At 38.9% G+C, this 57,671-nt stretch carries 54 protein-coding genes (2 of these 54 only partly in view); 23 read left to right on the top strand and 31 right to left on the bottom strand.

Annotated elements, in window-relative coordinates:
- Window positions 1–869 carry the 5' portion of an acetylglutamate kinase gene (argB, locus tag EHQ52_RS16180; RefSeq protein ID WP_135616217.1) on the bottom strand. The gene continues 4 nt to the left of window position 1, outside the view, so 869 of the gene's 873 nt are visible here — the first part of the coding sequence; it begins with the start codon at window positions 867–869; its stop codon lies beyond the left edge, outside the window.
- Between the two features lie 43 nt (window positions 870–912).
- Between argB and EHQ52_RS16175 the strand changes: the two genes are divergently transcribed.
- On the top strand, window positions 913–1,626 hold the full coding sequence (locus EHQ52_RS16175; protein WP_135616216.1) for an SDR family NAD(P)-dependent oxidoreductase: 714 nt from the start codon (window positions 913–915) through the stop codon (window positions 1,624–1,626).
- Here the strand turns inward: EHQ52_RS16175 and EHQ52_RS16170 are convergent.
- Window positions 1,613–3,379, bottom strand: coding sequence for a M61 family metallopeptidase (locus EHQ52_RS16170; RefSeq protein WP_135616215.1), 1,767 nt, complete (start codon window positions 3,377–3,379; stop codon window positions 1,613–1,615). The two genes, EHQ52_RS16175 and EHQ52_RS16170, sit on opposite strands and share 14 nt — an antisense overlap.
- A gap of 3 nt (window positions 3,380–3,382) precedes the next feature.
- Window positions 3,383–3,862, bottom strand: coding sequence for a peroxiredoxin (locus tag EHQ52_RS16165; RefSeq protein ID WP_135616214.1), 480 nt, complete (start codon window positions 3,860–3,862; stop codon window positions 3,383–3,385).
- A gap of 127 nt (window positions 3,863–3,989) precedes the next feature.
- Here EHQ52_RS16165 and EHQ52_RS16160 point away from each other — a divergent pair, with 127 nt between their 5' ends.
- From EHQ52_RS16160 to EHQ52_RS16130, 7 genes are all read left to right on the top strand, one after another.
- Window positions 3,990–6,254: an adenylate/guanylate cyclase domain-containing protein gene (locus EHQ52_RS16160; RefSeq protein ID WP_135616213.1), complete on the top strand. Its 2,265-nt coding sequence runs from the start codon at window positions 3,990–3,992 to the stop codon at window positions 6,252–6,254.
- Window positions 6,255–6,306: 52 nt separating this feature from the next.
- A complete protein-coding gene (locus tag EHQ52_RS16155) occupies window positions 6,307–6,693 on the top strand; it encodes a hypothetical protein (RefSeq protein ID WP_135616212.1) in 387 nt (128 codons plus the stop codon).
- An 84-nt stretch (window positions 6,694–6,777) separates the two neighbouring features.
- Window positions 6,778–7,884 (top strand): MBL fold metallo-hydrolase, encoded by a 1,107-nt coding sequence (locus tag EHQ52_RS16150; protein ID WP_135616211.1) that lies wholly within the window; start codon window positions 6,778–6,780, stop codon window positions 7,882–7,884.
- A 9-nt stretch (window positions 7,885–7,893) separates the two neighbouring features.
- Complete coding sequence (locus tag EHQ52_RS16145; RefSeq protein ID WP_135616210.1) at window positions 7,894–8,700, top strand: SDR family oxidoreductase; 807 nt, start codon at window positions 7,894–7,896, stop codon at window positions 8,698–8,700.
- Window position 8,701: 1 nt separating this feature from the next.
- Complete coding sequence (locus tag EHQ52_RS16140; protein ID WP_135616209.1) at window positions 8,702–9,322, top strand: trimeric intracellular cation channel family protein; 621 nt, start codon at window positions 8,702–8,704, stop codon at window positions 9,320–9,322.
- 45 nt (window positions 9,323–9,367) lie between these two features.
- Window positions 9,368–10,657 (top strand): alanine racemase, encoded by a 1,290-nt coding sequence (locus tag EHQ52_RS16135; RefSeq protein ID WP_135616208.1) that lies wholly within the window; start codon window positions 9,368–9,370, stop codon window positions 10,655–10,657.
- Between the two features lie 32 nt (window positions 10,658–10,689).
- The gene (locus tag EHQ52_RS16130; protein ID WP_135616207.1) at window positions 10,690–12,102 is read left to right on the top strand and encodes an MFS transporter; all 1,413 of its coding nucleotides are present in this window, start codon (window positions 10,690–10,692) and stop codon (window positions 12,100–12,102) included.
- 4 nt (window positions 12,103–12,106) lie between these two features.
- Here EHQ52_RS16130 and EHQ52_RS16125 read toward each other — a convergent pair whose 3' ends face one another.
- The 4 genes from EHQ52_RS16125 to EHQ52_RS16110 all read right to left on the bottom strand — a co-directional run bounded on the left by EHQ52_RS16125 (window position 12,107) and on the right by EHQ52_RS16110 (window position 15,218).
- Entirely contained in the window at window positions 12,107–13,000 is an 894-nt protein-coding gene (locus EHQ52_RS16125) for a tyrosine-type recombinase/integrase (protein ID WP_135616206.1), read from the bottom strand.
- A gap of 319 nt (window positions 13,001–13,319) precedes the next feature.
- A complete protein-coding gene (locus EHQ52_RS16120; RefSeq protein WP_135616205.1) occupies window positions 13,320–13,859 on the bottom strand; it encodes a shikimate kinase in 540 nt (179 codons plus the stop codon).
- Entirely contained in the window at window positions 13,856–14,707 is an 852-nt protein-coding gene (locus EHQ52_RS16115) for an HDOD domain-containing protein (RefSeq protein ID WP_135616204.1), read from the bottom strand. Before EHQ52_RS16115 ends, EHQ52_RS16120 begins: the two co-directional genes overlap by 4 nt.
- A 4-nt stretch (window positions 14,708–14,711) precedes the next feature.
- Entirely contained in the window at window positions 14,712–15,218 is a 507-nt protein-coding gene (locus tag EHQ52_RS16110; protein WP_100710783.1) for a chemotaxis protein CheD, read from the bottom strand.
- Between the two features lie 211 nt (window positions 15,219–15,429).
- Between EHQ52_RS16110 and EHQ52_RS16105 the strand changes: the two genes are divergently transcribed.
- The 6 genes from EHQ52_RS16105 to EHQ52_RS16080 all read left to right on the top strand — a co-directional run bounded on the left by EHQ52_RS16105 (window position 15,430) and on the right by EHQ52_RS16080 (window position 22,705).
- Window positions 15,430–16,626, top strand: coding sequence for a TraB/GumN family protein (locus tag EHQ52_RS16105; protein WP_135616203.1), 1,197 nt, complete (start codon window positions 15,430–15,432; stop codon window positions 16,624–16,626).
- Window positions 16,627–16,650: 24 nt separating this feature from the next.
- A complete protein-coding gene (locus EHQ52_RS16100) occupies window positions 16,651–18,792 on the top strand; it encodes a 7TM diverse intracellular signaling domain-containing protein (RefSeq protein WP_135616202.1) in 2,142 nt (713 codons plus the stop codon).
- A 13-nt stretch (window positions 18,793–18,805) separates the two neighbouring features.
- Window positions 18,806–19,351, top strand: a complete 546-nt coding sequence (locus EHQ52_RS16095) for a CsgG/HfaB family protein (protein ID WP_135616201.1) — start codon at window positions 18,806–18,808, stop codon at window positions 19,349–19,351.
- A 100-nt stretch (window positions 19,352–19,451) separates the two neighbouring features.
- Complete coding sequence (locus EHQ52_RS16090) at window positions 19,452–19,859, top strand: hypothetical protein (protein ID WP_135616200.1); 408 nt, start codon at window positions 19,452–19,454, stop codon at window positions 19,857–19,859.
- Window positions 19,847–21,277, top strand: coding sequence for a UTP--glucose-1-phosphate uridylyltransferase (locus EHQ52_RS16085; protein ID WP_135616199.1), 1,431 nt, complete (start codon window positions 19,847–19,849; stop codon window positions 21,275–21,277). Before EHQ52_RS16090 ends, EHQ52_RS16085 begins: the two co-directional genes overlap by 13 nt.
- A gap of 54 nt (window positions 21,278–21,331) precedes the next feature.
- Window positions 21,332–22,705 (top strand): EAL domain-containing protein, encoded by a 1,374-nt coding sequence (locus tag EHQ52_RS16080; protein WP_425269401.1) that lies wholly within the window; start codon window positions 21,332–21,334, stop codon window positions 22,703–22,705.
- A gap of 190 nt (window positions 22,706–22,895) precedes the next feature.
- Here the strand turns inward: EHQ52_RS16080 and EHQ52_RS16075 are convergent, their stop codons facing one another.
- The 15 genes from EHQ52_RS16075 to EHQ52_RS16005 form a co-directional block, all read right to left on the bottom strand.
- Window positions 22,896–25,301 carry a C1 family peptidase gene (locus EHQ52_RS16075; RefSeq protein WP_135616198.1) on the bottom strand — a complete coding sequence of 802 codons (2,406 nt, stop codon included), beginning with the start codon at window positions 25,299–25,301 and terminating at the stop codon, window positions 22,896–22,898.
- A gap of 11 nt (window positions 25,302–25,312) precedes the next feature.
- The gene (locus EHQ52_RS16070) at window positions 25,313–25,765 is read right to left on the bottom strand and encodes an LIC_20196 family exoprotein (protein ID WP_135616197.1); all 453 of its coding nucleotides are present in this window, start codon (window positions 25,763–25,765) and stop codon (window positions 25,313–25,315) included.
- A 149-nt stretch (window positions 25,766–25,914) separates the two neighbouring features.
- Window positions 25,915–26,475: an SCO family protein gene (locus EHQ52_RS16065; protein WP_244244932.1), complete on the bottom strand. Its 561-nt coding sequence runs from the start codon at window positions 26,473–26,475 to the stop codon at window positions 25,915–25,917.
- A gap of 172 nt (window positions 26,476–26,647) precedes the next feature.
- Window positions 26,648–27,304 carry an energy transducer TonB gene (locus EHQ52_RS16060; protein WP_135616195.1) on the bottom strand — a complete coding sequence of 219 codons (657 nt, stop codon included), beginning with the start codon at window positions 27,302–27,304 and terminating at the stop codon, window positions 26,648–26,650.
- Window positions 27,305–27,313: 9 nt separating this feature from the next.
- Window positions 27,314–27,718 carry an ExbD/TolR family protein gene (locus EHQ52_RS16055; protein WP_086445818.1) on the bottom strand — a complete coding sequence of 135 codons (405 nt, stop codon included), beginning with the start codon at window positions 27,716–27,718 and terminating at the stop codon, window positions 27,314–27,316.
- Between the two features lie 27 nt (window positions 27,719–27,745).
- Window positions 27,746–28,363 (bottom strand): MotA/TolQ/ExbB proton channel family protein, encoded by a 618-nt coding sequence (locus EHQ52_RS16050; RefSeq protein WP_135616194.1) that lies wholly within the window; start codon window positions 28,361–28,363, stop codon window positions 27,746–27,748.
- A 78-nt stretch (window positions 28,364–28,441) separates the two neighbouring features.
- Window positions 28,442–28,939 carry a hypothetical protein gene (locus EHQ52_RS16045; protein WP_135616193.1) on the bottom strand — a complete coding sequence of 166 codons (498 nt, stop codon included), beginning with the start codon at window positions 28,937–28,939 and terminating at the stop codon, window positions 28,442–28,444.
- The gene (locus tag EHQ52_RS16040) at window positions 28,939–31,485 is read right to left on the bottom strand and encodes a TonB-dependent receptor plug domain-containing protein (RefSeq protein ID WP_135616192.1); all 2,547 of its coding nucleotides are present in this window, start codon (window positions 31,483–31,485) and stop codon (window positions 28,939–28,941) included. The genes EHQ52_RS16045 and EHQ52_RS16040 overlap by 1 nt, the downstream gene beginning before the upstream one ends.
- Window positions 31,482–31,823, bottom strand: a complete 342-nt coding sequence (locus EHQ52_RS16035) for a hypothetical protein (RefSeq protein ID WP_135616191.1) — start codon at window positions 31,821–31,823, stop codon at window positions 31,482–31,484. Before EHQ52_RS16035 ends, EHQ52_RS16040 begins: the two co-directional genes overlap by 4 nt.
- The gene (locus tag EHQ52_RS16030) at window positions 31,820–32,182 is read right to left on the bottom strand and encodes a hypothetical protein (protein WP_244244931.1); all 363 of its coding nucleotides are present in this window, start codon (window positions 32,180–32,182) and stop codon (window positions 31,820–31,822) included. The genes EHQ52_RS16035 and EHQ52_RS16030 overlap by 4 nt, the downstream gene beginning before the upstream one ends.
- A 57-nt stretch (window positions 32,183–32,239) precedes the next feature.
- Window positions 32,240–32,620: an LIC20211 family lipoprotein gene (locus tag EHQ52_RS16025; protein WP_135616189.1), complete on the bottom strand. Its 381-nt coding sequence runs from the start codon at window positions 32,618–32,620 to the stop codon at window positions 32,240–32,242.
- Between the two features lie 233 nt (window positions 32,621–32,853).
- Window positions 32,854–33,897 carry a methylmalonyl Co-A mutase-associated GTPase MeaB gene (gene meaB, locus EHQ52_RS16020; RefSeq protein WP_135616188.1) on the bottom strand — a complete coding sequence of 348 codons (1,044 nt, stop codon included), beginning with the start codon at window positions 33,895–33,897 and terminating at the stop codon, window positions 32,854–32,856.
- A 7-nt stretch (window positions 33,898–33,904) separates the two neighbouring features.
- Window positions 33,905–36,082, bottom strand: coding sequence for a methylmalonyl-CoA mutase (gene scpA, locus EHQ52_RS16015; RefSeq protein WP_135616187.1), 2,178 nt, complete (start codon window positions 36,080–36,082; stop codon window positions 33,905–33,907).
- The gene (locus tag EHQ52_RS16010) at window positions 36,079–37,956 is read right to left on the bottom strand and encodes a methylmalonyl-CoA mutase family protein (protein WP_135616186.1); all 1,878 of its coding nucleotides are present in this window, start codon (window positions 37,954–37,956) and stop codon (window positions 36,079–36,081) included. Before EHQ52_RS16010 ends, scpA begins: the two co-directional genes overlap by 4 nt.
- Window positions 37,957–37,967: 11 nt before the next feature.
- Window positions 37,968–38,957: a TerC/Alx family metal homeostasis membrane protein gene (locus EHQ52_RS16005; RefSeq protein WP_135616185.1), complete on the bottom strand. Its 990-nt coding sequence runs from the start codon at window positions 38,955–38,957 to the stop codon at window positions 37,968–37,970.
- 103 nt (window positions 38,958–39,060) lie between these two features.
- Between EHQ52_RS16005 and EHQ52_RS16000 the strand changes: the two genes are divergently transcribed.
- The 7 genes from EHQ52_RS16000 (at window position 39,061) to EHQ52_RS15970 (ending at window position 45,603) form a co-directional block, all read left to right on the top strand.
- Window positions 39,061–39,690 carry a lysoplasmalogenase gene (locus EHQ52_RS16000; protein ID WP_135616184.1) on the top strand — a complete coding sequence of 210 codons (630 nt, stop codon included), beginning with the start codon at window positions 39,061–39,063 and terminating at the stop codon, window positions 39,688–39,690.
- A gap of 66 nt (window positions 39,691–39,756) precedes the next feature.
- The gene (locus EHQ52_RS15995) at window positions 39,757–40,494 is read left to right on the top strand and encodes a ferritin-like domain-containing protein (RefSeq protein ID WP_135616183.1); all 738 of its coding nucleotides are present in this window, start codon (window positions 39,757–39,759) and stop codon (window positions 40,492–40,494) included.
- Between the two features lie 126 nt (window positions 40,495–40,620).
- Window positions 40,621–41,766, top strand: a complete 1,146-nt coding sequence (locus EHQ52_RS15990; protein WP_135616182.1) for an aminotransferase class V-fold PLP-dependent enzyme — start codon at window positions 40,621–40,623, stop codon at window positions 41,764–41,766.
- A 4-nt stretch (window positions 41,767–41,770) separates the two neighbouring features.
- The gene (locus EHQ52_RS15985; protein ID WP_135616181.1) at window positions 41,771–42,736 is read left to right on the top strand and encodes a bile acid:sodium symporter family protein; all 966 of its coding nucleotides are present in this window, start codon (window positions 41,771–41,773) and stop codon (window positions 42,734–42,736) included.
- Window positions 42,737–42,860: 124 nt separating this feature from the next.
- On the top strand, window positions 42,861–43,013 hold the full coding sequence (rpmG, locus tag EHQ52_RS15980) for a 50S ribosomal protein L33 (RefSeq protein WP_010514486.1): 153 nt from the start codon (window positions 42,861–42,863) through the stop codon (window positions 43,011–43,013).
- A gap of 12 nt (window positions 43,014–43,025) precedes the next feature.
- Window positions 43,026–43,478: a TraR/DksA family transcriptional regulator gene (locus tag EHQ52_RS15975; protein WP_135616180.1), complete on the top strand. Its 453-nt coding sequence runs from the start codon at window positions 43,026–43,028 to the stop codon at window positions 43,476–43,478.
- A 157-nt stretch (window positions 43,479–43,635) separates the two neighbouring features.
- Window positions 43,636–45,603: an O-antigen ligase family protein gene (locus tag EHQ52_RS15970; protein ID WP_135616394.1), complete on the top strand. Its 1,968-nt coding sequence runs from the start codon at window positions 43,636–43,638 to the stop codon at window positions 45,601–45,603.
- On the opposite strand, the gene EHQ52_RS15965 is transcribed toward EHQ52_RS15970, so the two are convergent.
- From EHQ52_RS15965 to EHQ52_RS15955, 3 genes are all read right to left on the bottom strand, one after another.
- Complete coding sequence (locus EHQ52_RS15965; RefSeq protein ID WP_135616179.1) at window positions 45,600–46,940, bottom strand: PrsW family glutamic-type intramembrane protease; 1,341 nt, start codon at window positions 46,938–46,940, stop codon at window positions 45,600–45,602. The genes EHQ52_RS15970 and EHQ52_RS15965 overlap by 4 nt on opposite strands.
- Window positions 46,941–47,024: 84 nt before the next feature.
- The gene (locus tag EHQ52_RS15960) at window positions 47,025–49,007 is read right to left on the bottom strand and encodes an LruC domain-containing protein (RefSeq protein WP_135616178.1); all 1,983 of its coding nucleotides are present in this window, start codon (window positions 49,005–49,007) and stop codon (window positions 47,025–47,027) included.
- Window positions 49,008–49,065: 58 nt separating this feature from the next.
- Complete coding sequence (locus tag EHQ52_RS15955) at window positions 49,066–49,812, bottom strand: ubiquinone/menaquinone biosynthesis methyltransferase (RefSeq protein ID WP_135616177.1); 747 nt, start codon at window positions 49,810–49,812, stop codon at window positions 49,066–49,068.
- Between the two features lie 96 nt (window positions 49,813–49,908).
- Here EHQ52_RS15955 and EHQ52_RS15950 point away from each other — a divergent pair, with 96 nt between their 5' ends.
- The gene (locus tag EHQ52_RS15950; protein ID WP_100707512.1) at window positions 49,909–50,385 is read left to right on the top strand and encodes a MotA/TolQ/ExbB proton channel family protein; all 477 of its coding nucleotides are present in this window, start codon (window positions 49,909–49,911) and stop codon (window positions 50,383–50,385) included.
- Between the two features lie 6 nt (window positions 50,386–50,391).
- On the top strand, window positions 50,392–50,790 hold the full coding sequence (locus tag EHQ52_RS15945; protein WP_135616176.1) for an ExbD/TolR family protein: 399 nt from the start codon (window positions 50,392–50,394) through the stop codon (window positions 50,788–50,790).
- Between the two features lie 2 nt (window positions 50,791–50,792).
- Here the strand turns inward: EHQ52_RS15945 and EHQ52_RS15940 are convergent, their stop codons facing one another.
- The 6 genes from EHQ52_RS15940 to EHQ52_RS15915 form a co-directional block, all read right to left on the bottom strand.
- On the bottom strand, window positions 50,793–51,125 hold the full coding sequence (locus EHQ52_RS15940; RefSeq protein ID WP_135616175.1) for a nucleotide pyrophosphohydrolase: 333 nt from the start codon (window positions 51,123–51,125) through the stop codon (window positions 50,793–50,795).
- Window positions 51,122–52,192, bottom strand: coding sequence for a DUF1574 family protein (locus tag EHQ52_RS15935; protein WP_135616174.1), 1,071 nt, complete (start codon window positions 52,190–52,192; stop codon window positions 51,122–51,124). The genes EHQ52_RS15940 and EHQ52_RS15935 overlap by 4 nt, the downstream gene beginning before the upstream one ends.
- A gap of 3 nt (window positions 52,193–52,195) precedes the next feature.
- Window positions 52,196–53,593, bottom strand: coding sequence for an MBOAT family O-acyltransferase (locus tag EHQ52_RS15930; protein ID WP_135616173.1), 1,398 nt, complete (start codon window positions 53,591–53,593; stop codon window positions 52,196–52,198).
- A gap of 2 nt (window positions 53,594–53,595) precedes the next feature.
- Window positions 53,596–54,756: an SGNH/GDSL hydrolase family protein gene (locus tag EHQ52_RS15925; RefSeq protein WP_135616172.1), complete on the bottom strand. Its 1,161-nt coding sequence runs from the start codon at window positions 54,754–54,756 to the stop codon at window positions 53,596–53,598.
- Window positions 54,757–54,763: 7 nt separating this feature from the next.
- On the bottom strand, window positions 54,764–56,272 hold the full coding sequence (locus tag EHQ52_RS15920) for an MBOAT family O-acyltransferase (RefSeq protein WP_135616171.1): 1,509 nt from the start codon (window positions 56,270–56,272) through the stop codon (window positions 54,764–54,766).
- A gap of 63 nt (window positions 56,273–56,335) precedes the next feature.
- A protein-coding gene (locus EHQ52_RS15915) for a hypothetical protein (protein ID WP_135616170.1) crosses the window boundary here: on the bottom strand, window positions 56,336–57,671 show its 3' portion. The gene runs 50 nt beyond the window's last position; only the last 1,336 of its 1,386 coding nucleotides appear in the window; the start codon falls outside the window, past its right edge; the stop codon is at window positions 56,336–56,338.

Genomic DNA, 57,671 nt, shown 5'->3' with positions numbered 1-57,671 from the left:
TCGATCAAGGAACCGATCCCTTGATCAGTAAAGATTTCGATCAGGATAGAATGGGGGACTCTTCCGTCAATAATATGAGTCCTTCTCACTCCTTGATCGATGGCAGAAAGACAACATTCTACTTTAGGGATCATTCCTCCGGTGATATCTCCTTTTCGAATATAATCTTTTACTAAGGCCCGGTTCAAACCTGTTACAAGTTTTCCGTCGATCAGGATACCGCTCGTGTCGGTAAGAAGGATTAGCTTTTCTGCTTTGAGAGCACCTGCCAATTCTCCTGCAAAAGTATCTGCGTTTATATTCAAAGATTCTCCAGATTCTGATTCGGCTACTGGAGAAATGACTGGGATAAAACCTTTTTCTTGGAGAGATAGAATGACTGTAGGATCTATTTTGTCGATCTTACCCACAAGACCCACATCTACTAGTTCTGATTTTTTTCCTTCTACATCTATTTCTATTTTTGTTTTAGAAGCGACAGCCAAATTACCGTCTTTTCCAGAAAGTCCTACTGCATTCCCACCTTCTTTATTGATCATGGAAACGATCTGTTTATTTACTTTTCCGGTGAGAACCATCTCTACCACGTCCATGGTCTCTTCGTTTGTGACCCTGTGCCCATGAACAAACTCAGTTGGAATATTCAGACTATCTAAAAGTCTATTAATCTCAGGTCCGCCTCCGTGGACGATGACAGGATGGATGCCTACATATTTTAGAAGAACGATATCTTTTGCGAAAGATTCCTTTAAGTCTGCCTTTGCCATTGCGGCTCCACCATACTTGATGACCACAGTTTTCCCGGAGTATTTTGTAATATAGGGAAGGGCCTCCAGAATATTGTTGACCCTCTCAAAGGAATGTTCCATACCAAACAGAGAAAACGTTCCCCACTTGTACGTCGATTCAGAAATGTTTACAATTTTAATCACTGGAGGAAGTGGGGGCCTTGGCCGCGCTCTTGTTTCCGAATTAGGAAATTCCGGATATAAGATCCTAAATTGGGATCTGGTTTCTCCAGACAAAATTCATCCAAATGAAACATTCCGAAAAATAGATCTAATATCATCAGATGAATTAGAGGAAGCCTGCAAAAACATCCAATCTGAGACTTCCTCTATTCGAGGATTTATACATTGTGCGGGTTACGGCGGACCTTATCATAAAATCACCGAAGTTTCTTTAGAAGAATGGGATAAGATCTTTTCCATCAATCTTCGTTCTGCTTTTCAAATTACAAAATTTTTACTTCCACTTTTTAGCGCGCAAGGATTTGGAAGATTCGTTTATATAGCTTCTTCTTTGTCAGTGCAAGGAAGTGCGTTGTCTGTAGCTTATTCTTCTTCCAAACATGGGATCATAGGTTTTATGAAATCTATCGCTGCCGAATGGGGAGAGAAAGGAATCACATCTAACGCAGTGAGTCCAGGTTATATGGAAACTAAAATGGGCATCCAAGAAGACCAGGTAGATGATCATCGTAAAAAGATAATAGAGATGACACCCGTTAAAAAAATCGCTTCTCCGGAAGAGATTGCAAGAGTGGTTACTTTTTTAATTTCTTCCGAGTCTGGTTATATCAACGGTGCGAACTGGACTGTGGACGGAGGAATTACTTCGATTTAGATTTTTTGGCAGAAGGTTTCGAAGTTTTAGGCCTTTTCTCCAAATTCAAAAATACTTCTCTCAATTCTTTAACAGAGTCTTCTGCTTTTTCATCGATCCATAGTTCGTTTCCAGAAGGAGAAGAATCAAATTTGATCTTTCTTTTTAAGATCTTTCCTCTTCTGGAAAGAAGAAGATCCGCTTTTTTCCCAGGTTGGTGCTGATTTAATAATTCTTTAAAGTTGCCTGGAAGAATTCTTTTATCACCTAGAGCGATCCATTCATCACCTAAATTGATATCAGTTTCTTTTACTGATTTGGAGAGAAGAATTTTGCTTACGATCATTCTTCCTCTTTCTTCTTTTACCCTAAATCCTAATTCAATTTTAGGTTTGGAAGCAGTTCTTTCTATTCCGATCAAATGTAGATAATTTTCGATAGGAATACGTTTTGGTTCCGTAATATAAGTGTCGAATTCTAGTTTTAGATCAAGGCCTGTGACTTTCTTTGCAGTTTGAAAAAATTCAGCTTTAGTGAAGCCTCTTTTTTTCTCCTGATGATACTGCTTATTCAATGCTATCATAATATCCACCAAGGATTTTTTACCCTTGGTTTCTTTCAGGATATGAAGATGTATACTTAAAGATAGAATGGCTCCCTTTGTATAATAAGAGATCCCAGTATTTGAAAAATTAGGATCGAAAGGACGATTATAATATTTTGTCCAAGCAGTAAAACTGGAATCTTCTAAACTCATCCAGGATTCACCAAGGGATTCCTCCAGCTCCCGAATATCTTTCCAAAGTTTGTTCAGGTATTGTTGAGGGGAATAAGATCCACAAAGAAGAAGAAAATATGCATCGAAAAAGCTAGTAATTCCTTCAGCGATCCATAATTCTTTTGTTAAGTTCGGCTTTTGGTAATCGAAAGGGCCAAGTGCGATCGGACGAATTCTTTTCACATTCCAATGATGGAAATATTCATGAGATAAAAGTTCTAAAAGAGTTCTATAATTATCAGGACTCGACCATCCATTTGGATCGAATTGGTTGATACTACAATTGAGATGTTCCAATCCTCCGTATAAATTATCGCTCATGTCTAAAACAAATAGATAATATTGATTTTCTGTTCCGCCCATCAGTTTGATCTGGGTTTCAACAATTGTTGCCAGATCTTTGGAGATCTTCTTTTTATCTTTTGTTTCAATATCTCCTAGGATGACTAGATCGAATTCGCATCCTTCTACATTAAAAGATATCTGTTTTTCATTCGTAAGCAAGATAGGGCAGTCAAAAAATTCGTCGAAGTTTTTGGCCTTCCAAGTATTTTTAGAACCTTCCTTCTTCCTTAATCCAGTATAACAAAATTTAAAAGGCGCTAAATTTTTCCAGCTAAGCTCAGGTTCCAGATCTAAACGATCTTTAGGATATAAGAATGTTGCAGGAGGATGAACTAAAATAAAATCGCTAGTGAAATAATTGGTTCTTACAGTGTGTTCGAATCCATACACTAAATAAGAAATTTTGAATGTTTCTCCCTTAGAAGAAACTTTCCAAGTGTCGAGGTCTGTTTGTTCAAGACCCCAGCCTGGTTTGGATTGAACAAATGCAACTTGGTGGATGGATTTAGAATAATCTCTGATCTTATAAGAGCCAGGCGACCAATTTGGAATACAAAGAAATGTTTCCTGTTTGTCTGGGTGGACTTCCATTTCCACCTTTAATAAATGTCTATGCGGTTGGTATGTATCTAGTGTATATTTTACGATCACGCCTTAGGCACCGGCCTCTTTTAAGATCTCCTCTAAAGTTTCGGCAACTGTTTTGGTAGGATCTACTTTTCTCCAAACTTTGCGGATGGTTCCGTCAGGTCCTACCAAAAAGCTATCTCTAGAAAGTCCCTTGAACACTCTTCCTTGCCATTCTTGGTCTCCATAAACTCCTAGAGGTCCGCTCAAGGTTTGTTTTGGATCGGATAGAAGAGGAAAACTCAAATTGAATTTGTCAATAAATTGCTTATGACTATCCAAAGAATCGGAACTGATCCCATACACCTTTGCTCCAGCTTCGGTGAACTTTTCCAGATTGTCTCTATAAGAGCAGGCCTGTTTTGTGCAACCCGGGGTATCGTCTTTTGGATAAAAATACAATAAGGTCCAAGAACCGCTTGAGTCTTTCGGTAGATTTACTGTGTTTCCGGTTGAGCTGGATAAACTTACTTCCGGTAATTTTTTGCCTTCCCATGAGTCGGACATAAAGTTTTCCTCCTATTTTCTCTTCCGGATAGTTTCTACCGAAAACATTTTTGGGAAAAGGAAAAATCAGTTAAAAAAGTTGAAATCTTGCAGTTTTTCTCATCCAATTACTACTGTCGAATAACGCATGGTGCATAAACAAAAAATTCCGGCTTTAACTTTCAGATCTTTACTTTTCATTTCTTTTTTCTTAATCTCTTTTTACTCTCTGGGTTCTCAGGAAGAAGAGCCAATCCCGGGTTGGAAGGACCTGGATCTAAAAAGATTGGAATGGGAATCCGTACAAGGATTTAAACCCGAATTCAAATCCGGCTTCGGGTCGACGGAGGCTGGGTATTTAAAAATAGAAAAATTCCCAATCGTTCTAAACCAACTCTATAAAACTCCAGTATCCGACAAGGTTCAGGAATTTACCATCCAGACAAAATTTAATCTAAGTTTTGATCCAAAGGCACAAGTGTTCTTGAGCCCGATCCGGCTTTATTTAAATTTTATAGGGGAGAACTGGGAAATTTATCTGAACGGACATCTTCTCCAAAAAGAGATCCATTTGGATCCGAATGGAAAAATGGAGATTCGAAAAACTCTGCGAGATATGGAAGTGCAGGTTGACTCAAGTCTCCTGCAAGCCGGAGAAAATAAATTAGTATTCCATATGTTGGGAGATGCACCAGCTCTTCATCTTTCCGAAGAAGAATATCCAATACTTTCTCCAGTGTTTACACCTACGAATGTGGATCTTGGATTTTATTTAGATGGAGATTATACTTTAGGAGTTGAATACGATTTTTCTAAAAAGATCGGGATCTTAATTAATTTAAGTTTAAATACGATCTATATATTTTTCGGACTATATCATCTTCTCATCTTTTCCAAAAGAAGAACTGATAAATATAATTTATACTTTGGGGTTTTTTCTATTTCTATGGCGGTTTACTCTTTGAGTAGATCTACGATCATATTTGATTTTATACAAGACAGTACTTGGATTACGAGAATTGAATATGGTTCAGTATCCTTACTTGCACCTTTATTCTTACTGTTTCTTCATGATTATTTTTATGGATCTACTTTGCCAAATAAGGCGATACTTGCGATCTCCGGGTGGAGTTTTGGGATCTTCTTCTTTTCCTTTTTTGCGCCATTCCAATATTTGATGATCAGTTTGAGAGCATGGCAGATCTCTATTCTACCTTCTCTTATTTATCTATTATACTTTATGGGAAAAGCTGTATATCTGCGCAAAAAAGACGCTTCTCTTATGGCGATCAGTATGTTCATCATCGTATTCATTTCAGGTTACGATGTTTTGGATTCTATGTTCTTCCAATCTGGAATTAGATTCACACAATTTGCTTATCTTCTATTTGTGATTTCTTTAACCACCATTCTTGCGAATCGATTCATCGATCTATACAAACAATCTGAAGATTTGAACATAGAGCTTAGCCATCAAAAACTAGAATTGGCAAGGCAGAAGAATGCATTTTTCCGTTTCGTTCCGATGCAATTTTTAAGCGTGCTTGGAAAAGATTCTGCGGTGGATGTGAACTTAGGCGATTCTGCATTAAGAGAAATGAGTGTTTTATTCACAGACATTCGATCTTTTACTACAATCTCTGAAAAGATGACTCCTGAAGAAAATTTCAAATTTATTAACGGCTATCTTGCTAAGATGGAACCTCTGATCCAAAAGTATGAAGGTTTCGTGGATAAGTTTATGGGAGATGCAATCCTTGCATTATTCTCCGCAGAAAGAGTGATCCATTCTGAAAATCATTGGGAAGGTAAATCCGCAGCAGATAGGGCGGTCCTTGCGGCGATTGATATGAGAAGAAGGGTCCGGGAACTGGAAGAAGAAGTGAAGGGCGCACACGGACATGTAAAAGGTGTTCGTATCGGCATCGGAATTAACACAGGGAATCTGATGCTCGGAACAGTAGGATCTTCTCATAGACTGGATACAACTGTGATAGGTGACACAGTTAACGTTGCATCTCGTTTAGAAAGTCTCACGAATTTATATAAGGCAGATATACTAATCACTCAAAATACTTTATCTAGTCTTACAATTGCAGATGAACTCGCGATCAGAGAAGTGGACTCAGTAGTGGTTAAAGGAAAAAGCCAACCGATCATCATTTACGAAATTTATGAATCAGATGATCCTCATATTCGCAAATTAAAAGACGCTACACTGGCCTTGATCTCCAGAGGGATCATTTTGTATAAGGTCGGAAATTTTAAAGAAGCTCTTCAGAATTTCGAGCAGGCCCTAAAAGTTTATCCTGAAGATATAGTAGCCATTTTATATAGAAAACGTTGCCAAGAATATATAGAAGCTCCACCACTTGGAAATTGGGTCGGAGTACAACATCTTTTGGAAAAGTAGAAGATCGTTTTTCGCTTTCCATAAGACCAAAGGGCCTTAAGAATGATCACCTATGATTTCTTATCCGGTGTACAAACTCATTCATATCCTTGGTATTTTATTCTTATTCTCCGCTTACGGTGGTCTTGCACTTCACGTATTAGGAGGAGGCACAAAAGAGAACGCTCCTAAAAAATTCATCGCTTCCGCTCATGGAATTGGTATGACGCTAGTACTTTTGGGCGGTTTTGGAATGTTAGGAAGAATAGGACTGCTGGATAGTTTCGCTAGTCTTATTAGCCTACCCGGCTGGGTGATTGCTAAGATTGCGATTTGGTTGATCTTTGGTGGGCTATTAACTGCGTACTATAAAAAACCTGAATTTGCAAAAATACTTTGGTTCGGTCTTCCAGTGCTCGGTACATTCTCCGCTTATTTGGCTTTGTACAAACCGTTTTAAGTTTTTATTAAAGTTTTATCAGACAGAATTCCATTTATATTTTTGAGAATGGGACCATAAAAATAAAAGTGAAGGGATGAACTTATGGCAAAGGTAAACGTTTCCAAGTCAGTCAAAAAAACATCTTCTAAAAAAGATACTAGCCTAAAACCGATCAAAGACTTTTTAGGTTCTCGCAGTCTTCCTGCTCCAGTAGATCGTTTGGAAGATGTTCGTAAAAGAGCGAGAAGATTCAGAGATAAATTTTTATCGGGGCCTCAAGTAGTATATTATAAATCCTTTGATTTGGTTCGAGTGCCTTATCCAACTAAATACGCTTTACTGAATGCATTTAGTCTTCCTACACCATTTCTGCATATCATCAATCGATTGTTTATCATCCAATACAAAACTTCCGAAGGGATTAAAACTCTACTTTTTTCTCCTTCTGATGTGGATGCAAACGCAGAGACTCCATTTTTCAAAAGACTTTCCCAAAGTTTTGGACCTTTCCAAAATATTGGAAGAAAGATCATGGCTCCTACATTGAATACGGTAGAAGAATGTCTTAAACAAGTAGGACTTCCTCCGGAGAAGGTGGATTATATTTCTTTCGATCATTTACATACTCAAGATCTACGCAAATGGTTGGGGGCGAATGGTCAGCCTGGATATTTTCCAAATGCAAAACTTTTGGTTATGCAAGAAGAATGGGATTCTATCCAAGGACTTCTTCCTCCTCAATCTGATTGGTATTGTCCAAATGGTTCTGGTGGAATCTCTATGGATCGTATTGTTCTTTTAGATTCGGATACAGAACTGGGCGGAGGAGTTGCTTTGATCAGAACTCCAGGACATACGTATGGAAATCATAGTTTGGTAGCAAATACTCCAGAAGGAATTTTTGTAACTAGTGAGAATGGAGTGAGTGCGGATAATTATAATCCACTCAAATCACGTATTCCTGGTGTGCGCAAATATGCTAAAAATACTGGAATGGAGGTAGTCCTAAACGGAAATACCTTGGAGATTGGTTTGGATCAATATATCTCCATGGTTTTAGAAAAAGAGATTGCTGGTCCTTCTTTGCGAAATCCTGAATTTTATAATGTGATGCCTTCTTCTGAAATGAGCGGGTTCTGGCTTTTCCCTGGAACAAGTCCAACTTTCTCATTCGGACAATTAGAATTCGGCAATATAGTTACCCATTAGGATATATAAATGAACATACTCATCACTGGTGCAAGCGGCGGTTTAGGAAAAAATCTGGCTGAGAAAGCTTATTCTTTAGGTCATAATATTCTTCTTACCAATCTAAACGAAAAAGCTCTCAAAGATTATATTACTAAACAAAAGTTTGATAAGAATAGAGTTTTAACTTCAAAGTTGGATGTGACTTCTCCTTCCGATTGGAAGAAGGTCATGGACCTTGCTTATAAAAAATGGGGCAAACTGGACATTTTAATGAATGTGGCAGGTTATCTTTTACCTGGTTATATTGAAAATGTAAGCCCTAAAGATATTGATAAACATATAGATATCAACGCAAAAGGTTTGATGTATGGAACTAGAGAAGCTTCTATCCGAATGATCGTACAAGGTGGAGGGCATATTATAAATATTGCATCTTTGGCAGGCGTTGCTCCGATCCCTGGGATTTCTCTTTATTCTACTTCTAAATTTGCAGTCAGAGGATTTTCTTTGGCAGTGGCCCAAGAATTAAAACCTAAAAAAGTATTCGTAAGTGTTGTTTGCCCAGATGCAATCCAAACACCAATGCTTGATCTTCAAAAAGATTATGAAGAAGCTTCCATGACATTCTCTGGAAACAGATACCTCAAAACGGAAGAAGTAACTGATATTATCTTTAATAAAGTGATCCCAAATAAACCTATGGAAGTTTTGATCCCTGGTTCCAGAGGATTTTTAGCTAAGGTAGGAAGTTTCCTTCCAGGTCTGAATGCGTTACTCAGTCCTTCTCTCATGAATAAAGGCAAGAAGAAACAAACAACTTACAAAAAGAATTAAGGTGGACCTTTCGTATTTTTTCAATTTGGCCGGGGTCACAGTTTTTGCTGTGTCAGGAGCCTTGGCTGCTGCGGAAAAAAAGACCTATCATGCTGATGCATTCAGCGTGTTCTTCACTGGATTTATCACTGCAATTGGTGGTGGAACTTTAAGAGATATCACACTCGGAAATTATCCAGTCTCTTGGGTTTCCGATTCAAATGTTCTTTGGGCAATATTTGCAGGCTTTGCGATCACATTTATCTTCCCTAGATTTTTGATCCGAATGAAAACTGGGATTTTCTTTTTTGATACAGTTGGAATTGGGATCTATACAGTGATCGGAACTAGAATATCATTGCTTAGCGGAGTGAATCCATTTGCAGCTGCCATCTTAGGAATGGTATCTGCAGTATTCGGCGGGGTGATCCGAGATACTTTGATCAACGAAGTTCCAATGATCTTTCGAAAAGAAATTTACGCAACTGCATGTTTGGCTGGAGCGATTTTATACATTGTATTAGATCGATATGAAGTGAACGGAAGTTTAAATACCGTAGTCTCTGCATTGCTCGTGATAATAGTTCGAATGATTGCTGTCAGATTTAATCTATCTCTTCCTAAATTCCGTTTGCCTGAATAGTCTAACATTTTAAAATCCGAACTGTTTTTTCGAAGGAGAATCTAGATGTATAGAAAAGGGTCTAATCATGGATTACTTTGGATTTTTGCAGTCGCACTTTTGCTGATCGTTTTTTTAAAACCGAAAGATAACGGTGCTTCTTATAATTCTTATTTTAAAGATTTGAATTCGGAGCTTAAACTAAATGGTCCAGGAAAACCGATCGTCCTTATCGACTTGGATCGTTTGGATTCTAATCTAAAACTTCTGAAAGAAAAAATTAAACCTCCTTTATCATACAGAGTAGTAGTAAAATCCCTTCCTTCTTTAGATTTGCTTAAGTATATCGTAAATGCAACTGGCTCCAAAAGACTGATGGTATTTCATTCTGGAGATATCATCATGTTATTGAATGATCCAGAATTCCAAAAATTTGATATTCTTTTGGGAAAACCAATGCCGATCTCTGCTTTGGAAAATATATACTCTAAAACAAAAAAAGAGAATTTTCAAAATGTACAATGGTTAGTGGATACTTCTAATCGAGTAGAGCAATACTTAGATTTTGCAAAGAAGAAGGAACTAAAATTAAAATTAAGTTTAGAGATCGATATAGGATTACATAGAGGAGGATTTTCTAAACCAGAAAATTCTTTGTCCGTGTTGGAACTCCTACACGCGAATCCTAAAAATCTGGAACTTGCCGGATATATGGGATATGAACCACATGTTGCTTCTGTGCCTGTAATCTTTGGAGATAAGATCTCCGCAATGGAAAAATCACTCCAAAACTCATTAGATAAATATTCTAATTTCGTAAGATTAGGAAAGGAGAAGTTTCCGAATTTATTCCAAAAAGACCTAGTATTCAACGGTGGAGGAAGTAAAACCTATAGTTTCTATCAAAAAAATCCTGGAGTAGTCAACGATGTATCTTTGGGTTCTGCTCTAGTTAAACCTACTGATTTTGATGTGGAAAGTTTGGAAGAGCATAGTCCTGCAGTATTTATCGCAACTCCGGTCTTGAAAAAGTTAGAAGGAACCAAGATCCCATTTTTGGAATCACTATCCTTTCTATTTCCACTCTGGAACCCGAACCAAGAGATGACTTACTTTATCTATGGAGGAGCATTCTCTGCCAAAAAAGAATCTCCTAAAGGTCTGGAAGACAATTCTCTATTTGGTTCCAGCACCAACCAAAGTATCTTAAACGGGTCCAAAGCTATATCTTTAGAACCTGATGATCATGTATTCTTTAGGCCTACTCAAAGTGAAAAGGTAATGGCCGAGATGGGAGAGATCCATCTAGTCCGTTCCGGCAAATTGATAGGAATATGGAAAACTTTTATCAATTAGGATAGAAGGGCTCGGAAAGAACGCATCATCCAATGAAAGAACAAATTCTTTCGAATAAAACAATGGCAGGTTATGCTTCCGCAGAAGTGGGAATCACTGCAGTGGAAACAATGGCCCAGATCTATCTTCTGGATTTTTATGTTTCTACAGTTGGATTAAAACCTTCTTTATTCGGGTTGGCTATGTTGATTGCGATCTTATGGGATGCTATCAGTGATCCTATTATGGGATATATCTCAGATCGAACTAGTTTTACAGATGGAAGAAGAAGACCTTATATTTTAATCGGTGGATTTTTACTTGGGTTAGGGGCGTACTTTCTTTTTACTCCTCCTGAGTTAGAAAGCCAAATCTCTAAGTTTTTGTATCTGGTAATCGCTTATTTTCTCACGAATACATTTATGACAATGATTGCAGTTCCTCATATTAGTTTAGGAGGAGAGATCGGTCATACATCTGGAGAAAGAAATAAAATTTTCGGTTGGAGATTATTTTTTGCGAATATAGGTCTTTTATCAGGGTTACTTCTTCCTGCGATTTGGGTTTCCTTAGGAAAAGATGGATTTAACTCCAGAAGCTTTTCTTCTGGGACTATTTGGATTTTGTTATGTTTTGTATCTTATTTTTCTTATACCTTTACAAAAGGTAGAGATTTTCCTTATAAACGATCCGAAACAAAACCGAATTCTTTCGGAGAGAATGTTTTATCCTTTTTACAATCCGCTCGTTTTATATTAAGAAATCGTTATTTTCTTCCTCTTCTTTTGGCATTTATAGTCGCGACTGCTGCCAGGACTTTAAATTCTTCCTTAGGACTTTTGTATTATAAGGAAAGATTGCTGTTGGAAGATTCTCAAGTTGTTATACGAATACTTCTTCCTTTTGTAGTCTTCCTTACTTTTTCTATTCCACTTTGGGTGTACTTAGCAAAAAAATTCGGTAAAAAACGTCCTGCATTTTGGGGAAGTTTTTTGCTCGGGGTTATGACAATGATCTTATATCCGATCTTGCCCCAAGGATCTTATGAGGCTCCTTTGATCGCAGCATTTCTTGGAGGAATATTTGCAGGATCCATTCTTCTTTTCGATTCGTTGGTGGCAGATGTAGTGGATTATGATGAACTTCTGACTGGTGAAAAGAGAGAAGGTGCTTATTTCGGATTTTGGAAGATGGCAACAAAGATCATTAGAGCGATCGGTTTTGCATTTTTAGGATTTTTATTGGAAGGAATCGGATACCAAGCAGGAGCAAAAACTCAAAACCCAGAGCTTGGTTGGAGGATAACTTTAATATTCGGACCGATTGTGGGAAGTTTATTCGTCATGGCTTCTTTGATATTTACTAGAATGGAAATGACTTCAGAAGTTCATGCAAAAATACAGGAACTTCTATCGAGAAAAAAGAATATTCAAAAAAGAAGAAGTTCCGGCCTTCCGGCCGGATAAGTTTTTAATACTTATACTTCTTCTTAATTTCTTTTAAAGCGTCTTGGATATGTTTTTGTCTGACCTGAGGTCTTAGGTTCTTGCGGATAGGAAGATAACTTTCCGTGGTCGCAAGGCTCTTATGACCTAAAAACTCTCTGATATCTTCCAGGCTTTTTCCTTCAGCCAGTTGGTGGATTGCTCTACTATGTCTGAGAGTGAACAAGGTAACCTGGGCTTTGATCCCTGCATATTTTGCTAAATCCCCGACCAAACGTTCTACGTTCCTAGAAGTCAAATGAGTGCCTTGGTATTTGCCCGGAAACAAATAAGAAGATTTCTCAGTTCCGACTTCTTTTTCGAACTTCTTCAAAATTTTTTGTAATTCGGAATCCATCGAAACGGTTCTGTTTTGAGTAGGGATGGGGGAGTCCACTTTGATCGTCTTTTTAGAAAGATCGAATTGTCCCCATTTCAAACGAATGATCTCTCCCACTCGTAAGCCTGCATAATAGGCTAACGCGCAGAGAAGATGGGATCTAGGAGACTCAGATGCAGTCTCCAAAAGAAGTGAAATCTCTTTTTGGTTCAGAACCTTAGGGGTTTTATATTCCCTTGCAGGTCTTCTGAAGTCTTCGAATACATTCATATCCAGAACTTCTTCAAAAAACATTTTTAAAGAACTGATGTTGATCTGGATCGTGGAAGAGGAAACCTTCTTCTTCCTTAAATATTCTATGTATTTGTCGATATCCTTTGTAACTACTTTTTCCGCGGGTTTGTCCGCGAACAAAAGAAAGTCCAAATTATATCTTAGGTAAGTGTATTCGGTCGCCTTTTTATAATTTCTTTGCCGAATTACCTTTACTAGTTTCTCGAAGGAAGACTTATTCTTCTTCGGGACCTCCGTATCTATCATCTCGGACCTCTAGTACTAACTGTATCATTTTTATTTTTTGTGTATCCGGATGTTCCAAAAGTCCGTGTCACGATTTGTTGGAGTTCCAACATCGGGTTTGAACTTTTTAGAATGATATTTTTCTCATCCGGTTATAACGAAGGTTCTAATTCCATTAGAATATCGTAAAGATATTTATAGTCCGTCCCAAAAGATAGGCCATCGGTCAATACCAAATCACGGGCTTCAAGAGCCTGACCTTTTGGGGCAGGCTCTTATGATTTTTATAATATCTTGTAAATTTGAGCGTTTAAGGAAAGGGCAGAACGCCCTATTTGTATTAGACCCAGCCAGATCTGCGTAGGATTTCCTCGCAAACTTCTTCTGCACTGCGGTCATCTAAGGCAATCTGGATATCGGAATGGGCCCTGTACTGAGGTAGTCTGGATTCTAAAATTGTTTTATAAGAAAGAACGCTACTTAAAGGAGGACGAGTCGGATCGTTCTGGATTTTCTCCACCAAGTATTCAGATTTTCTGGAGAGAGAGATCACAAATGCAGTTTCTTTCAGTATATTTATCTTTCTTTCACTTACAATCTCCTTACCTGATTCGTCTTGGTCGAATAATATTCCGCCACCACAATCTAAGATCAAATTTTGAGAGCCTGAAACTTGTTTTAGGATCTCAAATTCTAGGTCGCGGAAAGGTTTCCAATTTCCTGAATGTGATTTTACGAAGTCTGGGATGGACACTCCACCTGTCAGGTAAACAGCTATCATGTCTGTAGAGATTACAGGTTTACCTGTGAGTTTGGAAAGTTTGCGGGAGATTTTAGATTTTCCAACGCCTCTGGGGCCGATCAGGGCAATGTTTTTCAAACCGAGATCAACTCTTCGATATGTTTAGCCATCTCCGGTAAAAGAGTGTAGTACATTTGCAGATCTCCCTCTGTCACACCTACGTTTTGTAAGGCTTTAGAAGAGAGTGGAATTTTCAAACCGCCTATGTCAATTCCCATTCCACCTAGGATCACAATACAATTTGCGATATGTACGGTAGAGACTAGTTCAGGGAACTGAGCGGCCTTTTCAGGTTCAGTATAATATCTGGCTACTTCTATCAATTCCTCAGGGAAATTCCATTTTGCTAAAAGTTTTGCTCCTGCTTCTTGGTGAGTGTATCCGAAAAATTTAGCTTCCAAGTCAGTATAAGGTCCTTGGTAAGTTTGTAATTCGGCTCTGAATTGCATGAGCACTGTAGGAAAAAAATCAGCGAGTATTACTTTTCCAATATTATGAAGAAGTCCCGCAGTAAATACTAGGTCCTTATCCACTTTTAGTTTTTTCTGTACCGCGATCCTTTTTGCAAGTTCTGCTACGATCAAAGAATGGATCCAGTTGGATTCGCCATCTACCTGATAACCTTTCAGTTCTTTTTTCAGAATACCTTTGGTTTCGTTCAGTAGAACGATTTCCTGTACTGTTTTAATTCCAAGAGTCATCAAGGATTCTTGTACAGTTTTTACAGGTTTAGCAGGGCGAAAATATGCAGAGTTGGAAAGTTTGATCACTGCAGCAGTAAGTCCAGGATCTTTGGAAATTTCCTTGGCTAGGTCTGCGATGACTACGTCTGGTTTTCCCACCATCTCCATTACTTTACTTACTACGGAGGAGATTTTAGGAAGCTGGGCTTCGTTTTCAAAAAGTTGATCTATCTTTTCTTTCATTCCGTTACCTGACCTTATAAAGGTACTTTTCGAATCCGCCCTTCTTTAGAAGGATCCTGCCATCATCCAAATAGAGACTGATCGTTCTGCCCTCATGGCCACCGACGTCTTCCACTAGTAACGTTATTTTTTCTTTATCTAAAAATTCTTTTGCGACACTTACATTCAAGTCGCCAATGTTCTGAAGGAAACTTGAGTTCATTCCTTTGAACATGGAAGCTCCTCCGAATAGACGAGCGTAATATTCTCCCTTGCCGCAGCCGAGTTCAGTCATTCTTTTAACCAATTCTGGAAGAGCAGTTTCAGCGTACTTATGAGGATTTTTGGAGGAATCTTTTCCAGAAGGATCTTTGGCGAGCATGATATGGGCCATGGCTCCTACCTTCTTCTCCGGAGAATAGAAAACGACCCCGATACAGGAACCTAATGTGGTGCGGATCATGGAAGGGGATTGGCCACCTTGGATATCCGCGATCCCGACGTTTATAGTTTTTACGTCTTTATTGAGCATACTTTCTGTCAGTAATAACCGGGTAGTATTTTAGGATCATCCAAGTTCCTTCAAATCTTTTTTCCCGGAAATTTCACCGGACCGGAATCGAATTATGTGACGATTTAACCTTTTAAAAATCTCGTAGGAATTCCCGCTCTTTTTGGAAAAATAGAGTTTCATATCATCCAGCTTAAAGGAAACTGTATGTAAAGAAAGGAAATCGACCCTCTTGCAAACAATCGCCTCCTCCGAACCGATCCGTACCTTGGAATTAAACGGTTCCCAGATCACAATTTTGGGAACGGCACATATCAGCCAAAAAAGTATAGATGAAGTTTCCAGAATTATCCAAGAAGAAAAACCGGACACGGTCTGTGTAGAACTTTGTGCTTCCAGAATGAGATCGGTTCAGGATCCGGACCATTGGAAAAAATTAGATATTTTCAAAGTGTTTAAGGAAAGAAAGATGTGGCTCCTTCTTTCCAGCTTAATCCTTTCTTCTTTCCAGAAAAAACTAGGCTACGGAAACATTCGTCCAGGTGACGAAATGAGAAAAGCGATCGAAGAAGGAAATAAGATCCACGCTAAGATTGTACCAGTTGACCGTGAGATCTCTACTACTCTCAAAAGAGCATGGTGGAATGTAGGCTTCTGGAGTAGAATGATGTTATTCTCCACCTTAGTAAGTTCACTCATCGTTAAAGAAGAGATCTCTCCTGAAAAAATAGAAGAGATGAAATCGGATGATGTTCTCAAGGATCTATTTTCTCAACTTCCTTCTAGATATCAGTCTGTTAAAAATGTGATCATAGATGAAAGAGATGCATATCTCGCGCAAAGGATCAGACAACAAGCTGCAGTAGGTAAGAAAATTTTCGCAGTAGTTGGTGCTGGGCATTTAGAAGGAATCGTAAAACATATTGTAGAAGATAAGGATATCGATCATTTGGATATCCAACCTGTTAAAGGTTTTTGGGATCGAGTTCGTCCTTTATTATTCCCAGCAATCATTATCTCTGCTTTCACCGCTCTTTATTGGTTCGGCGGAAAAGAAGAAGGCCAAGAATTTTTAATTAGATGGATCCTGGTAAAAGGATCACTTGCTGCAATTGGTGCGATCATTGCACTTGCGCATCCAGTTTCTATTCTTCTTGCATTTATCGCGGCTCCTATCGGGAATTTTAATCCAATTATCAAACCGGGTTGGGTAGCGGCTTTATCTGAATCTTGGTTTAGAAAACCATTGGTAGAAGATTTCGAAAAATTGGGAGAAGATACAGAAACTTTCAGTGGATATTGGAAGAACAAAGTAACTCGTATCTTCTTGGTATTTATGCTCCCTCAGATAGGAAGTAGCATCGGGACTTTTATTGTGTCTAAACAGATTTTTGATAAAATCCTAAAATTTGTAGGCGCTTTTTTCTAAAATTTGCGTACGATCTGTAGCCGAATGCGAAAGGAAATCAAGACTCGATCTATAATCTTCTCTAGTTTTCTTTTGATGGTCTTCTTCTCTTTTCCAATTTGGGGAGAAGGTCCGGCCTACGAAAAAAAGGACCGTTTCTTTTTGGAAGAGAAGATGGATGGTTCTTCTCTTCTTCCATATCTTTCTGTTTACCAAGACGAAACGGGCAAAAAGTCTTTTAAAGAAGTATTAAAAATATTCGATCAAGGAGGATCTGAAAAGATCTTCCAGAATAGTTTCGGATATTCTAAATCTGCGATTTGGGTGCGTCTTCGCACAGAAAACCAAACAAACAAAGCAATAGATTGGATCTTAGAAATTGATTATGCTCTTTTGGATTTTGTAGATCTATATGCGGGAAGAAATTCAGATTCTGCAATCAATCATTCAGGAGATTTAAGAGAATTTGGCACACGCCCAATCGAACATAGGAATTTTGCGTACCCTTTTTCAGATGAGCCTGGTTCTAAAAGAGAGATCTATTTTAGGATTGCAAGTTCCAGCTCTATTCTTTTGCCTTTTCTGGCATTTTCCAAAAACGAATTTATAGAACATACTTTTACAGAACAACTTGCACTCGGATTATATTACGGCTCCATGCTGATCATGGTGGTTTATAATCTATTTTTATTATTTTCCACCAAAGATAAAAGTTATCTATATTACGTTATTTATATATTAACTTATATACTCTTCCAATTTACTTTAAACGGTCTATCTTTCCAATATTTGTGGAGAAGTTCCGTTCTATGGGCAAATTACAGTCTTCCGTTTTCGATTTTTTCGGTCATCTTGACCGCGGGTGCATTCAGTAGATCCTTTTTGAATGCTCCAGAATATACTCCTAAAACTTCCAAACTGTATTATTTACTTTTTGTTCTTAGTTTTGGAGGAATGATCTCCACATTATTCATTTGGGAATATAGAACTGCTATCATGAGCAGTTTAATTCTAATGTTCTTTACTCTAGGATTTCTGATCTCTAACGGGATCCAATGTTTGTTAGCTGGAAGAAGAGAAGCAAAATACTTCTTATTCGCTTGGTCTTCTTTCTTATTCTTTAGTTTTTTATTCGGTTTAAAATCTTTCGGAATACTTCCAAATAACTTTTTCACTCTTTGGGGAATACAAGTAGGTTCAGTGATGGAAGTAAGCCTTCTATCCTTGGGACTTGCAGATAGGATCAAAAGATTATCCGATCAATTAAAACAAAGGGTAGAAGAGCTGGGAAATATCCGTAACTACGCAGAAGAATCTGAAGCAAAATACAGAAGTTTATTCGAAGTAGAGGAAGACTTTCTGTTCTCCTTGGACCAAAACTGGAATATTCTCGCAGCGAACAGATCAGTCTCTAAACATATAGGATTCAAACCCCAAGAAGTGATCGGCAAAAATTTTATGGAGCTGATCTATAAGGCAGGAGAATTACAAGACGCGTATAAAAAATTATACGTATTAGAAAAGTTGGAAGAACTTGCTTCCGAAGGAAAACCAGTTAGATTTTTAGGAGAATTCCTACAAAAATATTTAAGAGAACCTAAAGAGCTCCAAGTTCAATTCCAGATCTTAGAGTACGAAGGCCAAAGGGAAATTTTAGGAAGAGCATTCGAACCTGACCAAGACTTAATGTCCAGGTATGTAGATGATGAAAAGACAGTCTATACTGCGAATAATTATTTGCAGAATGCAGAACTTTTAAGCCAAAGAATGACTGCGAACTTATACAGATTTGTGGATCCAAGCACGATCACTGCGATGAGAAATTGCCTTAGGGAAATGATCATTAACGCAATAGAACATGGGAATCTGAACATTAGTTTTGAAGAAAAAACGAGAGCAATGTCAGAAGGAAATTATTTTAGATTCGTTCAGGAAAGGCAGAAAGACCCTTATTATAAGTCCAAAAAAGTGAAGGTAGAATATTCACTTTCCAGAGATAGAATAGGTATCCGGATTACAGACGAAGGAAAAGGATTCAACCATGCTAGACTACAAAAGAGTAGTATGGAAAAGTTGAATTCGGAAGGGATCACTCATGGACGAGGGCTCACACTTACTTTAGCAACATTCGATCTGGTGAAATTTAATAGTCCCGGAAACCAAGTTACATTAGTTAAATATTTTTAATATAGGCGGGAAAATGAAAATCCGGATCTTCCTATTAGTAGTTATATTGTTATTAGGTTCCTGCGCTTCTTCAGGGGAGGCTAAGAAAAAAGCAAAAGACCCAAATGCAGGAGTGGCAACCATTGCCTCTGAGCTTAGATACCAATTTTTGGCTTCTCTCAAGGCCCAGGGCGGAAAACTTCCCGCAAGGCTTGCTATCTTAAATATACTCAATGAAGACGGGAGTAATTCCCAATTAGGAAGACTCGTAACTGATCGACTTGGAAAAGAATTATTCGATCCTAAAACATTCCAATTACTGGAAAGAGATAGATTGAACCGTGTCATAGGAGAGCAGGATTTCCAAGCGAGCGGACTTGTGCTGAATGATCAGATTATTTCTATAGGAAAACTTTCCGGAGCAGAATATCTTGCTTTAGGGCAGCTGGTTTTCCAAGACCAGGAATTTTTACTGAATATTCGGATCGTTTCCTTGGGCGGAGTGATTTGTGCGACTGCAGATATTGTATTTGATTCGGACAACGAAACCTATTCTAAATATAAGGAATCCGTTAAATAGGTTAGATCAAAAGTAGCAAGGAACGCTATAGTTAGCGGTCCTTTTGTTTTAAGTAATTACTTGAAGAATACTTACTGGTTCTTAATCTGTCTGTAAGTTTATGAAAGCTATCTTTCGTTTCCTGGTATTAGGCATTTTTCTTTTTTCCGTAACCAATTTGTATTCGGAGATACCTAAACATTCCGAGATGGACAAAACACTTCTTGCCACTTGGAATAAGAGTTTCCCTGTACCTTATACAAAGATCTTAAAGCGAGATCTTGCCGAAAAAGGGGTTTTGTATTATAGAAAAAACTCCAAAAAATCTGTGTATATCTATTCTTATTCTGTCTTCCTTCCTTTGTATGCTGAGCAAAATGAGAAGCCTGTAAAAAAGGACGATAATGGAAGAGAAGTAAAACTAAAACTGATCTATGATCCTTCTTCCAAAGATGAAAAATATACAATTGAATTGGGCGAGTTTGACGAAATGTACGATGCGAAAGGAATTATAAGATGGATCCGTTAATTGCAGAATCTGAAAAATTAGTCAGAGAAAAAATGTCGAGAGAAGGACTTTCGCAAGAGTTCATCTCCGATTTTATTTCCAAGATCCAAGAAGTTCATAACGGTGAAACTGGGATCGTAAAATGGGAAGAAGTAGGGGATCTGGACCCGAATAAAGACGAGATCTCTTTAGAAAAAATCGAATCTGAATATTCAGGTGATCCCAAATTTTTAAAAGAATTAGTTGTGATCAAATTGAACGGAGGCCTTGGAACTAGTATGGGGCTTTCCGGGCCAAAATCCTTGATAGAGATCAAGGATGGAATGAGCTTCTTAGAAGTGGTCTGCAAGCAGGTTGAGTACATCCGACAAAAATATAATTTAGAAGTTCCTCTTATTCTGATGGATAGCTTTAGCACTCAGGATGAGAGTCAGGAAGAACTTAAGAAGATCAAATTTTCACAAAATTACCCTACAAGTTTTTTACAACATAAGGTTCCAAGACTAGTTATTCCTGAGTTGAAACCTTTGGAAATTTCTAAAAATAATTCAGAAGAATGGTGTCCTCCAGGTCATGGAGATATATGGTTCACACTTTTGGAAACAGGGCTATTAGATCGACTTTTAGAAAATGGATACAAGGTAGCATTCGTTTCTAATGGAGACAATCTAGGCGCAACAGTTCATCCTGGAATATTAGAATATATTCTGAAAGAGAACCTAGACTTCTGCATGGAAATGACTCCTAAAACACTCGCCGATAAAAAAGGCGGAGCAATTTTTAGAAGAGTAGTAGGTGGAGAAAAAAAGAACTTACAATTATTAGAAACTGCTCAGGTGCCTTCTGATCATATGCATGAGTTTGAGGGTTTGGGTAAATTTAGAACATTCTCCACTAATAATCTTTGGATACGATTAGATGTGCTGAAAGAAAAATTACTCGAAGGCTCTTTCAAACTATCATTGATCGTAAATCCTAAAAAGGTAGAAGGGAAGGAGGTCCTACAGTTAGAGACTGCAATGGGATCTGCCATCCAAAACTTCTCCAATACAAAAGGTCTCATTATTCCAAGAGATCGTTTTGCTCCTGTAAAAAAATGCGAAGACTATCTAGTCAGACGTTCTGATGCATATTCTTTGAATCCAGACTTCTCAGTAACTATGTCGGAAGAAAGAAAGAAGGCAGGTCTAGGAGAATTAGTGATCTCCTTAGATGAAACTTATTATAAGAAGGTAAAAGATTTTACCGGCCGAATACAAGCTATTCCTTCTTTAGTGCGCTGCACCTCCTTGAAAGTAGAAGGAGATATTTTGTTTGATAAGAAAGTAATTATAGAAGGAGATGTTATATTAGTAAACCCCGGACCAGGGCAAAAAAAATTGTCTGAATTAGGTGTGGACCGAATCTCGAACGATACTGTACATTTCCACTTTACATAAAACAACAGTCGTTTAAAATCCAGTCCACGGGCTTCCGAGTTGTAAGCCCACCCTATGCCGATTAATGTCGCAAACGAAATGACCGATGCTTATAACTTAAAATTAAGATCCTTTGATATGGGGGATCTGGAACAGTTTAAGACGGTATTCATCAATGAAAATCGAGGAAAGCCAATCTTCCTCCTCAGATTTCAAAATATTTCCACAGTTTCTCTAGTAGAATTCATACAATTGATCCCTCAGAAGATCTCTGACATAGAACCTTCTCATCGTGAACTATTTCGTTATTATGCCTATGGTGATAAAAAGAATCTACTAATAGGTGTAGCTCCTTTAGATAATTCTGGGCCTATCAGTCTTGCTAATTTTGACGCTGCTATGGGAAGATTCCATGACCAAGCAGTCCGGACCGGAGCTCTTAATTTTGATTTCGGGATCGGAAGAACTCAGTGTAATTTTATTTCCTATGTGGAAGAGATTTTCAGAGAGTTGGAAACTTCTTCTTTAAAAAATCTGAAAGATAATTTGGTTCGTTGGAGCTGGACTTATCTGAATCGTGTAAACGATTATTTCGCGAGTGAGCGAGCAGACGCGGTCATTCAACCGATCATTCATTATAATCATAGGGATCATACATTCTCCATGAAAGGTGGAGAAGTTTTCGTAGGTGGAGAAGCATACGCTGGATATGCGGATCTTATTCGTGATATTCCGCATGACCAAGATCTGAACAGAATAGAACTTCTGATCTTAGAGAAGTTGATCATGTCTTGCAATGGTTCTCCTGGACTTCTAAAATTTAATATTTCTCCTCAGACTCTAATTGATACATTCGATACGGATGAGAAGGTCACACGCTTTCATGAACTTCTTCTGAAACAAAACCTGAATCCTCAAAATGTTCGTATGGAGCTGATCGAAAAACCTTACGAAGAAGGGGAGGCGACTCTCAAGTCTGTATGTAGAAGGTTCTGGAATTTCGGGATTAGTTTTGCTGCGGATGACTTCGGAGTAAAAAGCCAAAGTCACCAAGTCGTTTTGGATCTGGGAGAAATGATCAAAGAATTTAAACTGGATCCGATCAGTTTCAAATTCAAAGCAGACCAAGACTTGACAAAATTCTTGGACAACCTTGCATTCATAGATTATTGCAGAAGACTTTCTGATAACAGAGAAGCGATCATCACTGCGGAAGCATTAGAGGATATCGATTCCTTAAACTTCCTCATTACTCACCAAGTATATTATTTCCAAGCCAATCTATTCTGTAGAAAGATCTGGATCCAAGATTATCAGGAACGTTTTAAAGAAATGCAAAAACTTCCTGAAACTGCAGTCACAAAGGTATTAAGTTCGCCTGAACTTACCCAAAGATTGAAAGAAGTTGGAAATATTTTTGTTCTAGCTAAAGAAGTAGATCTGTTTTAATTGTAGGAGTTCCAACGGGGATTGGGATTGCCCCACCCTTGTTCTGGGTGGGGGCCGGTGCGGTGGTACCCATGCGCCCCGACAAAACCCCTATATCACAATATCAATAGATAATCAAGCAGATCTTTTATCAACATCCCATGTTGGAATTCCAACATGGGATCTTTTAGAATATAAGAGTTCCTCGCGGTTACTCTTTCAAGAAGTTCAGAGTTGCCTTCTGGTTGATAATCCCATTATCTTTTAGAGTCACTTGTAGAGCATCTCCTGCATTCTCGATCTCAATTCGGAATTTACCTTCCTTATCGATAATTGGGCTATTCTCTACATATCTTCCTTCGAAAATTTTCTGCTTATTGAACTTCACAACGTAATTCACGTTGTCTTGGCTTTCGATCTCTAAAAGAACTTGGTTTACACCTTTGGAACCATCCCAAGACATAGCAGTCCAAGGTCCTTTAAATTTTTCTAAACTAGAATCTCCACCGAAGGAGCGCATTACCTTTGCTGGTTTTGCTTGGGAAAGAACTGCGGAGACAGGAGTTGCCTTATCACTTTCTCCTCCCAGATCTGTTTTAGAAGTCACTGAGTACAGATACAAAATTTCTTTTTCAGGAACATCTGCGGTAAAGTTTGTAGTCTTTTCATTTGTTCCAGAAACAAAATCCCAAGAAGAAGCTCCTCTTTGTTTACGATACACATAATATTCGTTGGCTCCTTTTACAGAGTCCCATTTTAAAGAAATTTTTCCAGTTTTGGCGTCGAGTGCTCCTTTCAGATTTGTTGGGCTAGGAAGTTTTGCTGCTCTATGTTTATTCGGATCTATATATCCATAAGCATAATCGGAGAATGGTCCGGATTGCCCGTCCTTGTTCACCGCTGCAACAGCATAGAATGCATATTGGCCATTCAGTTTTTCATCAATAAATGCTTCTTTTGCTTCTTCTCCAATTTTGGACCAAGCGCCTCCTCCAAATAATCCGCTCACATCATAACGATAGACAACATATTTAGAAGCACCTGAAACCTTCTGCCATTGTACTTCTATTTTACTATTATATAATCCTTTTGTAGCGGTAAGCCCGAAAGGTTTAGGAGGTTTGGCTTCTGTTTTCATAGTAAATCCGGACGCCGCATCGGAAGCATCTCCAGTTTTACCATTATTGATCGCAGCGATTACATAAAATTCAGTCACTCCATTCTTAGCGGCAGCATTATCTGAATAGTTTGTATTTTTCACTCTTCCGACGGAGAGGTATTTTTTCTGGATAGAGTTCCACTTATATACGTAATAATCCGAAACACCACTGATGGATTCCCAAACTAGATCGATCTTATTTGGATATTGGCCTTGGCTTGCTTTTACTCCTACAACTTTAGGTGGAGCCTTTGCTTCTTCTGTCTTTGCATAACCGATTGCTTCCCCATCTGATAGATCAGAAGAATCAGTGTCAGTTAGAGTTGCGACCTTATAAGAATAAGCGACATCCTTTTGGATCCCATCATCTGTGAATCCATTGGTTTGAGAAAGGCCAACCTTAGAAAAAGAAGAATCTCCAGGACCTTTTCTATGGATCTCGTATCCGATCGCAAGTGGGACAGATGCCCAAGTTAAGATAACCTTATCAGAAAAAGAACCTTGTGTAGCTGCGATCTCTTTAGGAGAGGTCGGTTTTACCTTTTCAGGAGGAACTGGTTTTACATCTGTTGAAGGTGTAGTAGTGGTCGTTGTTGTGTTTGTAGTAGTTGCAGGTGCCACATCATCCACAAGAACGAAAGCAGATTGGCAAACTTTAGTGAACCATCTATACTCAATGTAACCGTAACCATTATCTCCCCACTGAGTGGACCAAGAGTTGATAAATTTGAAAGCTCCTTTAGAGTCATCGTAACCTACGATTGCGATCGCATGTCCTCCGTAGGTCTTTCCAACTCCTTCTTTATAAACTTCTTTTCCTTTTAAATTCATAAAGTTTTCATAAACTATGATCCCCGCGACAACTGGTCTTCCGAGCGCAAGTTGGTTTTTTAGTTCGTTTGGATCTGTTTGTCTAATCCTTAAAAATTCCTTAGCTTTATAAGAAGAAGCCGCATTAAAAGCGTCTTGAGGAGGACGAGCCAAATAATCTCTTTCGTTATACGGCATAGAAGACCAAGGAGCCGCTCCTTTTTCTACGACTATGCGCATTGCATCTGAGATCAAAGAACCATTGTCTCTTCCCCCGTTGATCTGATTATAGATAAATGCTGGTGAGAAAATATTGGAATAGTTTGGACTTCCAGAAGAGTCGCTTAGCTTCCAACCTCTATCTTTTCTTTCCATATATTCTTGGAAAGACTTGGTAGCATAAGCAGTGGACCAAGCTACGCAAGAACTCTGTTGTCCTTGGTCACCCACTGGAGGCATGTACTGGGAAAGATCCACAGAAGAGGAAAGCCCTCTATGAGAGATACGATTTGGGTTTGCTTCTTTTAAAGAAGCCAAAAGTTCCGCTGGTTCTTGTTTCATTCCCAGGCCGGGAGGTGTCTGGGAGAATAGGCCGGTAGCGGAGAGTAAATATAATAGTGCGGATAATAAACGCAAATTCAGTTTCATCTATTTGTCCTTTAGTTCTTCGTTAGAGATAAAATATTTTCTTCTAGTTGTTTGTTGTATTCACGAAATGCATAAGGATGAGGTTCGTAAAGTCCGATCACCTCAGATTCTACACCCTTGCTGTCTTTTACTTTTTTCTTAATTAAAAAAAGTATATATTCTCCTTCTTGGGGAGCAGCCTTAAGCCATTTTCCAAATAATTCAGGGAATATTAAGAAGGCGATATCAAATTTTTGTGGGAGTTCCTTTCCGCCTTTTAAGGACTTTAGGATCTCTACACTTGCTGTGACAGAAATAGAATTAGAGGAGATCTTACTTTCTTTCACATTGGAAAGTTTTGCCAAAGCGATAAAGTTAGAAGAATTCACCTGAGATTCCAGACTGGGTGGTGGTGTTAATGCTGAAATTGGCGAGATAAAGAATAGGATCAGTACGAATAGGACCGATACGAAACGTTTTTGCATTTGGAATAACTCCGGAAACAATTTGTTAACGCGGCTTTTCACTTTACTTCTGATCTGGGACCTTTTTCAAGAATTTTACTTTCTAAACGGGATTTAGAAGATTCCAATTTTTGGAAAATAATTTACTAAGAATGGTATTTTAAGGGATTTTAGGGAACTTCTTTTGCTCGGACGAGCAGGGAAGGCAGATCTATCGAATCCGGTTTTTCCGGAATTTTAGGAAAGATACCTCTGATCTTGGGAGAATCGTCCACCCAGATAAGTGCAGTTTTATATTTCATATTTCCACTTTCAGGTTGGATATATGCTTGGATCCCGAATGATCTAGCAAGTTCCAATGCTGCACTTGAGTTTGCAGGTTTAAGTAAAAGTACCTTCTCACTTAATTTGCCGAATCTATCTTTTAGATCTTTATATCCGTCTTTTTCTGGAGTTAAACTAATAAATACAAATTGAGAATCGCCTGGCGCAGATTTATCAAACCAGTTCAAGAACTTCTCCACTTGATCCAGATCGTTTTTAGAAGAGTCTAAAGATCCGAAATATAAGAAGCTTTGTTTACCATAGAATACAGACTGAACGGAAACATTCTCTTGTTTATCTGCGAGAATTAGGGTTTCTTCTGGAATATCCTTCTCGGCTTGGATCATTCCAGGATTGGAATGAGAAAAGAAGAATACGATGATCAGACTAGTTACTACACCAGTCATAAAAAATTTCCAAGCCCCGGATTCCATCTATAGTTATAATGGACGAAAACTAAGAAGAAAACATCAGCTTATATTCTTAGAATATGACCTTGAATATCTAAGGAATCTTATTCAGAAAAATATTTCCAGTGTGTAAAATATGGAAATATTTAGGCGGTTTGAAACGTCAGGATTAGTTATCGTCCAGCTCGAAATGGACAGGGACCCTATGATTCATACGAGTGGGTCTTCCTTTGGCGTAACCTGGACTCCAACGAGCTAATCGAATTACTTTAACTGCAGCTTCTTCAAAACCGTATCCGCGAATAGAAGACTTGATCACCTTTGCATTGATCAGATTTCCTTTTTCATCTACTTGCACTTCTAGGTAGATCATCGCGTCAGAGATACCTTGGGCCCGAGCGTTCTCAGGAAAATAATCTCTCAAAGAAAAATCAATGATCGGAGTAGGTGCCTTGTCTCCATAAAAAGCGAATAAAAATCCGTCTTTGTCAGTACCTTCTCCGCTGATCTCATTTTCTTTGATCTCATTCGGGTCTGGATCTTTACCTTCGTCGTTGGAACCTTCTACCCATTCATTTGGATCTTTATGAGTTGGAGCAGTTTCTCCTCCGAGAAGTTCAGGAGGAATATCTTGGATATCAACTTCTACATTCATTTCCAATTGTTCGGAATCTACAATTTCCTTTTCTTTGTGAGTGATGTAGTAATAAGTTAAGAATAAAAATAGGTGAAAAGCAAGTGAACCATAAACGCAGATCTCCCAAAGAGAAAGCTCTTTGAGTTTTCGGGCTGTGTCAGTTTTTACTTTTTCCAGAGTGGGATTCATTTCTCCGGATCACCTTTTAACGGATAATGCGATTTGGTGCACGCCCGCTTTTTTGATCTTTCCCATAGTCTCTGCTATTTTTCCATAAGGAAGGGAAGAATCAGCGGATAGCGTGATCCTCATATTCGGACGGATCTTAGTCTCTTTTTGCAATTGAGCTTCGAGTCTTGGGAAATCTGTTTCATTTCCTTCTAAGAAAATTTTTCCGTCTTTAGATAATGCTACCTGAACAGTTTTAGCTAGATTCGCATCTACTGCATCTGCTTTAGGAAGATTGATATTGATGGATTCTTTTTTTAAAAAGTTTGCGGTAACCATAAAGATCACCAAAAGAACCAAAATAACGTCTACCATCGGAGTAATATTAATACTGCCGATTTCTTCTCCGTCGCCGGAAGAACTTTGACCTGCCATAAATTCTCCTTTCTAGAAATCCCCGGTTTAACCTTTCCGAGACAGGCTTGCTAAAAATTCTTTGGAAAGAATTTCCAGATTGGCTTGGATAATTTTCAATTTCCTGGTGAAGTAGTTGTTTGCCATTACTACTGGAATTGCGACAGCAAGACCAACTGCAGTAGCGAGAAGAGCTTGTGAAATGGTTCTCATTACCACTTCTCCTGCTGCGTTTCCCAAAGTCCCTAATTTATAGAATGCGCTGATTACTCCGAATACTGTTCCTAATAGTCCGATAAATGGAGCGTTGTTTCCCAATGTGTTTAGGATAGAAAGTCTGGTTTCGAAATCGACTCTTTCTCCGATCATCTTTCCTTCCATGAGTTCACCCAGGCTTTCTTTTCCACCTTTGGAATGTTCGGAGGAGAAGTCCGCAAATCTTGCGTAAACATTCTCTGGATAATTATCTGAAAATTTAGGAGCTCCAGTTAGATCTCCCTTTCTTGCGGTTTGGATGATTTCAGGTAATACGAAGGCGGAGTCTTTTGTATTTTTAACAAATATGATCGCTCTTTCTACTACAACGGCTACTGCAAGAACACTCGCGATCGCCATGATCACGAAGATCGCCGTTTCCATGTACCCAATAGCATTTTCGAAACTCATTTTATAATTCCTTCTTAATTTCTGTTTTTTTGTCTGATACGATCCCAGTCATTCCGTTTTTGTTCCGAAATTTCGGACTTAAAGTTCTGGTTCTGATGAATAAAGTTCTTTGCAATTTCTGATACAGCTCAGGGTTTCAATTCCGGAGTTAGAAATAAGTTCAGCACCTTCTCCGCTACAATCATTTTCAGATCCGACCCTGGACCAATAGGATTCGTTACAATTAAAAATACATTCTTGGACTTTGGAATTTAAACCGGACATCTGCGATTGAGCCAATAATTGGCTACAATAAGATTCATAACTCTTAGCAGTTCCCCCGGAGAATAATCCTGAAATTTCAATTTCTCCACTTCCGCTTAAGTCTGAGGAAGTTTTTAAACAATCTTCTGCTTCTTGCATGGAAGACTTACATGCTGTAGATGGATTTGCAGAATAATTTAAGAGAGATTGTAGGACGAGTGTACTTTCGTTAGACGCTTCTGGAGAATATTGGGAACAGTATGAGAATATAACTAGAGCGGACAATAATCCGAACCAGTGTGTAGAAACTTTTCTCAAACTCCGAACGTTCATTAGAACTTAACCTCGATACCTACGTTAAAGAACGGAATGATCACACCACCTGGCAAAGGAATTGTTCCGAATGTCGGGCTAGGACTTGGGTTCGTTTTGGAATAAGGTTTCGTATTATCGAAATCTTCTCCACCCACGTTCTCTCTTAGGTATACGTTTACTATCTCCAGGAAGGTATTCACATACCCCCATTCATAATTGAAAAATCTATCGAAACGGATGTCAAGTCGATGATAAGGCTTTAACCTACGACTATTGATATATTCTCCAAGGGCTGGGTTATTGGCGTATTGAGGTACCCAATAGGTTTGGCCATTTGCAGGGTTACTGAACCTTCCCCCGTCGTCCCCTACAATAGGAGTAAACGGCCTACTTGTCAGGTAAGACCATCTTGCGCCGAATTGCCACTCTTGGCTCCATCTCCAACCGAAGACCATATTGATCACATGGGTCCTGTCATAGTCGTATAATGTCTCTTTAGAATTCTTATAAAACTCTGCGGCGATCTGGGTTTCTTGAGCGCTTAGAGGAGCGGCTCCAGCATCAGGCGTGAATATATTATTATTTCTGAATGTTTGGGACCAAGTGTAGGTAATCCAACCAAACCAATTCCTGGTTCCAGGGCGGGAGTTCTTACGAAGTACTAGCTCGTAACCTCTGGACCAGCCAGTTCCACTATTGGAGTAGTTCAACTTTTTGTTTGCGATAAAAGGTTGAGCGATCCTGGAATATGGGTCCGGATTTGTTCCAATAGGTTCAGTGATATAAGGGTCATCCACGATCAAGCTAGAGTATTCTTGTTTGAAGACTTCTGCTTTGATCTGGTAATCACCTTCTAATAATTGTTCAATCCCTCCGCCGTACTTGAAAACTTTCTCAAAATCCAAGTGAGGGTTTCCACTATCCTTATTAAATCTAGTATCCAGAGGGAAGCGGAAGAAATTACCTCCACCTCCGAAAATAGTAGTTCCTTTTCCTATACCTTCAAACTTATAAGATGCCTGAGCTCTTGGACCGAGTGCACTATTGTTTACGTAAGGAATATAATCGTAACGTGCTCCCGGTTCAATATGCAAATTACCTAAACGGATCTTAGTTGTTAGATAACCGTTATAGTAGGATCCTTTCGCAGTAATGTTCGTAGGTATAGTAGTGAAGTCTGGGCTTTGGGTATCATAAGGGTTTGGACTTAAATTGTTCGGATCTGATTGAATGATACTGGAACCTGTAGAATAATAATTTAATAATCTATATTCTGTTCCGAACTCAGCGCTGAAATATTTATTCGGATCCCAAAAAGCATCCTGTCGTACACCGTTATATGCACCACTTGCTCTATTCTTTCCTTGAATGGAACCAAAAGAGACATTAAAGTCAGTGAATGGATCATAACTGATAACTGTTACACGATTGGAGAATGTATCGATCGGTTTCCAAGTATAACGTAATGCTTGGGTTCTGAATCCTTGTCCTGAGGAAATACTTGCTCCAGCAAATGCGGCAGTAGCATCATTTGCTGGGTCATTTTGGTATTTTGCAGGAAGATTTGCTGCAAAATCATCCTTAGAATAGAAGGAATGAAAAGAGACTTGGTGATGTTCATTAAAATTATGAACGAACTTAACCTGAGAGTCCACGAATCTTGGAAGTCTTAAACCTTCTGGAAAGTCTGCACCTAATGCAGAAGTTAATCCTTGTACAAATCTGTCCAAGTATCCTACGCGGGCAGAAGCGATCAGATAACCTTTCCCGCCAAAGGTAGGACTCATATAACTGATACTACTGGACCAAGCAGAGATGATCAGGTTTTTCTGAGACTTATCTACCTTATCCACAGTGTCGATATGAATGACCCCACCCAATGCGTTATTGAAGTTTGCAGGGAATACACCGGTATACACATCAATTGATTTGATCAAGTTAGCGTTTACCACTGCGCTCAATCCATCAAAGTGGAATGGATACAAAATAGGAAGATCATCTACTAAATATAAGTTCGAGTTTGGATCAGAACCCCGGATCACATAATTGTTTGCTCCGCCGCCAAATGCAGCAGAAGGAACCACACCAGGAATTGTTTCCAAGGCTCGTAATGGTTCTCCAAAAGTTCCAGGCATCCTTTTGATCTCTTCGTATTTGATCGTAGTTCTGGAAAGAATAGGTTTATCTCTTTCTGCAGCGACTGTGATTGTTCCCTTAGGAGTCTTTGCTTTAGGAGATCCTATAGAAGCATCTGAACCTGCATCCGTATAAAGAGTAACTGTTTGGCCAGAAGCCTCTACGTTACCTTTGATATCCTGCATATCTTCTACTTTTAAAATACGGAAAGTATAAATTCCAGGAGAAGGTACTACTGCGTCGAAATAACCTTCTGCATCTGTTCTATAGATCTTTTTGGTTTCAAAAAGTAGAACCTGGGTTTTAGATTCTCCTTGGTTTTTTTGCCTGGAGAATAACCTAGCTTTAAAGGTTACTTCTGCAAACACATCCAATGGAGCGATTGCCGCGAGGAAAGCGATTTTGATCAGAACTTTTTTTAACTTCATGGCAATTTAGGATCCACAAATACATCTTTAAAATTCAAATACCAAGGGATCTCTCCCGCAGGTTTATCATAATAGATCCAAAGACAAACCACAGGATAAGAGTTAAAAGGGCATTCTGCTTTAGTGATCGCAATACTACAAAGATCTAAATTCCTTCTTTGTACATCTCCAATCGCTGCTGGGAAATTTGGTGGAATTGGGTCTCCACATTTTTTAGAAAGATATTCTGCTGCAGCATAGATCTGGCTGTTTGCATCTCCCTGAGGAACAGTATCTTCCCGAACACAATCTATTAATGAAATACAAAAGAAGCTGATTATAAATAGTCGGGTTTTCATTTTTTACCCGCCTCGTTCGGAGTCACAGAAGGAGAACCGATCACTGTACCTTTTACTTTCAAGACACTTATCGTACCGACTGGAAAGAATAGGTGAGTCTCCTGCCAGTATTTTACTTTGATCAAACTTTTCCCTCCCGGGATCTTTTGAACTGCTTCACTAAGTGCATAATCCATATTTAATGGATTGGTGACTGGGATAAGTCCGAACAAAAAGAAAACGGAACTTTCTCCGGTAGAAACTCCTAACTCCATATAATCTTGGGAGCGAATGATTGTAGCAGAATCAATGAGTTGAGTGCTAGTTACTCTGCCGCCTACATCCGCTCTATTAAAAGAACCTGAGCATGAGTACATCATAAAAATTAAAAAACAAAACAGAATGATAGATCTAAGAAGAATCATGTCGTTTAAAAATTAACGGCCTTTCTTTTTAGGATCTGGGATCTCATCTTCGAACTTGATTGCTTCTGCAGAGATATGAAGACGGTTTACAGTTAAGAATACAAAGATAGATTTATCTGTCCAATAGCGTACATTGATTAGAGCATCTGCCTCTTTTTCTTTTTTCAATTGTTCTAATAGTTGATCAATAGGAGGTTCGCTTAATGGAATTCCAATAATTGCGATATCAAATGTGTACCAGTATTTTGTTCCTTCTACCGGAGAGATCACCTTATACTTTTTATCTGCTACAGGAACCGTACTAGTTGCGAGTCCGGCACTAGAAGTTGCGCAAGAGATGGCAGATATCGCTAACAGAATAGCTAAGACTAGCCCAGAAATACGAGGTTTCATGTTTTTTCCTTTTCCAATAACCGACTCGGGTCTAAGTCAATTTCTTGCTAGAACAGAGGCGTTTCGCGATTGAGGTTCAATCTTTTGTATCCACCATCAATCTCCCAAAAGACATATTTTCCAAGAAAAAAAATTCCATCTGGAACTAGAATCAATGTGATATGGTCGGGACAAATAATGTTTAGGAGAGGGAATATATTACAAAACCGTGATTGTTTGGTTTCGTTGAATGTTTAAATTTGATTATCTTCGTTCTTATAATACTTCACAAGCCTGCGAGCAGTTTGATAAGAACCTGCCAGTCCTTGGGTTACAAGTTCTTCTGCCTTATGGAAATCATTTCCTAATTTAGAAAAGAAATCATCTAGTAACATAGATTGAACAGATTCGTGTAACCAATGTTTGGCCTGTTCTTTTCTTTTTTTATCTAAGTAACCTTTGTCTTTGATAGCTTGTATGAAGTTTAAAATTTCAGTCCAAATTTCGAAGATACCTTCTCCAGTAACTGCCGAGCATGTTCTAACTTCTGTTTTAATACCTGATTCATGAGTAGGAAGAAAATGAACTGCGGAAATTGTTTCTGCTTTTGCACGATTTGCTCTGGCAGTATTTTCTCCATCAGCTTTGGTGATCGCGATCAAATCCGCCATCTCCATGATACCACGTTTGATTCCTTGTAATTCATCTCCCGCTCCAGCTATTAAAAGAAGAAGGAAAATATCCACCATTGAATTAACTGCAGTCTCTGATTGTCCAACTCCAACAGTTTCTACAAGGATTGTATCGAAGCCTGCAGCCTCGCATAAAAAGATTGTTTCTCTAGTTTTACGTGCGACTCCACCTAATGAATCTCCGGAAGGAGAAGGGCGGATAAATGCTTCTTTTTTACGGGAAAGAATTTCCATTCTGGTCTTATCTCCCAAAATGGATCCTTTAGATAATTGTGATGTAGGATCGACTGCAAGTACTGCAATCTTTCTGCCTTGTTCGATCAGATGATTTCCGAAGGATTCTATAAATGTACTTTTGCCTACACCAGGAATACCTGTGATACCAACTCGGATACTCTTACCGGAATGAGGTAAACATTTTTCTAATATAGCTTCTGCAAGCTCTTGGTGAGAAGGTAGGGTGCTCTCTACTAAGGTGATGGCTCTACTTAATAGAACTATATCTCCAGAAAGAATTCCTTGGGAAAAAGTTTCCGCATCCGGAAGGCTCTTTTTTTTGATAGAGCCTCGGATCTGGGCTTCTTCTTTTCCCTCGGTCTCGGGCATAGATAGATTAACCTTCTACACTCTTGATCAGAAGTTCTAGGATTTCTGCACCTGCTTTGGAGATCTTTGTTCCAGGTCCGAAAATCCCGTTCACTCCAGACTTATACAAGAAATCATAATCTTGCTGAGGAATTACTCCACCTGCAATTACTAGGATATCTTCTCTTCCTAGTTTTTTGAGTTCTTGGATCACCTGAGGAACTAAAGTTTTATGACCTGCAGCAAGACTTGAAACTCCGAGAACATGCACGTCGTTTTCGATAGCTTGTTTTGCTGCTTCTCCAGGAGTTTGGAATAGAGGTCCTATATCAACGTCGAATCCCATATCTGCAAAGCTTGTGGAAATTACTTTTGCACCTCTATCATGTCCGTCCTGTCCCATCTTAGCGACCATGATCCTAGGCTGTCTTCCTTCTAACTTTGCGAATTTTGCGGAGAGTTCTTTTGCCCTTTTGAAATCCGGGTCATCCATGATTTCCTCCGAGTACACTCCTTTGATCATATGAGTGACGGATTTATATCTGCCGAATATTTTCTCCATAGCGAAAGAGATCTCGCCAAGAGTTGCTCTTTTTCTAGCCGCATCTACAGCAAGTGCAAGCAGGTTTCCATTTCCTGTTTTAGCACATTCTGTGATTGCTTCTAGAGCCGCAGTAACTGCAGCATTGTCTCGGCTTTTCTTAAGTTCGTTTAATTTACGGATCTGAGATTCTCTCACCGCAGTATTATCGATATCCAAAATATCCAAAGGATTTTCTTTAGAAGGGCGATAACGATTGATACCTACGATTACATCTCTGCCGGAGTCGATCCTTGCTTGTTTACGTGCAGCCGCCTCTTCTATCCTCATTTTAGGAATTCCGGTCTCGATTGCTTTTGCAATACCGCCCAGTTTTTCCACTTCTTGGATAAGTTCCCAAGCTCTTTCAGCAAGTTGAGAAGTTAAAGATTCAATATAGAAGGACCCACCCCAAGGATCCACAACTCTGTGGATATTAGTTTCTTCTTGTAAATAGATCTGAGTGTTTCTTGCGATCCTTGCGGAGAAGTCCGTAGGTAGAGCAATCGCTTCGTCGAGTGCATTTGTATGCAAAGATTGGGTATGACCAAGCGCCGCAGCAAGAGCTTCTATACAAGTTCTTCCTACGTTATTAAAAGGATCCTGTTCCGTTAAACTCCAACCAGAAGTTTGGCAATGAGTTCTAAGAGCTAAAGATTTGTTGCTCTTAGGGTTAAACGTTTTTACAAGTTTTGCCCAGAGAAGTCTTCCTGCTCTCATCTTAGCAATTTCCATAAAATGGTTCATACCAATTGCCCAGAAGAAAGAAAGACGTGGTGCAAAGCTATCCACGTCCATTCCAGCCTTGATACCAGTGCGTAGGTATTCCAATCCATCCGCCAAAGTATAAGCAAGTTCTATATCCGCAGTAGCTCCAGCTTCCTGCATATGATAGCCGGAGATGGAGATTGAATTGAACTTAGGCATGAAGTCAGTGGTATATTTGAAAATATCAGCGATAATTTTCATAGAAGGTTCAGGTGGATAAATGTATGTGTTTCTCACCATGAACTCTTTTAAGATATCATTTTGGATGGTGCCTGAAAGTTGTTCCGGTTTTACACCTTGCTCTTCTGCAGCTACAATATAAAAAGCTAATGTAGGAATTACAGCTCCATTCATTGTCATGGAAACTGACATCTGATCTAAGGGAATCTGGTCGAAGAGTATCTTCATATCCAGGACTGAATCGATTGCAACTCCTGCTTTTCCTACGTCTCCTAAAACTCTTTCGTGATCTGAGTCGTATCCTCTGTGAGTTGCGAGGTCAAATGCAACAGAAAGACCTTTTTGTCCTGCTGCTAGGTTTCTACGATAGAATGCGTTGGACTCTTCTGCCGTAGAAAAACCTGCGTACTGACGAATGGTCCAAGGTTGTTGGACATACATAGTGGAGTAGGGTCCTCTTAAAAAAGGAGGAATTCCCGCTGCGTAATCCAAATGTTCCAAGGACTCCACATCTTTAGGAACATATACAGGTTTAACTGGAACTTTTTCAGGAGTATTCCAAATCGTTTCTTCTAATTTAGAAAGTCCTAATTCATCCAAGGCCTCTTTAGACCAGGATTCGAATTTAGTATCTCCGGTTACTGGAGTTCTGTTAGGGGAGAATGTAGGTCTTTTCATTGGACTCCCATCCTTTTTTGAAGATCGGAAAGTGTTTCTAATAGATTGGATCGAACATGAATGAATCCGTTTACACCTGCGGATTCCAGTTCGGGAAGAATTTCTTTTGGATAACCGGCCACATAAACAAGAGGTTTAGTTTTTAATTTAGGAAGAATATCCTTCACGTAAGATGTTACTTCTTCGTCGGAACTACAGAAGACAATCATCTGAGGATTTTCTTTTTGGATGCCAACAATCGCTTCGTCGGAAGTTTCGTAACTTCCTGGATCGATTACATTAAATCCTGCACATCCTAAAAAGTTCAGAGAGAAGATCGCTCTTGCCTTCTTCATTTTTAAGTCGCCCAAAGGAAGAAGAAGAACTTTTACGGAAGTTTTATTTTTGGTTTCGTAGTTTTCCGTTTTCATACGAATCTCTTCGATTGCATCTCCTGCAAAAAACTCAGGAAGAGCAGTTACCTTGAGTTCGCTTGCGCTTGCAGTAAGATTTGAAGACTTCACATGTTTATTTAGATCTTTGTTTTGGATCTTATCTTTAGAATTTGGATACTGGTTTGTTCCAAGGAAGATGTCTTTACGTGTAGAGTAATTTTCTTCCTTTTTCTTTCTAGATTCTAAAATAGAAGATTGGACTTTACCGGATTTCAGGCATTCTAAGAATCCGCCGTCCTTCTCCACTTCAGTAAACAATTTCCAAGCCTGTTCAGTGATCTGATCAGTAATTGTTTCTATATAATAAGAACCGGAAGAAGGATCTGCAACCTTATCCAAATAAGATTCATGTTTTAGAAGTAATTGTACGTTCCTTGCGATCCTTAAAGAGAAAGAATCTGCAGGTTGTAATAAATGATCAAATGGAAGAACATTGATAACTTCTGCGCCGCCGATTGCAGCAGAGATTGCCTCAGTGGTTCCTCTCAAAATATTATTATGAAGATCATAGATCCCGTAATTATATCTTGCGGTTTCTGCCTCTATAAACGGAAGAGAAGCTTCTCCCTTATCAGAAGAATAAGAAGAAAAAATTTCCGCCCAAAGAGTTCTAGCCGCTCTAAACTTTGCGATCTCTAAGAAATAATCCGGGCCAATCGTAAATTGGAAAATTGTCTGAGAGTTCACTACCTCAGGAGAAACACCTAATTCCCCCAAACGAAATAAGTATTCTGAACCGAGTGCGAGAGTGTATGCAAGTTCTTGGACAATTGTAGAACCGCTGTCTCTAAATGTAGAAGAATGGACTGTAAGTGCGCGGAAATTTTTCCATTTGCCTGCAAGTTCAGTTAAGATCGGTTTTAAAGTTTCAGGGCCATGTCCGCCTGAATGACCTTGTCTTGCGAGAATTCTGTAAGGATCATAACCGAGTCCCCCCACAAGAGTTTTGTTCTTAGGAAGCCAGGAAAAAGTTTCCGGAGATTTTTCTTCTGCAACAAAATGAAGAGTGATTTCGTTCAAAGGTAGGTCTTCCAATAAGAAAGCCAGATCCTTTTCATTTTTGATCTGTATTCCTTTTCTTCCAGAACCGACATCTGCAAGAACTAGTCCCAGAGCAGAAACTCCATTGCCAATTGCTTCTACCGCTAATTCTTTTGCTGTTTTTAGATCAGGAGTATCGATGTCTTGTCTGATACTCCAATCATTTGTAAGTTTGCGGGTAGATCTAAGATAAGGAAATTTTCCTGGAAGATTGGAAAGGAGCCATTCCTTTCCTTTTAGATTTTCTTTTCTATAAAACGGCTGGATCTTAAATCCTTCTTGGGTTTCCCAAACCAGTTTTTTTTCGAAGTCCGCACCTTTAAGATCCTTCTGGATCAGGTTTGTCCATTCTTCGGTAGAAACCGGTGGAAATTCGGAGAAAAGTTTTTCTGATGCCATTCGATTTGCCGTCAGGCTCCTTTTTTCGTTTTAAGATAATGAGGAATAGAAGCGAGTACTGAAAGTGTTAGAGTTCCTATAATCACTACCAAAGAGATCTCAATAGAAACATGGATCACTTTTCCGAAAACATATCCGGAAAATGCAGGAAGAAGAAGTTTTACTCCCACAAATGCGAGTAGAAGAGCGACTCCCTTTTTCAAATGAACAAACAATTCCATTACTCCGCCGAGTAGGAAGAATAAAGATCTAAGTCCTAGGATCGCGAATACGTTAGAAGTATAGATGATAAAACTATCTTGTGTGATGGAGAAGATCGCAGGAATAGAATCGATCGCGAAAAGAATATCGCTGAATTCCACAACGATCAAGATCAAGAATGTAGAAGTAAAAAGAGTTTTTCCATGTTCTTTTACCAAAAACTTTTCCGGATGGAATGTTTTGGACATTGGAAGAACTTTACGTGCGTACTTCAGAAGTTTCATTTCTTCTGGATCGAAATCTTCTTCTTCATCGTGGAAGAACATCTTCCACGCGGAGTAGAGTAGTAAAAATCCGAAGAGATATAAGATCCATTCAAATCTGGAAACCAGTTCCGCACCTGAAAAGATCATCACTGCTCTGAATATCAATGCACCTATGATTCCCCATTTTAAGATCATGGGTTGGTACTGGGACTGTATCCTGAACTTCGCAAAGATCATGATGAATACGAAAAGATTATCCACAGAAAGTGAATATTCCAGAAGGTATCCTGCTAAAAATTCCAGGGTCTTTTGTTTAGCAAGTCCTGGGTTCGTCGGGTCTTCGTGGAATATATAAACTAAAAGAGAAAAACTAACTGCAAGAGTTACCCAGAACAAAGTCCAGTATCCCGACTCTCTGAGAGAGAGTTTATGGGCTCTTTTATTCATTACGAATAGGTCCAAATAAATCAAAAGGCCTACTACAACGGAAAAAATAAGAAAAAGTGTAGAATCTTTTTGGCTAAACGAGATCATCGCAGCTTCCGAGGCCCTATTTGGGCCTATAGGAGACAGGTTCCTCGGTTTGATCTGGAAGACAATCCCAAATCACCGGGTGTTTAGAGATTAGGAGCTCTTAATGATTTATATTATATTCCCGATTTTAGCCCTTATTCATTTGGGAGTTCTATTTTTAGGTTCGGACATATTTTTAGTTCGTTTGATTTCCAAAATTATTCCAATTCTATATTTAATCGCGTTAAGTGTGGGAGAAGGTAGATGGAAAACCCGCGCAGGAATTTGGCTCGGGATCGGTTTGGTATTTTCACTCGGAGGAGATACTATCCTGGCCTTCCCAGATAAATATTTTGTTTTCGGTTTGGGCAGTTTCTTAATCGCACAGGTAGCGTATTCCGTAAGCTTTTCTTGGGGAAATCCAGTAAATTTTTTAAGATTAATCCCTTATGTAATTTTCGGTGCTTCTTATTTTTATTGGCTTCTTCCTGGGATTGCTCCTGCGCTAACTATTCCAGTCGCGGTTTACGTTTCCGCGATATGTGTGATGGGTTGGAGATCCGCAGCGAGAGAAGTTTCTTCCAGAGACAGATGGCTCGGAATTTTAGGAGCGATCAGTTTTATAATTTCTGATTCGATCATCGCACTTGGACAATTCACTCCGAACAAACTTCCGTTCCACGGAGTTTGGGTGATGTCCACTTACTATTTAGCTCAATTTTTAATCTATCTTTCTCAAGAGGAAGAGGAATAAAATAGAAAAAATATTATTGAACCGACTTGAAAATCCCCTAGAATTGTCGCGACCGGAGTAAGCAGAATGAGTATTAAACCTTTAAAAGAAACTACATTTTTGGAAGCTGTTGCAGCTGTGATCCAGCATGAGAAGGACTACTTCGAATTTTATATGGATACGTACGAAAAACTCCCTCCGGGAAGAACTAGGGAATTATTCGAAAAACTCGCAGAGGAAGTGGACGAACATATCAAATTCATCCAAGAGATCTATAGAGTGGCAGAAGGTGCTGAACTTCCTAACTTAAAACAATTGGCCGCAATCCATAAATTCCACCAAACCACCATCCAAAAGATCATGAATAAGGTGGAACGTACAATCACTGGTTCCGGATCCAAGGATGCTCATGAGGCATTGGAACTCGCAATCAGAGAAGCAGAGAATTCTGTAGCATTCTACGAGAAGCTCACTACTAAATTCGAAGATTCGAATATTAAACTATTGTTTTCTAAACTTATGGATTATAGCCATAATTACCAATCTTTGTTAGAGGCTGAGTTGAATACTTTCGACCAGACTCGTTCCGCAGGAGGAGCATACTTCTGGGACGAACAAGCGGAAGAAGTAGCAAAGGCAATAGGAAATTCCAAACCTAATAATAAGTCTGCAAAAGGTCTAAAACCTTCTAAGCCTGTCAAAAAAGCTGCGGCTAAAAAAGTAGTGAAGAAGGCTGCACCTAAAAAAGCAAAGGTTGCGGCTAAGAAAAAACCTGCCGCCAAAAAAGCTTCTCCTAAGAAAAAGGCTGCCAAAAAGAAAAAGTAAGAACTTTAGAACCGGGAAACATTCGATTCCCGGTTTTGCCTCTTGGTTTAAGAGTTTAAACCTTTTGGAAGAAGGTCTTAAAAAAGAAGTTTTCCCTCCTAAGGATAGATCCAATCTGGCCTCGAGATGAAAACGAATCCTAGTCCGGACTGGACCAAACTACAACATTTGTACCCGGTAAACCGGGAAATGATCTGGTTAAACAATTGTGGGACCACTCCTGCAAACACGGACACAATACATGCAGTCAATGAATATCTGCAAGGTTATGCTGCAAGAGGTGGTAGCACGGAAGTGCGTAAATACCCGACTGTTAAAAAAGCGATCCGCACCATTCTCGCAGAATTATTAGGCGTACAAGCTGAAGAACTTTCTTTAATCCATCATACAAACGAGGGGATCGGATTTATTTCCTTGGGTCTTAGGCTCAAAGCAGGAGACCGTATCCTTCTTTTAGAAAACGAATATCCTTCTAATATTTATCCTTGGGAACATTGGAAAGAAAAAGGAGTCTCCATTTCTTTTGTGCCAATGGCAGAAACTCCTGAGGGATTTTTAGAAAATCTAAAATCTTCCATCACACCTGATGTAAAAGTAGTGAGTCTTTCCGCTGTACATTGGTGTACAGGAATGCCTTTCCCATTAGAGGAGATCGGAAGTTTTCTAGCCGAAAAAGGGATTGAGTTTGTTCTGGATGGTGCCCAAGGAGTGGGACTTCTCCCTGTAAAACCTAGAGAAATGGGAATTTCTTATATGGCTTTCCCTGCTTGGAAATGGTTACTCGGACCTTTAGGACTCGGAGTTTTATATATCGCTAAAGAGAAATTAGAAGGACTTCATTTCCCGTTCAAGGGCACTGGCTCCGTAGTAAACGACGAGGTTTATTTACCTTATAGAGAAGAGCTAAAAGGCACAGATCGTTACGAAATTTCCACAGTGAATTTTATAGATTGGGTCTATTTCCAATCCACATTAGAAATGCTTCATAAAGTTGGTTTCCATAATTCAATGGAAAGGATCTATGAACTTGCGGATTATCTTTCCGATAAACTGAGAGATGCGGGTTGGAAACTTGCATCTGATCATTTTCCTGATTTTAAAACGGGGATCGTGGTCGCAGAAAAAGATGGACTCTCCATGGAAAACGTAGTCTCCGATCTCAAAAAGAACGGAGTCATGTGCGCACTTCGTTTGGGAAGGGTTCGTTTCTCTCCTCATATTTATCTGGCCAAAGAACAATTGGACAGAGTAGTGGATTTAGTTTCGAGATAAGAACTTGGCTTCTCTTTTCGAAAAGGCAGCGCTCTTATTTCCACTCTGGGTCATCTGTGGTGTGACACTCAGTTGGTTTTTTCCATCCGTTCTCCACGGATTTAAAGGACCTTGGATCACTTACAGCTTAGGACTGACCATGCTTGGAATGGGGATCAGCCTAAGGACCGAAGATTTTACAAGAGTATTCAAAGCTCCTAAACCAATCCTAATTGGTGTGATCGGTCAATATACGATCATGCCTTTGACTGGTTGGTTTTTGGGAAACTTCTTCCAACTTCCTGGTCCATTGGCTGTTGGGATCATAGTAGTTTCTTGCTGTCCAGGCGGAGTTGCTTCCAATGTGGTTTCCTTTTTAGCAAGAGGTGACCTGGCTCTGTCAGTTACAATGACTGCGATCTCTACAGTTTTATCTGTAATCATGACTCCACTTCTCACTTTATTTTTAGTGGGGAATAGTGTTGGTGCAAATGCTTCTGGTCTCTTTTTTGATACAGTCCAAGTAGTGATCCTTCCTGTGATCCTTGGAATTTTATTAAATCGTTATACTCCTAAATTTGCGGAAAAGGTGAAAGTCGTTTCTCCTTTAATCGCGGTTATACTCATCACACTTATCGTTGCTTCTATCATAGGCTCCGGAAAAGAAGCGGTGATCAGTTCTGGACTCCGTTTAATTTCTTCCGTATTTCTGCTCCATATCTCCGGATATTTTTTCGGATACTGGGCGGCATACTTTGGGACCAAATCTTTTGTAGTAGCTCGTACAGTTTCTATCGAAGTAGGGATGCAAAATAGTGGATTGGGAGCTGTTCTTTCCAGGAATAATTTTGCCGACCCTTTGGTGGCTATCCCGGCTGCAATTTCCAGTTTTGTGCATTCTTTGATAGGAAGTGTTCTGGCGGGGATCTGGAGAAGGTCCATTCCTCAGGAAGAAGGGGAAAAATCGCTAATTTCGGCCGATCTTCCTTGATTTTTGGCTGTTCTTTTTTTTTATAGCATAATCAGTCCGAATAGTGTAAACTGAGCGGCCATTATTTTGGTCTAACTCGGTGAGTCCCTGTCCGGGCCAATCTTAGCTAAGAGTATCATCCGTCATGAGAGAGATCATTAAGCTTTCTTGCCAAGTTTGTAAGAAAAATTCTTACTTCCAAACCAAGAACAAAAAGGCGAAATCCGAGAAGTTAGTAACGAAAAAATTCTGTAAATTTTGCCGTGCCCACGTCGAACATAAGGAATCTAAGGTATAATCCCTAATCCAGATGGTTACTAAAAAAGCTGCATACGATAAAAAGGTCCTGAGCGAAATATCGGACCTTCTTTTAGAGAGAAAAAACACTCTATTGGAGAAGTATGCGAAGTGGGAAGATAATAGCAAACCTTCCGGCCTGAAAGAAATGGGAGATATCGCAGATATCGCATCGGAAATCAACGAAGAGATGTTGAGTTCCGTTTTAACCGAGTCAGAGATCGAGACCATTCGAGAAATCGACGTGGCTCTCGAGAAAATCGAGGATGGTTCCTATGGTATTTGCGAAGGGACTGGTAAAAAAATTCCTTTAGCCAGACTAAAAGCAATTCCTTGGACCCGTTATACTGTAGAATACGCTGAGGCTGTTTCCAAACATAAGGCTTCCGGCAAAAAAGGTCCACTTTCGGCTACATTGACTGGGACCTATAAAATTCCGTCTGATCCAGATTCTCTGGACGATTAATTCCCCGCGCCGACACATTTAGCCTATTTTTTTAGATTGAAATCTACTCGTTTTCGGCGAGCATTTCCAATTCGTGCCAAATCTTTTCGCCCGATTGAGGCCTCTTAAAACTCCTACCTTTCTTACACTGATCTTAACAGTGATCTTGTCCTACCTATTGCTACGTTGGACACTTGTCGTAAGAGATCCGGATGGAAATCTTGGAATTGTATGGATCCAGTTCCTGGCTGGATTACTTCCCAACCTTCATCATAGAAAGTCTGGTAGAATGTTCACTGCAGCATTCGCGTTACTTTCTCCTGGACTATTGCTCTATGGAGAAGGCGGGTATTTATACTTATCAGCTTTATTTGCTGGGGCGATTTTCGGGATATTCATCCGACAATATGTTTCGACTTTTTACGGACATCCAGCAAATGATGATGATCCAGTATTAAGATATTTTTATATAAACCGTCCTTATAAAAACTCTCTTGAGTTCACTAAAAATCCTAGAACTGCATTTTTGATCTTAGCAGTATTTTTGCTTTTAGATAGACTACTTGCTTATTTTGGAACAGATCCTTTGACATCTTGGATCTTGCAGGATACTGAATATTCTTCCGGGATCTCTTCTAAGTATGCATTTGCATTGAGCTTAGATAGTATAGGTTCTTGGTTATCTGCATTCTTATACTTCTTCGCAGAAGAAACAAGTTCTCATGATACTGATCCTCCTGGGAAACATTGGAGAACAGGGATCACAGCAGGTTTTACTGGGAATTTAATTTTAGGTGCTATCCAGGGACTTGCTCCTTCTACTGATTTTCCTTTTACTGCAGGAAATGCAGAAACATTCGGAGTCTCTGCATTTTTTCCGGATGCTTCTTCTTTTGGGATAGGGATGCCAATCCTATTTGGATTTTTCTTTTACCAGATCCATAGCAGAAACTGGAGGATCTCGTCTAGAGTTCTATTAAGCCTCGCGGTGTTTATTGCACTCGGACTTGCGGGAAAATACCAAAGCGCCGGCTATTGGCTCTTAATTATTTTCCAAACTGCTTTAGTGATTGGGCTTAGTTACCAAAGAGGATTCAGAAATCCGATCTGGAAATATTCTTTTATTCCATTTGTAGTTCTTGGAACTATCGCCGTATTAGCCGGAGTTTATTTCATCGGTGGAATGGATTGGGCGTTTACTCCTTGGCAATTGATCAGGGAAGACGCGTCTAATGCATGGACTAAGGGAAAAACATTCTCCAAAATGTTGGAAATTTTCTGGAAGGATGGTTGGGTCCAAACATTATCCGCATGGAACTGGTTCAAAGAAGCCCCAGTATTTGGACAAGGATTCGGGGGATTTGCACTCCATTGGATCGAATCAGGGCCTAGAGGAGCCTATCCTCCAAATGGGACCCAAGACTTTGCATTAACTTCTTTCGTGTTTCTTCTTTCAGAAGGTGGGATCTTATTCTTTCTTCTGTTCTTTGTTTGGGTGGGCTTAGAATCATTTACCAGAACTTCTTATTGGTTTCTGCCTCTTCTATTCTTTCCAGTTACATTCTATGAGCCTTGGACAAGCGGTGCTGGAATATTAGGTTTTCTTTTAATATGGCTTTTAAGCGCTTCGGGACCTTCTACCCGAACCCTGCCTAAATGGTGGATGGTTCCTGCATTCAATTTAGTTTGTTTGTTATTCGGTTTGGGACTGACTGCGAAAGCGTTCATCCGACAATCCTCTCAATTACAAGGACCTGAATTCAGATACGAAGAAAGAAAAACGTACCAACTTTCTGCAAAGGCAAAATTCCAAGAGAAGGCCGGGGGAAGATATCATCAATTCCATTCCGGAACTTCTTGGATGCTGGGTGATAAGGGAAATATTAACTTACGTATTGCTTTGGATGAAGCTCCTAAAGCGGGCAAGCCTGTCTATATCCGTTGGATCTTCTCTGATCAGAATGGTGTAGAATTACAATCTAGAAGCACTCCTTTGAATACTACTGTGAACCAAGTAGGTTTAGGAGTTCCCGCAGGTGCCAAAACATTAACCGCAAAGGTGATGAGGATTTCTTGGTACCAAGCAGGGCCGTCTGAGTTTTATATTGGAACAGATGATTTTGATGGACTCAATCGTATCCGTTAAGAAAACGCATCTAACGTATTTCGATACTGTTGTTTTATTCTGATAAACCATCTCCAGGCTAAAAGTCCCCAAGGAATTTTTGGAAATCTGTATAGCGCGCCACTTTCGTGGTCTGGATCTTCCGGTCTGAAATTTTTCCAGACTGGAACGACTGGTATCTTCTCAAAATTTCTTCCAGCTATATAAAACGATACTGTTGTTACTTTATTTAGTTCTGGTTCTCTTATCACTGGAGAATAAAAACCTTTTCTGGAAAGTGAATAGGCGAGGCTTGGTTCTTCATCTCCTTTCGGGCCTAAGTTGACTGAAAGGAAGAGTGGGATTTTCAAAATTCTTTCCCTAAAAAAAGAAGGATTGATCATACCTCTAAGTAAGAACAAAAATCCAAGCCAAGCGGGATATTCCATAAAGAGTGTGATAAATTCTAAAGAGCTAATATTTGCTAAATAGTAAGGGATCCATTCCGGAACGAATAGATAAAAATTTAGACAGAAGATAGGAACTCCAAAAAGTAAAACTGAAATAAACGATCGAATTGTAGAAAGATCTCTTAATAAAGGAATTTCTTTTATATTTTCTTTGGATTGGGCCGCTCTTAACCATGAATCGTATCTGGAAAATTTTCGTATCATAGAATAATCATCCACATACAGACCTTCTGCCTGGAGCAACTCGAATGGGAGCGTTACCTCTGCTTGGACAACTAGTAACTCTAAGGTTAAAAAAGAAAGCCCTAGTATCAATGGGATATAAACTGTTCCGAGTCCTCCTTGTATCAGTAGAAAATTATAAAATCCATGAAGGATTATTAAAAAGGAGAACGCAGAGATCAAATCTAATCCGGAAATGTTTCCTCTTCTAGATTGCAGGAATTTTAAAATAAAAAATCCTAATATACCTCCAGAAAAAGTATGTAATGGCAAAGAAGTTCCTGATCTGAGTAGACCTTGCCAAAAATCTAGTTTAAAGGAATAAAATACATTCTCTATACAACCGAAGGCGGCTCCTAGGGTAAGGCCAAAATACAATCCGTCTGCAAGGTTGGTTGAATTTTTTATTTGTCTTAAGAATATAAAGATCAGGATTGCTTTAGAAGTTTCTTCCGGAATGGCTCCAATAAGCATTGCCTTTGAGAATATGGAATAATTTTCGAATAAGTCGAATACTCCTACTTCCCAAGCAAGAGCGATCCCAGTTGCGATCATCCCATAAAAGAATGCAAATGTTGTGAATGTACTTCCTTGTCCGGAGTAGTAGGTCCTACGGTAAAAATCCCAATAAAACCATGCAGCGAGAATTGCAGAGATTGGTTTGCTTAAGAAGATCCAGTTTTCCATTCGCTTTAATAAAAAAGGCGCCGCTCGACAATTTTAAGCGACGCCTTTCAATCCGCAATATTTGTTAAGCGGGGTTTTTGATTTCTACACGACTAAACTTTGTTTTTTTCTAAGGAAATAAACTGCAATTCCACCAGCGAGGACAAGTCCTAACGCATAGAAGATCGCGAATTTTTTCACAGAGAGAAACAGATAACCGAGTAGACCACTATTACTTGGAACAGGGAATGCTTTGGATTCGTTAGTCACGTTATTATACCAAGTTTTGTATTCTTTTCCACCGGAAGCCACCCAAAGGTTGAACTCAGAATATCCTGTTTCAGCAGGATTTCTAATATCATATCTTTCATACGGATATTTCCAAGAGCCTGGAACTAAGATCGCCCAAGGAAATCCAGTGACGTCCAGATATTTGTCAGTTCCAAGTAGGTTCTTATACAATCCAGGGAAATGGATCTCTTGTTTTGTATTGATCACATACGCATATAGATCGTAAGGGAAAGATCCTAATTTAGCTCTTTCTACAGGAGCATTAAATACGATCTCTACAGTTGCGATAAATCCAGGTTTAAATACATCACCGGGGTGAGCGTTCTGTCCTCTGATCGTCTTATTAGAATCATCAAAGATTTGGTAGCCTGATTTTAAGTTTGCAGCAGTTACACTTACAGTGTTTGTTGCAACTTCTACTTTTCCGTCTGCTTGTGTCAGCGTATAAGTGATAGAAGCGCCAACATCCACAGGCAATTTAATATAAAGCTGATGTCTATAACCTGCACCTTTTGCTACGTGTTGGTATTTTCCTCTCAGTCTTACGATCTTTCCGGAAGAATTTAGATCTTCTGCATTTCTGAATTGGATCACATAATCATTAAAGTCTGCATCACCTGGAGAAGGATAGAGATCCTCATAAGCAACAGTGAATACTCCTTCTGCAGGATAAGCAATTTCTGTAGAACGAGTTGCGTCGTTTGGATAAATATCAGTATTATCAGGTACTCCATCCCCATCAGTGTCTGCAACTTGAACTGTAGGAAGATTTACTTCATATCTGATCGTTCTGTTAATTCCAAGAACTGATTGTAAGCTGATATATTGAGAAATAGATTCCCCACCGATAGAAATGTCTACAGTGATATTTCCTACAGAAGTTGGAACAGTTAATGTTCCAGTTACTTTTCCAGAAGAATCAGAAACACCTTGGAATAGTATATTATTATTCTCATCATATACAAGAACAGTAGCTCCGGAAACTACATTAGCCTTATTATCTAATACAGTAAGATTTAAAGGGATATTGATTGTTGTGTTATAGTTAAAGATAGGATCTCCTTTCGGATCTTCTACCACTACTACAGCCACTGTAGGAGTTCCAGAAGAATCGCCGGATCCTGATCCACTATTGGAACCATTTCCTGAATTGGAATTAGAACTATTGTTTGTATTATCTGAAGAAGATCCTGAGTTCCCACTATTAGAGGACCCGTTGGATGCAGTAGAATCTCCAGAGGAAGAACTCGAAGATCCGGAGTTTGAAGAAGAGTTTGAACCTGAATCGGAAGATCCAGAACTGCTATTTCCACTAGAAGAATTACCAGTATTACTTGCAGAATCAGAAGAACTAGATCCAGAATTTCCAGAACTGGAGTCATTAGAACTTCCAGAATTTCCGGAAGAAGATGATCCGGATGTATTAGAAGAATCTGATGTATTTGAATTGGAGGAAGTTTGATCAGAAGAATTGTTTGAGCCGCTCGTGGAGCCGGATGATCCAGAGGATCCTGATCCGCTATCTGAACTTCCACTTCCTGAATTAGAATTGGAATCTGATGGGGTAGTAGTGGAACCACCGCTATTATTTGTATTATCCGCAGGAGGGGTTACTGGATTTCCGGAACCATCTCCTGGAACAAATACTACTCCAGGGCTACCGCTATTTCCTGGAACTCCTCCAGTTGCAGTGTGTTGGCTACCTAAGAAAAAAAACGGTAGTAATAGACCATTTTTCTTGTGACCACAGTTATAAACGAACCCGGCAATTATCGCCAAGGCTAGGAACTTTTTCATGAAGGGTAACCCCACTCTAATCTCTTTACCTTAGGAGACGGGGTGAAAAGGATTGGTACTACGGTCTATTAGGTTTTTTTCCTATATGAAGAACGCTATTCCCGAATACAAAATTAGTATATCTGACCTTCTCCAAACCTGCTTGTTCCAATTTGGATTTTAAACCTTCTTGGTCTGGATAATAAAGAGAAGAGACTGGCAGATAATCAAACATTTCGTTTTTACCACCCCAGAGTACATAACCGAAAAAAGGAACGATCCTGAAAAAATAAAAATCAGCGAATGCTTTTATAAAAGGATTTTTAACCTTTCCCACGTCCAGGTTAGCGAATACTCCGCCGGGTTTCAGAACTCTATAAATTTCCGATAATGCCTTATCTAGGTTATTCACATTTCTTAAACCAAAACCAATGCTGACTGCATCCAGACTTTCATTTTTGATCTGAGAAAGATTTGTAGCATCTCCCCATTCTACTTTTACTCTGCCTTGGTCGATCGATGTTTCGAGTCTTGTTTTTGCAACTTCTAACATATTTTCGGAGAAATCTAGGCTAAGTAAAGATCCTACTCTTTGAGATTTTTCTAGACGAATGGAGATATCTCCTGTTCCGCAACATAGATCTAAAACTTGGATTGGCCCTTTTGTTTCAGCTTCGATCTCTTGTACCAATCTATTCTTCCAAGACCTATGTAAGAAGAAGGTACTACAATCGTTGAAACGATCGTATTTGGATGCGATCCTATTGAAATTTACTCGAACGAAATCCGCCTTCGTATCTGAAGAAGGCATTTGAAAAGAGGCCATTTCCCTTAGGATTTTGACAAATCTCTCCGGTGCAAGAGGGATTTGGATTTTTGTTCGGATGACAGAAAGTAGAAGTTTCCGTATTTTGGAGAAACGATGAAAGACCTAGGCTTTCTACAAGGATTGGATTGGGTTTCCAGCCTGATCATTCTTCTTTCCGTTTGGAATCTTGGAACCTTTATACATGTTTGGAGTATTCTTCCCAAAAGAAAAGAATCCTTAAAACAAAACTTCTTAACCGAAAACAATCCTTCCATCTGGGAAGAAAAACTTTCAGAAGTATTATTTCCCATTGAAACCAAACTTTCCTGGATGAAACATCTGGCAGGAATTTCTACAATGCTTGGGCTTTTAGGAACTGTACTAGGGATCTCTGAAGCATTCTCCTCCTTGCAAGCTGCAGGAACAGTGAGTTTGGATGCATTTGCAGGTGGGATCAAACTTGCACTTGTAACAACAATCCTAGGATTATTTGTGGCGATCCCTTCCTTATTCGGTTTCCAATTTTTAAAACATAGATTACTGGATTTAGAAAGAGAAGCTCTCTCTTGGTTGAAAATCCCTCCTAGATAAAATCAAATGAGAAAGTCGATCTTAAAAGAAGAAGATCCAGGAATAGACCTGACCAGTTTTATAGACGTAGTATTTATACTTCTAGTCTTCGTAATGCTTGCAGTTAGCTTTCGAAAAGAGATCAGATCTATTCCATTAGAACTTCCTAAAGTAGGGCAGGGAGAAGATCCAAAAGGTGAAAGAGTAGAATTTGCACTTTTGCCAGATGGCTCTTATAGAATTGGAGATGAAAAAGTCCAAAGAGCAGTTTTAGAGGAAAAACTTAAACAAGGACTTGTAAAAGAAAAAGAAGTCAGATTTTTCGCAGACAAGACTGCGAACTACGAAGAGATCGTAAAAGTATTAGATTTGTTAAGTAGATCGGGAGCTTCTTCCTTGGAACTTGCTGTCCAAGGTCAAAAGTAATATTAAAGATCTTTTAACTTAGGATTGTTCTTGTGACGATCCTTATCTCGGGTTGTATTCTTTTCTAATGTCGCTTTAAAAGCCTCTTCCATTGAAATTCCCATTTGATTTGCTAGACAAGTCAGAACAAAAAGTATATCTCCTAGTTCTTTGGATAGACCTTCCGGATCTTCTCCATTTTTGAAAGATTGATCTCCGTATTTTCGAGCGACTAGTCGGGAGAATTCTCCCACTTCTTCCATTAAGATGGCTAGGTTTGTAAGTTCTGAAAAATACTTAACCCCGATGGTTTTGATCCAATCATCTACCGTCTTTTGAGCTTCGTCGAAGTTCATTTTGTTTTAGGGAGATTTCCCTTTTCCTGCAAAAATTCTACTAAATATCTAGTAGGTTCTGCATAACATCCGCCGCTGAGATGGTGAGGGTCTATAAACTTTTGGCATTTCATTCTGGAACGATATTCTTCCATATCTAATACCAAAGTTTCCGGATATTCTTGGATGATCTTGTTTCGGAGGTCTATCCATCCTTGAAAGAATGGTGCAGACCTAACTTTTTCTGAGAATGTAGAATACAGTAAAGGAGTCCATAAAACTACTTTAATATGATTCTCTCTCGCTGTTTTTAAAAAATTCCTGAGAAAATATTCTTGTACTTTAGAATTTTTGAAATTTTTATATGACTCGTTAAAAATCCTTTCTGATTCTGAGTCTAGTTTATCTTCCGGTGTATTTGCCAAAAGCCCGTTCGGGATCCCACCTTTGAACTTATCAGATTCATTGATGAGGATATCCCTTACATACATAAGTTGTAGGACTTCCAACGGGTTCCTGAATCTGGAATATGCTTCTTTAAATCTAGGAGGAAATACTGAAGTGCGGAATACTTTCGCCTTAAGAAAGCTATCCCATTCACTTGTGGAAAATATATCCCAGTATTTTAGAAAGAAGGGGAAATCATAAGAATAACGTAATGGATATCTATTTGCGAAATCAGTTCCCGAATCCGGATAATATTCTAAAATCGCATAGTCTAAAGGAATGTCTTTTTTAAGAAGTTTTTCCAGAGTAAAATTATGGAAAGAATAAGGGGCAGAAGGTCCGGAAAGATTGTATACGATCAGGCCTGGGCTTTCTTTTTCAAATTCTGCTAAAGAGAATTCTCCCATATGAGAAGTTCCAAAAAATGTAAGCACTGTCTGGGTTTCTTTTTTGGAATCAGTTTCCTTCTTCATGATAGAAAGAACCTTATCTTTCATATTATAAAAATAATATTCGGCGCCTGTTTCTGTATATGGTCTGATCATCTCGGAAGAAAGTATCCTGTCCCATATAAACAGCAGAGCGACAATTCCAAGAGGGATCCATAGGATTTTACGATGTAACAAAGGAATTCTTTTCATAATCTAAAATGCAAAGTAGATAAAGTCTTGTCCCTTGCCCGCGTAATTTCCAAAGATCAGAGCTCCGATCAAAAGGAAGGCAAGTAAAAGTTTGGTCCTATGTCTTTGGAACCAAAGCGGATAATGTTTAGGCGCTTCTGCAGCGTGGAAAATAATTCCTCCAATAATATAAGGAATTACTAAATTGAAAGAAAGAGTAATTGTCTGTTCCGGACGGATATGATAGAACCAGCTTTCGAAAATATAAAAACAATCTTGGATGCTAAATGAGCGGAAAAATACTGCTGCAAGAGTAAATAATGAATAGGTCCAAAAGATCCGGACCCCGGTAAAAAATTTTCCGGATTCAGGTAAGATCCTGATTCCTTTTCTTTCAAAAGTTCTCTCTACAAAGAGGAATAATCCATGAGAAAGTCCCCAAGCTAAGAAAGTCCAGTTGGCTCCATGCCATAAACCACCCAAAGCAAATGTGATTGTTTGGTTGATATTTGTTCTTGCTTCCGAACCTCTACTTCCGCCCAAAGGAATATAAATATAATCTTTGAGCCAGGTTCCAAGAGTGATATGCCATTTTCTCCAAAGCTCGTGGATATTCTTGCTGAAGAAAGGAGCATTAAAATTTCTTGGAATATTAAATCCGAATAATAAGGCGCAACCTTTAGCTACGTCTGTATATCCTGAGAAGTCTGAATATACCTGCCAGGTAAATCCGATTGTTGCTAAGAGTAAGGAGCCGCTTCCATATTCCCTAGGTCTTAGGAAAACAGGATCGATCAAACCACCTAAATTATCTGCGATTAGGATCTTCTTACAAGCTCCGAGCCCGATCAGAAAGAGTCCTGTGAAGATCGCAGTTTTATGGATCCTTAAATGTTCTAATCTTGGGAAAAAATCTTTTGCCCTCATGATAGGTCCTGCGACCAGCTGAGGAAAGAATAATAAGAACAAAGTAAAATGGAAGAAGTTAGGAAGTTCTTCTACTTTTCCTCGATACACATCTATTACGAACGCCATTACTTGGAATGTGTAAAAGCTGATCGCTAATGGGAGAATAATCCTAAAAGAAAATGTGCTAGTGTTAAAAAGAGATAAGTTTGTTACGTAGAAAAGATTGTCCGAAACAAAATAAAAATATTTGAAAATTCCTAAATTGATCAAATCGATCAAAACAATGATCGTAAGTAATTTTTTACTCTTTGTCTTTGCGATTGGTTTTAGAAAAAGATAATTTAAAAATACAATTCCTAATAAATGCAAAAGGAAAGGAGGATTCCAGGAAGCATAAAATACTAAGGACGCAACTAATAGGATCCATTCTCTGTATTTGCGGCTGTCCCAAGACCAATACAGAACATAAACGATCAGGAAGAATATGAGAAATAAAGTAGAGGTAAAGATCATTTCTATTTTTTCCGAGTTAGTCCGAGGATAGAAGGTAAGTCAGCGGAGAATATTGCGGAAAATTTTTCCATTCCAGCCTTATTCAAATGGATTAGATCGTAATAATAATCTCCGTTGTTTTGACCATCGAGACTTGCTTGGTAATCAAGTAGAGGGGTTGTTGGATCTATTTTCTGGATCTCTTCTTCCCAGATACGATTTCTGTCCGGACTTCTCCAATTTTTAATGATCTCACTATAAGGTGCAATCACACCAATAATTTTGATCTTCTGCCCATGTTCCAGACCAACTTGGCGAATATCATTATGCAGGATTTTTAATCTATGGAAGTAGTTATTCACCTGTTTGGTTCTTTCAATTTTAACAGGAGTTTTTTCTCCCAAACCACAGGTGTCCCAAATCGCTTTTTTATGAAATTGGTCGGAACCTTCGGGAGCGACAATACCATTCCCAGGATTGGTGATCTTCAAGCAGGATTTGATATCTTTCACTTCAGGGAACATGCTTATGCTTGGAAGATTTGTGTTCTCATGAGGCCAAGGAGTAAGTTTGGCTTCTTTTTTCCTTCTGCTAATATCTTTCAGACGTTTGGAAGGATCTAGTATGAAGTCGCGGATATCTCTTCTGTAAGCGATACTCTTGAACGCTAAAAATCCAAGATCATCATAACGCACATTATAATTGAATTCGTAAATTAAAGGAAATGCCATCCTTCTATCCAGCTCTCCGAGCATTGCAAGAGTATGGATCTGTAGATCTTCTTGATCCACCCAAGGAGTGGAGATCTCTAATATATGTAAGACTGTATGTACTTTAGGGAATTTAGGAAGAAGGTTACGTACAAGTGCGTCTTGTACTACGAGCTCAGTTCCTTCCATAGCGATGGATTGGATCTTTTCTCCATAAGGTTCCAGAGTCTCATTTAAGGTTTTAAGAGAAAGTCCCTGGTGAGCAACCGAGGTCCCAAGAAGAAGTATTGTAGGTTCGAATTCGGGCTTTTTCTCTAAAACATAATCAGTGTTTCGGATAACGTTTGCCGCGAAAGATCCTTTTTTAAGATAAGGCCTATAAACTCCTGTTTGAAGGCATAGATCGAATAAAGCCAATACTAAAATTGGTATCCAAAAACTTCTCTGACGGATCAAACTGATGTACGGATTCATATTTGCCTCAGAAATCGAAATACAGGAAGTTTTGGCCTCCTGCTCCGAAGAACAGAATGATAAATAAATTCGCAGTAACGAATACCCCGAACTTTTTTTTGTTTTCCACGATTGTTTCTATCGGGTTTCGGGAGAAATAATAAGAAAGTATAAAACAGATCATGAGCAATATTCCGTAATCGTAATTTACGAATGTTTTAACGGAATAGATCCCGCCAGGGACTGCGAATACAAGTGATTTCATCATTGCCCAGGCGGCCTTCATTGTTTTTGCGCGGAAAAGAATAAATCCGAAGGAAAGGCAGAACATAGTGAAGATCCGAGCTCCAATATCGTAGCTTAAACCTCCTCTTTCATTTAGCCAGATAGCAATTTTGGTCTTGGAATATTCTCTATGAATTCCAAGCATGATCCCTTGCCAGAGTCCCCATCCAATGAAGTGATAAGCAGCTCCATGCCAGATACCTGCGAATAACCAGGTGATAAAAAGGTTTCTATATCCTTTCAAAACTCCAACTCTGGATCCACCTAATGGAATATAGATATAATCTCTGATCCAAGTGGAGAAGGAAATATGCCAACGAGACCAGTGGTCTGCGATATTTCGAGCAACCATCGGGAAGTTGAAGTTTGGATCGAATTTGTATCCAAAAAGTCTTGCTGTTCCGATCGCAATATCAGTATAACCTGCAAAGTCAAAATAGATCTGCCAACCGAAAGCCATTGCTCCCACCCAGATCTCAGCAGGGTTTAGAATTTTATAATTAGTGAATGTAAAGTCTACTACCTTTGCGAGGTTGTCTGCAAATACGATCTTTCTAGTAAATCCCATTAAGATCTGTGCAAAAGCGATTTGTATATCTTCTGCAGTGACTTTGGGAGTATCATCTAAATCCCTAAAAAAAGTGTGGGCACGAACGATTGGTCCAGCTACCAATTGAGGGAAGAAGGAAACGTACAACGCAAAGTCTAAGAATGATTTTCGAGCTTCCAGGTTCCTACGGAATACATCTATGGAATAACTCATGGACTGGAATGTATAAAACGAAATTCCAACAGGAAGAATGATCTTTAGATGTTCTATCTTAATCGGTTCGCCTGTGGAGATCTGATTGAATAGATCCGCAAAAACCTCTAGTAGGAAGTTAGTGTATTTAAAATATGCTAAGATCCCAAGATTTGTGATCAAGGAAGCGACTAAACAAAGCCTTCTGAATTTTTCAGAGACTCCTTCTTTACTCATCAATCTTCCTGCAACGTAGTCCACGATCATGGAAACGATCAGAATGATGATGTATAAGTTGATATTAAAATTACAAAAGGATAGATCGATCCAATTCTCGTACCAAGTAGAGGTCCTGATATCGTCGCAAACTATCGATGCAGGATGCCAAGCGTTATAGAAGTAGAGACTGGCAAGAAGAAGGAAAACCCTTTGGTATGTACCTTTTAGGATTTTTGCTAGGATTAAAACGATCGGCAAAAATAATAGAAAATGGGCTGAATTGAACAGCATTCGTTCGTTTATCCTCGACTCCTGTGCAGTTTTTTGGACTAAGGGAAACCCACAAGCACTTATTTACTCGTTTCGATATACCGGTTCAGGAGTGATATCTTCATACTTATCTTCAATCCCTTCTATAAAACTAGCCCTAGATCTTTCTGATCTAGGAAGAGTAGAATAAGTGAAATTGACTAGAAAGAGTAAACAAGCATAAGAGAAAAAAATAATATGAGAGATAGATCTAATTCCAAATCTAAAGTTCTCAAATTCTAAAGAACGAAAGACTAAAGCAGCAAAGATCAAAAGTCCAATCACAGAAGAGACCCAGAACTCGAAAAAATAACCTTCCCACCAAGTATAAAACACAAAAGAAGGGATCAGCCAAAAGAATAAAAGTATAAGTTCTGTTTTATAGGACTTCCAGAGACGCATCCAATTTAAGAATGCTAAAAATAATATCCCTACCCAAAACCCTAGATTTAAATTATAAGGGAAACTTTTGAGAGATGTAAGATCGTTAGCATTGATCCTGAGCCCATTCTTCACACCTTCGAAATTTAAGAAAGCGTCTCCGATCCCTCTATAAAAATTCATGATATAATTTTTAGGTCCGGGAGCTGCTCCCCATTTTTCTTGAGAAGCATATAAGAATAGCCAGTTTGCAAAATTCCTTTCGCTTTCTACTGGGGCAGTTAAATTCCTCTCTAAAAGAATAAATCCAACATACAAATAAGAAAGTGTGAGAATTAGTATTACGGAAAATAAATATACAAATATGAGTTTTAGTTTATACAAAAATTCGAAACTTCTTCCTCTCCATTTATTTGCGAGAAAAACGGAGACTGGCACAAATGTTAGGAAGATTGTATCTGATTGGTGGTAGTAAACATTCCAAATTTGCAAAAATCCTGCAATGTATAGTTTTCCAGGAGACCAGCCATTCTTAGAATTCCAAACGCATAATAAAAATAATGCGGCAGTAAAACAGGAATGAATGAGAGGAGTATCATTATGTTGAGCGTAAAACCAAAATCCTTGGGAGCAATGAACTGCTAATCCCAAAAGAACAGCACCAATCATGTCCTTATACAATCTCCAATAGGAGAGCATGAGTATAAAAATAAAGAAGGATGCAACTGCCAAAACTCTAAGCCTGAGCCCGAACATTGCAGAGTCAGGTCCATGGAGCCAATACCAAAATTTTAAGTACAATAATCCTGTACTTTCAAAACCAATATGATGAGGGTTGAAGAATACTTTCCAGTATTTGTTCGTAATTATATTATGAGTGTATACGATTGAATCCCAGTCGTAATGTCTGGATAAAAATCTAAGATCAAATAAAAATAATATTCCAGTAAAACAGACCAGAAATAAAAAGCCTGCCCAGATAGAAGGAGAACGAAATATA

It is taken from the genome of Leptospira koniambonensis (assembly GCF_004769555.1).
Lineage (GTDB): Bacteria > Spirochaetota > Leptospiria > Leptospirales > Leptospiraceae > Leptospira_B > Leptospira_B koniambonensis.
The sequence above is the reverse complement of the archived record's forward strand: the minus strand, read 5'-3'. Positions and strand labels throughout refer to the sequence as shown.

Coding starts and splice junctions, on each gene's coding strand:
- EHQ52_RS15935 (WP_135616174.1), bottom strand. CDS start 52,192: ATGAAAAGAATTCCTTTGTTACATCGTAAAATCCTATGGATCCCTCTT.
- EHQ52_RS16175 (WP_135616216.1), top strand. CDS start 913: ATGTTTACAATTTTAATCACTGGAGGAAGTGGGGGCCTTGGCCGCGCT.
- EHQ52_RS16025 (WP_135616189.1), bottom strand. CDS start 32,620: ATGAAACCTCGTATTTCTGGGCTAGTCTTAGCTATTCTGTTAGCGATA.
- EHQ52_RS16035 (WP_135616191.1), bottom strand. CDS start 31,823: ATGAAAACCCGACTATTTATAATCAGCTTCTTTTGTATTTCATTAATA.
- EHQ52_RS16125 (WP_135616206.1), bottom strand. CDS start 13,000: ATGATAGATACGGAGGTCCCGAAGAAGAATAAGTCTTCCTTCGAGAAA.
- EHQ52_RS16085 (WP_135616199.1), top strand. CDS start 19,847: ATGGATCCGTTAATTGCAGAATCTGAAAAATTAGTCAGAGAAAAAATG.
- EHQ52_RS16160 (WP_135616213.1), top strand. CDS start 3,990: ATGGTGCATAAACAAAAAATTCCGGCTTTAACTTTCAGATCTTTACTT.
- EHQ52_RS16135 (WP_135616208.1), top strand. CDS start 9,368: ATGTATAGAAAAGGGTCTAATCATGGATTACTTTGGATTTTTGCAGTC.
- EHQ52_RS16045 (WP_135616193.1), bottom strand. CDS start 28,939: ATGAACGTTCGGAGTTTGAGAAAAGTTTCTACACACTGGTTCGGATTA.
- EHQ52_RS16030 (WP_244244931.1), bottom strand. CDS start 32,182: ATGATGTACTCATGCTCAGGTTCTTTTAATAGAGCGGATGTAGGCGGC.
- EHQ52_RS15975 (WP_135616180.1), top strand. CDS start 43,026: ATGGTTACTAAAAAAGCTGCATACGATAAAAAGGTCCTGAGCGAAATA.
- EHQ52_RS16065 (WP_244244932.1), bottom strand. CDS start 26,475: ATGACTGGTGTAGTAACTAGTCTGATCATCGTATTCTTCTTTTCTCAT.
- meaB (WP_135616188.1), bottom strand. CDS start 33,897: ATGCCCGAGACCGAGGGAAAAGAAGAAGCCCAGATCCGAGGCTCTATC.
- EHQ52_RS15945 (WP_135616176.1), top strand. CDS start 50,392: ATGAGAAAGTCGATCTTAAAAGAAGAAGATCCAGGAATAGACCTGACC.
- EHQ52_RS15950 (WP_100707512.1), top strand. CDS start 49,909: ATGAAAGACCTAGGCTTTCTACAAGGATTGGATTGGGTTTCCAGCCTG.
- EHQ52_RS15955 (WP_135616177.1), bottom strand. CDS start 49,812: ATGGCCTCTTTTCAAATGCCTTCTTCAGATACGAAGGCGGATTTCGTT.
- EHQ52_RS15995 (WP_135616183.1), top strand. CDS start 39,757: ATGAGTATTAAACCTTTAAAAGAAACTACATTTTTGGAAGCTGTTGCA.
- EHQ52_RS16145 (WP_135616210.1), top strand. CDS start 7,894: ATGAACATACTCATCACTGGTGCAAGCGGCGGTTTAGGAAAAAATCTG.
- EHQ52_RS15960 (WP_135616178.1), bottom strand. CDS start 49,007: ATGAAAAAGTTCCTAGCCTTGGCGATAATTGCCGGGTTCGTTTATAAC.
- EHQ52_RS16090 (WP_135616200.1), top strand. CDS start 19,452: ATGAAAGCTATCTTTCGTTTCCTGGTATTAGGCATTTTTCTTTTTTCC.
- EHQ52_RS16130 (WP_135616207.1), top strand. CDS start 10,690: ATGAAAGAACAAATTCTTTCGAATAAAACAATGGCAGGTTATGCTTCC.
- EHQ52_RS16150 (WP_135616211.1), top strand. CDS start 6,778: ATGGCAAAGGTAAACGTTTCCAAGTCAGTCAAAAAAACATCTTCTAAA.
- EHQ52_RS16040 (WP_135616192.1), bottom strand. CDS start 31,485: ATGAAGTTAAAAAAAGTTCTGATCAAAATCGCTTTCCTCGCGGCAATC.
- EHQ52_RS15925 (WP_135616172.1), bottom strand. CDS start 54,756: ATGAATCCGTACATCAGTTTGATCCGTCAGAGAAGTTTTTGGATACCA.
- EHQ52_RS16155 (WP_135616212.1), top strand. CDS start 6,307: ATGATTTCTTATCCGGTGTACAAACTCATTCATATCCTTGGTATTTTA.
- EHQ52_RS15965 (WP_135616179.1), bottom strand. CDS start 46,940: ATGGAAAACTGGATCTTCTTAAGCAAACCAATCTCTGCAATTCTCGCT.
- EHQ52_RS16075 (WP_135616198.1), bottom strand. CDS start 25,301: ATGAAACTGAATTTGCGTTTATTATCCGCACTATTATATTTACTCTCC.
- EHQ52_RS16070 (WP_135616197.1), bottom strand. CDS start 25,765: ATGCAAAAACGTTTCGTATCGGTCCTATTCGTACTGATCCTATTCTTT.
- EHQ52_RS16005 (WP_135616185.1), bottom strand. CDS start 38,957: ATGATCTCGTTTAGCCAAAAAGATTCTACACTTTTTCTTATTTTTTCC.
- EHQ52_RS15990 (WP_135616182.1), top strand. CDS start 40,621: ATGAAAACGAATCCTAGTCCGGACTGGACCAAACTACAACATTTGTAC.
- EHQ52_RS15920 (WP_135616171.1), bottom strand. CDS start 56,272: ATGCTGTTCAATTCAGCCCATTTTCTATTATTTTTGCCGATCGTTTTA.
- EHQ52_RS16095 (WP_135616201.1), top strand. CDS start 18,806: ATGAAAATCCGGATCTTCCTATTAGTAGTTATATTGTTATTAGGTTCC.
- EHQ52_RS16110 (WP_100710783.1), bottom strand. CDS start 15,218: ATGCTCAATAAAGACGTAAAAACTATAAACGTCGGGATCGCGGATATC.
- EHQ52_RS16165 (WP_135616214.1), bottom strand. CDS start 3,862: ATGTCCGACTCATGGGAAGGCAAAAAATTACCGGAAGTAAGTTTATCC.
- EHQ52_RS15930 (WP_135616173.1), bottom strand. CDS start 53,593: ATGATCTTTACCTCTACTTTATTTCTCATATTCTTCCTGATCGTTTAT.
- EHQ52_RS16010 (WP_135616186.1), bottom strand. CDS start 37,956: ATGGCATCAGAAAAACTTTTCTCCGAATTTCCACCGGTTTCTACCGAA.
- EHQ52_RS16115 (WP_135616204.1), bottom strand. CDS start 14,707: ATGAAAGAAAAGATAGATCAACTTTTTGAAAACGAAGCCCAGCTTCCT.
- EHQ52_RS16000 (WP_135616184.1), top strand. CDS start 39,061: ATGATTTATATTATATTCCCGATTTTAGCCCTTATTCATTTGGGAGTT.
- EHQ52_RS16100 (WP_135616202.1), top strand. CDS start 16,651: ATGCGAAAGGAAATCAAGACTCGATCTATAATCTTCTCTAGTTTTCTT.
- EHQ52_RS16080 (WP_425269401.1), top strand. CDS start 21,332: ATGCCGATTAATGTCGCAAACGAAATGACCGATGCTTATAACTTAAAA.
- scpA (WP_135616187.1), bottom strand. CDS start 36,082: ATGAAAAGACCTACATTCTCCCCTAACAGAACTCCAGTAACCGGAGAT.
- EHQ52_RS16060 (WP_135616195.1), bottom strand. CDS start 27,304: ATGAATCCCACTCTGGAAAAAGTAAAAACTGACACAGCCCGAAAACTC.
- EHQ52_RS15940 (WP_135616175.1), bottom strand. CDS start 51,125: ATGAACTTCGACGAAGCTCAAAAGACGGTAGATGATTGGATCAAAACC.
- EHQ52_RS16055 (WP_086445818.1), bottom strand. CDS start 27,718: ATGGCAGGTCAAAGTTCTTCCGGCGACGGAGAAGAAATCGGCAGTATT.
- rpmG (WP_010514486.1), top strand. CDS start 42,861: ATGAGAGAGATCATTAAGCTTTCTTGCCAAGTTTGTAAGAAAAATTCT.
- EHQ52_RS16050 (WP_135616194.1), bottom strand. CDS start 28,363: ATGAGTTTCGAAAATGCTATTGGGTACATGGAAACGGCGATCTTCGTG.